The sequence below is a fragment of the Idiomarina aquatica genome (assembly GCF_004362895.1).
Lineage (GTDB): Bacteria > Pseudomonadota > Gammaproteobacteria > Enterobacterales > Alteromonadaceae > Idiomarina.
In genome coordinates this window covers 346029-395170 of record NZ_SNXI01000001.1, presented here as the reverse complement: position 1 = coordinate 395170, position 49142 = coordinate 346029, and the positions used below count along the sequence as shown (strand labels likewise).

52 protein-coding genes and 1 tRNA gene (1 of these 53 only partly in view) are annotated in these 49142 nt (G+C 47.2%); 36 read left to right on the top strand and 17 right to left on the bottom strand.

Annotated features, from left to right (window positions below; genetic code table 11):
* The coding region (locus tag DEU29_RS02010; protein ID WP_133538550.1) for an IS1182 family transposase at positions 1 to 1023 on the bottom strand (1023 nt) is incomplete at its 3' end.
* A 264-nt stretch (positions 1024 to 1287) separates the two neighbouring features.
* Here DEU29_RS02010 and DEU29_RS02005 point away from each other — a divergent pair.
* From DEU29_RS02005 to DEU29_RS01980, 6 genes are all read left to right on the top strand, one after another.
* Positions 1288 to 2295, top strand: a complete 1008-nt coding sequence (locus DEU29_RS02005) for a sensor histidine kinase (RefSeq protein WP_133538549.1) — start codon at positions 1288 to 1290, stop codon at positions 2293 to 2295.
* Complete coding sequence (locus DEU29_RS02000) at positions 2288 to 3001, top strand: LytR/AlgR family response regulator transcription factor (RefSeq protein ID WP_164976534.1); 714 nt, start codon at positions 2288 to 2290, stop codon at positions 2999 to 3001. The genes DEU29_RS02005 and DEU29_RS02000 overlap by 8 nt, the downstream gene beginning before the upstream one ends.
* A gap of 26 nt (positions 3002 to 3027) precedes the next feature.
* Positions 3028 to 3876 carry an acyl-CoA thioester hydrolase/BAAT C-terminal domain-containing protein gene (locus DEU29_RS01995; RefSeq protein WP_133538548.1) on the top strand — a complete coding sequence of 283 codons (849 nt, stop codon included), beginning with the start codon at positions 3028 to 3030 and terminating at the stop codon, positions 3874 to 3876.
* Positions 3877 to 4321: 445 nt separating this feature from the next.
* Positions 4322 to 5197, top strand: a complete 876-nt coding sequence (locus tag DEU29_RS01990; RefSeq protein ID WP_133538547.1) for a hypothetical protein — start codon at positions 4322 to 4324, stop codon at positions 5195 to 5197.
* A gap of 95 nt (positions 5198 to 5292) precedes the next feature.
* Positions 5293 to 5601 (top strand): hypothetical protein, encoded by a 309-nt coding sequence (locus DEU29_RS01985; protein ID WP_133538546.1) that lies wholly within the window; start codon positions 5293 to 5295, stop codon positions 5599 to 5601.
* Between the two features lie 42 nt (positions 5602 to 5643).
* Complete coding sequence (locus DEU29_RS01980) at positions 5644 to 6363, top strand: hypothetical protein (RefSeq protein ID WP_208107592.1); 720 nt, start codon at positions 5644 to 5646, stop codon at positions 6361 to 6363.
* A gap of 157 nt (positions 6364 to 6520) precedes the next feature.
* On the opposite strand, the gene DEU29_RS01975 is transcribed toward DEU29_RS01980, so the two are convergent.
* The 3 genes from DEU29_RS01975 to DEU29_RS01965 are packed head-to-tail and all read right to left on the bottom strand — an operon-like array spanning position 6521 to position 8996.
* A complete protein-coding gene (locus tag DEU29_RS01975) occupies positions 6521 to 7585 on the bottom strand; it encodes an HD domain-containing protein (RefSeq protein WP_133538545.1) in 1065 nt (354 codons plus the stop codon).
* 4 nt (positions 7586 to 7589) lie between these two features.
* On the bottom strand, positions 7590 to 8774 hold the full coding sequence (locus tag DEU29_RS01970) for a site-specific integrase (protein ID WP_133538544.1): 1185 nt from the start codon (positions 8772 to 8774) through the stop codon (positions 7590 to 7592).
* 12 nt (positions 8775 to 8786) lie between these two features.
* Positions 8787 to 8996 (bottom strand): hypothetical protein, encoded by a 210-nt coding sequence (locus DEU29_RS01965; RefSeq protein WP_133538543.1) that lies wholly within the window; start codon positions 8994 to 8996, stop codon positions 8787 to 8789.
* A gap of 125 nt (positions 8997 to 9121) precedes the next feature.
* Between DEU29_RS01965 and DEU29_RS01960 the strand changes: the two genes are divergently transcribed.
* A complete protein-coding gene (locus DEU29_RS01960; RefSeq protein ID WP_133538542.1) occupies positions 9122 to 9328 on the top strand; it encodes a helix-turn-helix domain-containing protein in 207 nt (68 codons plus the stop codon).
* A 235-nt stretch (positions 9329 to 9563) separates the two neighbouring features.
* Here DEU29_RS01960 and DEU29_RS01955 read toward each other — a convergent pair.
* From DEU29_RS01955 to DEU29_RS01945, 3 genes are all read right to left on the bottom strand, one after another.
* Positions 9564 to 9640: transfer RNA gene (locus DEU29_RS01955), tRNA-Val, on the bottom strand.
* A 101-nt stretch (positions 9641 to 9741) separates the two neighbouring features.
* A complete protein-coding gene (locus DEU29_RS01950) occupies positions 9742 to 11403 on the bottom strand; it encodes an isovaleryl-CoA dehydrogenase (RefSeq protein WP_133538541.1) in 1662 nt (553 codons plus the stop codon).
* Positions 11404 to 11451: 48 nt separating this feature from the next.
* Complete coding sequence (locus DEU29_RS01945) at positions 11452 to 12438, bottom strand: DUF3080 family protein (RefSeq protein ID WP_166635858.1); 987 nt, start codon at positions 12436 to 12438, stop codon at positions 11452 to 11454.
* A gap of 93 nt (positions 12439 to 12531) precedes the next feature.
* Here DEU29_RS01945 and DEU29_RS01940 point away from each other — a divergent pair, with 93 nt between their 5' ends.
* On the top strand, positions 12532 to 13152 hold the full coding sequence (locus tag DEU29_RS01940; protein WP_133538539.1) for a riboflavin synthase subunit alpha: 621 nt from the start codon (positions 12532 to 12534) through the stop codon (positions 13150 to 13152).
* On the opposite strand, the gene DEU29_RS01935 is transcribed toward DEU29_RS01940, so the two are convergent.
* Together DEU29_RS01935 and DEU29_RS01930 are read right to left on the bottom strand one after the other, a co-directional pair.
* A complete protein-coding gene (locus tag DEU29_RS01935; protein ID WP_133538538.1) occupies positions 13149 to 13358 on the bottom strand; it encodes a CPXCG motif-containing cysteine-rich protein in 210 nt (69 codons plus the stop codon). The two genes, DEU29_RS01940 and DEU29_RS01935, sit on opposite strands and share 4 nt — an antisense overlap.
* Before the next feature lie 203 nt (positions 13359 to 13561).
* Positions 13562 to 14419 carry a DMT family transporter gene (locus tag DEU29_RS01930; RefSeq protein ID WP_133538537.1) on the bottom strand — a complete coding sequence of 286 codons (858 nt, stop codon included), beginning with the start codon at positions 14417 to 14419 and terminating at the stop codon, positions 13562 to 13564.
* Positions 14420 to 14621: 202 nt separating this feature from the next.
* Here DEU29_RS01930 and thrS point away from each other — a divergent pair, with 202 nt between their 5' ends.
* From thrS to DEU29_RS01895, 7 genes are all read left to right on the top strand, one after another.
* Positions 14622 to 16535 (top strand): threonine--tRNA ligase, encoded by a 1914-nt coding sequence (thrS, locus tag DEU29_RS01925; RefSeq protein WP_133538536.1) that lies wholly within the window; start codon positions 14622 to 14624, stop codon positions 16533 to 16535.
* 22 nt (positions 16536 to 16557) lie between these two features.
* The gene (gene infC / locus DEU29_RS01920) at positions 16558 to 17103 is read left to right on the top strand and encodes a translation initiation factor IF-3 (protein WP_133538535.1); all 546 of its coding nucleotides are present in this window, start codon (positions 16558 to 16560) and stop codon (positions 17101 to 17103) included.
* Positions 17104 to 17177: 74 nt separating this feature from the next.
* Positions 17178 to 17375: a 50S ribosomal protein L35 gene (gene rpmI, locus DEU29_RS01915; protein ID WP_053953836.1), complete on the top strand. Its 198-nt coding sequence runs from the start codon at positions 17178 to 17180 to the stop codon at positions 17373 to 17375.
* Between the two features lie 14 nt (positions 17376 to 17389).
* Entirely contained in the window at positions 17390 to 17743 is a 354-nt protein-coding gene (rplT, locus tag DEU29_RS01910; protein WP_053953835.1) for a 50S ribosomal protein L20, read from the top strand.
* 133 nt (positions 17744 to 17876) lie between these two features.
* Positions 17877 to 18857 carry a phenylalanine--tRNA ligase subunit alpha gene (gene pheS / locus DEU29_RS01905; protein ID WP_133538534.1) on the top strand — a complete coding sequence of 327 codons (981 nt, stop codon included), beginning with the start codon at positions 17877 to 17879 and terminating at the stop codon, positions 18855 to 18857.
* A 27-nt stretch (positions 18858 to 18884) separates the two neighbouring features.
* Positions 18885 to 21272, top strand: a complete 2388-nt coding sequence (pheT, locus tag DEU29_RS01900) for a phenylalanine--tRNA ligase subunit beta (RefSeq protein WP_133538533.1) — start codon at positions 18885 to 18887, stop codon at positions 21270 to 21272.
* A 3-nt stretch (positions 21273 to 21275) separates the two neighbouring features.
* Positions 21276 to 21572, top strand: coding sequence for an integration host factor subunit alpha (locus DEU29_RS01895; RefSeq protein WP_133538532.1), 297 nt, complete (start codon positions 21276 to 21278; stop codon positions 21570 to 21572).
* A 40-nt stretch (positions 21573 to 21612) separates the two neighbouring features.
* Here the strand turns inward: DEU29_RS01895 and DEU29_RS01890 are convergent, their stop codons facing one another.
* The 3 genes from DEU29_RS01890 to DEU29_RS01880 all read right to left on the bottom strand — a co-directional run bounded on the left by DEU29_RS01890 (position 21613) and on the right by DEU29_RS01880 (position 23589).
* Positions 21613 to 22308 carry a ChrR family anti-sigma-E factor gene (locus DEU29_RS01890; protein WP_133538531.1) on the bottom strand — a complete coding sequence of 232 codons (696 nt, stop codon included), beginning with the start codon at positions 22306 to 22308 and terminating at the stop codon, positions 21613 to 21615.
* The gene (locus DEU29_RS01885) at positions 22301 to 22882 is read right to left on the bottom strand and encodes a sigma-70 family RNA polymerase sigma factor (RefSeq protein ID WP_243734421.1); all 582 of its coding nucleotides are present in this window, start codon (positions 22880 to 22882) and stop codon (positions 22301 to 22303) included. Before DEU29_RS01885 ends, DEU29_RS01890 begins: the two co-directional genes overlap by 8 nt.
* Before the next feature lie 128 nt (positions 22883 to 23010).
* Entirely contained in the window at positions 23011 to 23589 is a 579-nt protein-coding gene (locus DEU29_RS01880) for an LON peptidase substrate-binding domain-containing protein (protein WP_133538529.1), read from the bottom strand.
* Between the two features lie 154 nt (positions 23590 to 23743).
* Between DEU29_RS01880 and DEU29_RS01875 the strand changes: the two genes are divergently transcribed.
* The 11 genes from DEU29_RS01875 (at position 23744) to DEU29_RS01825 (ending at position 32496) form a co-directional block, all read left to right on the top strand.
* A complete protein-coding gene (locus DEU29_RS01875) occupies positions 23744 to 24688 on the top strand; it encodes a YbgA family protein (RefSeq protein ID WP_133538528.1) in 945 nt (314 codons plus the stop codon).
* A 10-nt stretch (positions 24689 to 24698) separates the two neighbouring features.
* Positions 24699 to 26117 carry a deoxyribodipyrimidine photo-lyase gene (gene phrB, locus DEU29_RS01870; RefSeq protein WP_133538527.1) on the top strand — a complete coding sequence of 473 codons (1419 nt, stop codon included), beginning with the start codon at positions 24699 to 24701 and terminating at the stop codon, positions 26115 to 26117.
* A complete protein-coding gene (locus DEU29_RS01865; protein ID WP_133538526.1) occupies positions 26110 to 26547 on the top strand; it encodes a nuclear transport factor 2 family protein in 438 nt (145 codons plus the stop codon). The genes phrB and DEU29_RS01865 overlap by 8 nt, the downstream gene beginning before the upstream one ends.
* Positions 26544 to 27272 (top strand): SDR family NAD(P)-dependent oxidoreductase, encoded by a 729-nt coding sequence (locus DEU29_RS01860; protein ID WP_133538525.1) that lies wholly within the window; start codon positions 26544 to 26546, stop codon positions 27270 to 27272. The genes DEU29_RS01865 and DEU29_RS01860 overlap by 4 nt, the downstream gene beginning before the upstream one ends.
* A 17-nt stretch (positions 27273 to 27289) precedes the next feature.
* Entirely contained in the window at positions 27290 to 28582 is a 1293-nt protein-coding gene (locus DEU29_RS01855) for an NAD(P)/FAD-dependent oxidoreductase (protein ID WP_133538524.1), read from the top strand.
* Entirely contained in the window at positions 28575 to 29288 is a 714-nt protein-coding gene (locus tag DEU29_RS01850; RefSeq protein WP_133538577.1) for a DUF1365 domain-containing protein, read from the top strand. The genes DEU29_RS01855 and DEU29_RS01850 overlap by 8 nt, the downstream gene beginning before the upstream one ends.
* A gap of 59 nt (positions 29289 to 29347) precedes the next feature.
* A complete protein-coding gene (locus tag DEU29_RS01845) occupies positions 29348 to 30586 on the top strand; it encodes an SAM-dependent methyltransferase (protein WP_133538523.1) in 1239 nt (412 codons plus the stop codon).
* Positions 30579 to 31088 (top strand): DUF2878 domain-containing protein, encoded by a 510-nt coding sequence (locus DEU29_RS01840; protein ID WP_133538522.1) that lies wholly within the window; start codon positions 30579 to 30581, stop codon positions 31086 to 31088. The genes DEU29_RS01845 and DEU29_RS01840 overlap by 8 nt, the downstream gene beginning before the upstream one ends.
* Complete coding sequence (locus tag DEU29_RS01835) at positions 31085 to 31624, top strand: chalcone isomerase family protein (RefSeq protein ID WP_133538521.1); 540 nt, start codon at positions 31085 to 31087, stop codon at positions 31622 to 31624. The genes DEU29_RS01840 and DEU29_RS01835 overlap by 4 nt, the downstream gene beginning before the upstream one ends.
* The gene (locus DEU29_RS01830) at positions 31621 to 32157 is read left to right on the top strand and encodes a DUF3833 domain-containing protein (protein WP_133538520.1); all 537 of its coding nucleotides are present in this window, start codon (positions 31621 to 31623) and stop codon (positions 32155 to 32157) included. The genes DEU29_RS01835 and DEU29_RS01830 overlap by 4 nt, the downstream gene beginning before the upstream one ends.
* An 87-nt stretch (positions 32158 to 32244) precedes the next feature.
* Positions 32245 to 32496 carry a DUF3912 family protein gene (locus tag DEU29_RS01825; RefSeq protein ID WP_133538519.1) on the top strand — a complete coding sequence of 84 codons (252 nt, stop codon included), beginning with the start codon at positions 32245 to 32247 and terminating at the stop codon, positions 32494 to 32496.
* Positions 32497 to 32525: 29 nt separating this feature from the next.
* On the opposite strand, the gene DEU29_RS01820 is transcribed toward DEU29_RS01825, so the two are convergent.
* A complete protein-coding gene (locus DEU29_RS01820) occupies positions 32526 to 32915 on the bottom strand; it encodes a hypothetical protein (protein WP_133538518.1) in 390 nt (129 codons plus the stop codon).
* A 159-nt stretch (positions 32916 to 33074) separates the two neighbouring features.
* Here DEU29_RS01820 and DEU29_RS01815 point away from each other — a divergent pair, with 159 nt between their 5' ends.
* From DEU29_RS01815 to DEU29_RS01800, 4 genes are read left to right on the top strand one after another with little or no spacing between them, the layout of a single operon-like run.
* Positions 33075 to 33833: a Nif3-like dinuclear metal center hexameric protein gene (locus DEU29_RS01815; protein WP_133538517.1), complete on the top strand. Its 759-nt coding sequence runs from the start codon at positions 33075 to 33077 to the stop codon at positions 33831 to 33833.
* Positions 33830 to 34630 carry a methyltransferase domain-containing protein gene (locus DEU29_RS01810; RefSeq protein WP_243734419.1) on the top strand — a complete coding sequence of 267 codons (801 nt, stop codon included), beginning with the start codon at positions 33830 to 33832 and terminating at the stop codon, positions 34628 to 34630. Before DEU29_RS01815 ends, DEU29_RS01810 begins: the two co-directional genes overlap by 4 nt.
* Positions 34627 to 35481: a diacylglycerol/lipid kinase family protein gene (locus DEU29_RS01805; protein ID WP_133538516.1), complete on the top strand. Its 855-nt coding sequence runs from the start codon at positions 34627 to 34629 to the stop codon at positions 35479 to 35481. The genes DEU29_RS01810 and DEU29_RS01805 overlap by 4 nt, the downstream gene beginning before the upstream one ends.
* The gene (locus DEU29_RS01800) at positions 35478 to 36362 is read left to right on the top strand and encodes an NAD(P)-dependent oxidoreductase (protein ID WP_133538515.1); all 885 of its coding nucleotides are present in this window, start codon (positions 35478 to 35480) and stop codon (positions 36360 to 36362) included. The genes DEU29_RS01805 and DEU29_RS01800 overlap by 4 nt, the downstream gene beginning before the upstream one ends.
* Before the next feature lie 148 nt (positions 36363 to 36510).
* Here DEU29_RS01800 and DEU29_RS01795 read toward each other — a convergent pair whose 3' ends face one another.
* A complete protein-coding gene (locus DEU29_RS01795; RefSeq protein ID WP_133538514.1) occupies positions 36511 to 37863 on the bottom strand; it encodes a DUF1329 domain-containing protein in 1353 nt (450 codons plus the stop codon).
* A gap of 162 nt (positions 37864 to 38025) precedes the next feature.
* On the opposite strand from DEU29_RS01795, the gene DEU29_RS01790 reads away from it, so the two are divergent.
* Positions 38026 to 39210: a WD40/YVTN/BNR-like repeat-containing protein gene (locus DEU29_RS01790; RefSeq protein ID WP_133538513.1), complete on the top strand. Its 1185-nt coding sequence runs from the start codon at positions 38026 to 38028 to the stop codon at positions 39208 to 39210.
* Position 39211: 1 nt separating this feature from the next.
* Positions 39212 to 41545 (top strand): efflux RND transporter permease subunit, encoded by a 2334-nt coding sequence (locus DEU29_RS01785; protein ID WP_133538512.1) that lies wholly within the window; start codon positions 39212 to 39214, stop codon positions 41543 to 41545.
* A 42-nt stretch (positions 41546 to 41587) separates the two neighbouring features.
* On the opposite strand, the gene DEU29_RS01780 is transcribed toward DEU29_RS01785, so the two are convergent.
* Positions 41588 to 43204, bottom strand: a complete 1617-nt coding sequence (locus DEU29_RS01780; protein ID WP_133538511.1) for a GMC family oxidoreductase — start codon at positions 43202 to 43204, stop codon at positions 41588 to 41590.
* A 43-nt stretch (positions 43205 to 43247) separates the two neighbouring features.
* Positions 43248 to 44711 (bottom strand): exodeoxyribonuclease I, encoded by a 1464-nt coding sequence (gene sbcB / locus DEU29_RS01775; protein WP_243734416.1) that lies wholly within the window; start codon positions 44709 to 44711, stop codon positions 43248 to 43250.
* 236 nt (positions 44712 to 44947) lie between these two features.
* Between sbcB and DEU29_RS01770 the strand changes: the two genes are divergently transcribed.
* Positions 44948 to 45277 (top strand): type II toxin-antitoxin system PrlF family antitoxin, encoded by a 330-nt coding sequence (locus DEU29_RS01770; protein WP_133538510.1) that lies wholly within the window; start codon positions 44948 to 44950, stop codon positions 45275 to 45277.
* Positions 45278 to 45297: 20 nt separating this feature from the next.
* Positions 45298 to 45753 carry a type II toxin-antitoxin system YhaV family toxin gene (locus DEU29_RS01765; protein ID WP_133538574.1) on the top strand — a complete coding sequence of 152 codons (456 nt, stop codon included), beginning with the start codon at positions 45298 to 45300 and terminating at the stop codon, positions 45751 to 45753.
* 66 nt (positions 45754 to 45819) lie between these two features.
* On the opposite strand, the gene DEU29_RS01760 is transcribed toward DEU29_RS01765, so the two are convergent.
* A complete protein-coding gene (locus DEU29_RS01760; protein WP_133538509.1) occupies positions 45820 to 46059 on the bottom strand; it encodes a hypothetical protein in 240 nt (79 codons plus the stop codon).
* Between the two features lie 88 nt (positions 46060 to 46147).
* Here DEU29_RS01760 and DEU29_RS01755 point away from each other — a divergent pair, with 88 nt between their 5' ends.
* Both DEU29_RS01755 and hrpA read left to right on the top strand, forming a co-directional pair.
* Complete coding sequence (locus DEU29_RS01755) at positions 46148 to 47197, top strand: isoaspartyl peptidase/L-asparaginase family protein (RefSeq protein ID WP_133538508.1); 1050 nt, start codon at positions 46148 to 46150, stop codon at positions 47195 to 47197.
* 14 nt (positions 47198 to 47211) lie between these two features.
* On the top strand, positions 47212 to 49142 hold the start of the coding sequence (hrpA, locus tag DEU29_RS01750) for an ATP-dependent RNA helicase HrpA (RefSeq protein WP_133538507.1). Its footprint extends 1960 nt past the window's final position; only the first 1931 of its 3891 coding nucleotides appear in the window; its start codon is at positions 47212 to 47214; its stop codon lies beyond the right edge, outside the window.

Here is a 49142-nt window from a genome sequence, read left to right as displayed (position 1 = left end):
GTCTTTTTCTTTGTTATAGACAAAGTCTTCTTTGGTAAACAGTCCTTTTTTTCGATTAGCCGAAGTACGGATCTTCGGAACAATTGCAGTAACGCTTGCCTGATGAACAGTCTTAAAGCTCGTGCTATCGTCATAACCTCTATCAGCAAGAATGGTAATGTCTTGTTTACCTAACGCTTGTTGCACATGCTGGCTCATCGGGACAAGCTGATGTCTGTCACTTGGGTTATTAGTCACGTAATGGGCAAGTATCAAGTGATGTTTGGTGTCGACAGCCGCTTGAACATTGTAGCCGACTAATACGCCTTTATGCTTGAGTGCCATTCGCCTGCTATCGGGGTCGGTATAAGAAATCTGTTTATCGGGTAAAGTTTCCAGTTCTTGCTGCATCGCTTTTTCGCTTTCAAGGCGCGCTTGCAGTTTCACCAGCTTACCTTTCACTTTTTCCATGTCGTCAGTGCGGGACTGGCGGTCTGCTCTATCGAGTTCCATAAGATAATTCGCAATATCTTTTTCGGTCGTTTCGATACAGGTCTTAATCAAACCGCGAGAGTAGTTCTTAGCGATATTGTTAACCGCTTTGAATTTGGTACCGTCAATAGCCACGATGGCATACGTAAACATATTGAGTTCGCGGCATATCAACACAAAACGCTTACAGACTTGTTGTATCGCGTTGCCGTTGTCACGTCTGAAATCGGCAATCGTTTTAAAATCTGGGGTAAGACGCTCAACCAGCCACATCAACTCGACATTACGCTGAGTTTCTTTTTCTAAACGTCTGCTTGATTGAATGCGATTAAGATAACCATAAAGGTAAATCTTGAGCATGGTTGCCGGAGAATAGCTTGGCCTACCTGTGTTGGCTGGTTGGCAACGTGCAAAACCCAAGTCAGATAAACCTAATGAATTGATAAACATATCGACTGCACGAACCGGATTATCTTCATGGATGTAGTCATCTAAAACTTCGGGAAACAGCGTGCTTTGTGTTCGGCTTTGGCCTTCGATAAATCTCGACATGTGATTGAAACCTATCAATTTTTTGATAGTTTTATTGTACCAATTCAGATATCAATTGAGGACCGATACTTAAGACCGATTGATCATATAAAAAGTCTTCTTAGACCAAAAGGTGATCAATAGTTTTCACACAGCCTGCGCTCATAGCGGACGAACCCTAGCGACAGTTCAACCCTTTATTTTAACCATTCAGTCAGAAACACAGTGACACTCAGTTTCAGGGCTTTAATAATGTCTGCATAATCAAAAGCAGCGGACACACCGATGCCAGAAATCACTAAAAAAGAACTGTTTATTGCATTACTCGGGTTAAGTTTTATCAGTGCCACGATTACCTTTCTCGACTGGTGGCAACGAGGGCAGGCAGGAACCAATGACGCTCTGTTAGCTGGGGCTGTTGCGATTGTCTTCCTATTTTGGGTACCTATTTCTTCGGCCATATTCGCTATCAAAAGGCTCGCCATCAACAATATTTTCTATGAGTTGCTTCTATGGTTTGGTTGCTTTTATATCGGCTATCGAATCTGGGGCTTTGCTCTAGCAGGCATTTACTCAGCTGTTAACTTTGGTTGGCTTGATGTCTTTTTCATGTCAATTCCCTGGGCTATTGGAACCTATATTCTTTATCGTGCCTATAGAGCCTACAAAGCATTACAAATCGAACGTTTGCTGCGCCAGCATGCTGAGTTGAATCAACTAAAGCATGCCTTGCATCCTCATTTCTTGTTTAACAGCCTTAATACGTTAACGGCTTTCATTACTTCGAATCCGAAAAAGGCAGAGCGGCTGACTCACGATTTAGCCTCCGTACTACGACATATCCTTGATACCAATAATGTCGATACCATAAGCCTCAAACATGAATTAATGATCCTACAAAAGTGGCTGAATATAGAGCGTGCTAGGCTCGGTGATGATTTGAAAATAGATATAGACATTGATGAAGCAACTCTAGACGTGAAAATTCCACCATTTTTGTTGCAACCAATACTGGAAAACTCAATTAAACATGCCACGCGGTTTCCAATTAAATTAACGTTAGTGTGTAAAGCTCGTGGAAGTGCTCTACAGGTTACTATCCGCGACAATGGTCCCGGTTTTCCTGACACCGTGCTGGCTACTCAACCTGAAGATTTAAAACATTCGGGACTCGGTTTGAGCACGACAATCCGACGGATTGGCCTTATGCGCCATGCCAATATCCAGCTGTCGAATGACCCAGAGTCTAAGGGAGCGGTTGTCAACATCAGCCTGGAGTCCAATCATGATTAATACTCTTTTTATCGTTGACGATGAATACGCAAGTAGACTGAAGCTGAATCAGCTTATAAGTGCATTACCCGAGTGGCGTATTGAAGCCGAGCTAAGGTCCGGAGAGGAGCTTTTTCAGCATCTTTCAGAGTCACAACCCGATGTCATTTTACTCGACATTAATATGCCAGGACTGAATGGAATCGATGTGCTGTCGCAATTAAACCGGCAACACTGCAATAGCGAAGTTATCTTCACAACGGCACACAGCCGTTATGCCGTTGAAGCCTTCAACGGTGCCGCCGCTGATTACGTTCTCAAACCGATTAGCCTACAACGACTTCAGCTCGCACTTGAACGAGTCGCTGAGCGGCTGCGACTAAAACGAGCCCAAACGCTGCCACAAACATTGATTAGTCAGGTGGGGCAACGTATGAGAAACGTAGGAATTGAGGATATCGATGCCATTATTATCGACAACGGGACGCAAGTGGCCCATTGCGGTTCGCAGACTTACCCTCTAGACAAGACATTAACTGAGCTGGAGCAACAACTGCCAGCACACTTTCTCCGTGTCCATCGTGGCGCAATCATTAATCGGCTTCGATTGAGCGAAGCCGAGCGCTGGCTTAATGGGCGCTTGCTCTTAAGATTTATTCACTCCGAGCTGGAAGTATTAACCAGCCGTAATGGCGCACGCCAACTAAAAAGGCACTTAACGATGTAGTGCTTAACCCTAAAAAAGGAATAACAATGAAAAAATTAATAACACCATTTTTACTGGTGGGGGCTCTTGCGTCCTGCGAGAACGCACCAGGACCTGATCTATACACCAATTACATTAGCGACGGCGAAGCACACCCGTTAGTCATTCTGGTAGGAGGAAGTGACGGTGGTAATTACTTTGCCAATCCAAATATGAAGCCGTTGATGGATAGATATCACGATTATGGATTCTCTGTTGCATCAATGGGTTACTTTGATACGTTGGGAACGCCCGATAGCCCTATTGAGCTGTCTTTAAACGAAATTGACGCGCGTATTAAGGCAATAACTGAAGACTCGAGCATTAAAGGTCAGTGTGTTGCACTTCTCGGTTTCTCAAAAGGTGCGGAATTATCTTTGTTGCTTGGCAGCCATTTTAATACGGTTAATCACATTGTTGCTGCATACCCGAGTCATGTTGTCTGGAATGCAGTGAAAACACCAATGAGCTATTCAAGCTGGAGCATCGACGGACAGCCACTACCTTACATTGAGGCCCCTTTATTATCTTTTGACATGCTATCCGGAATTTTTACCGGTGAGTACCGAAATGCCTTTACTGACGCTTTATCTGAAGCTTCCCCAAAAGAGTTAAACGATGCTGCAATTCCTGTCGAGAAGATCAAAGGCTCGGTTACGCTGGTCTCAGCAAGGCAAGACCAAATTTGGCCTTCATTCGAAATGGCTAATAAAATTGAACAAAGGTTGTCAGATAATAGCTATGAGAACCCCGTTCTGCATGTCGCTTTGGAGGGAGACCATTACAGTTATAACAAGGAAACAATGGATACTGTCTTGACTCACCTGCAGCGTGTCATGGGCCCGGAATGTAACTAGGTATAAAGCCAGCGTGTTTGCTGGCTTGCACTGACTAAGAATAAATTGCCAGATAATACTAGTAGTGTCCGCTAAGAGCGACCAGCGGACCCTCTGACTTTCAGCCTGCTCCAACTAGTGAATAGCCGTCCCGTTACTAATAATTGTGGGCATTCTTAGCGATGCACGGCACATTCACTTCGGTAATATTCCGTATTTTGTTGTTGTGCTGTGTATTTAAGTCGTTTAATGTCAATTACATAACAAAAAATAAAGGTTAGATATTGTGCGCCGGTAGAGTGTAACTGAGCATGCTCAAATTGCCTTTGCTAACTCGGAACCTTTCAAGTCAGGAATGCTGCTTTATCATAAGTTAAGAACCGAAAACTATTAATTAGACGAGGTTCTAAATGCGCACGCACAATATACAACTGTTACGTGTCAGCACATTGAGGATTTTTAGTTAATGAAAATTGGAGCAGCAGCAATCTCGAAAATTGCTGAAATGATATGTGGCGATCAACCATTTCAGTTTTTCCCGTATAGAAGCTCGTCTTACCTTACGCGATTTTTTGTCGATTTAGACCTTGATTATGTTCATGATGGATCAACTAGACGAGTATGGGTTAGGGAAGTTCTTGATGAACTTAATAGACGGCAATCTCCAGATAATATGCCATCACCAGAAATGGTTAAGGTCATTGAGTATCTCTTACATCCAGATCACTTTCTTTTTGATGATAACGTTGACCGTGATAAGGCTTTAGAAGCTATCACTTCATCGTTAAAAACAAATGATTTAACGATTTCTGTTCAGGCGAACGGAACAGTTCGGTTACTTCCTGCGAATGGCGAGTTCGTTTCAACATCTTTTGAAGAAATCCCAACCGAGAGAGTAATAACGTTTAAACCCAGCGTATTTCAAGTTCCTACTAAAAAATTAAACGAAAAGCTAATTTCCGTGATGATGCCATTTAATGCCGGATTTAATGGCACTTACTCAGCTGTAACGAGAGTGGCTGATTATATGAGTTTGGAATGCAAGCGAGCTGATGACATATGGGATAATTCCACCTTTATACAAGATATCTTTGATTTGATATTTTGCTCTAAGGTAGTGGTGGTTGATTTCACTGGTAAAAATCCTAATGTCATGTATGAAACGGGAATAGCACATACTCTTGGAAAAACTGTTATTCCAATTACTCAGTCCCTTGACGATATACCTTCTGATTTAGGGCATCATAGGGCATTAAAATACTACCCAAATGAAGAAGGATTAAGGAATCTAAGTAATGATTTATACAAACGCCTTCAATTTATCTATAAGCAAAACACGTAACAAGCGCATGTTGCAGGACTGGTTTTCCGCTGCGTTTCAAACCAGCCGCAAATGCGGGTGTTATGCCCTACTAGCATTCATGGAGAAAATTGATCATGTACGAAAAAACAATATCAGAGCTTAAGGAACTTCGAACGGTTGCGTCTCACATTACTAATCTTGGGAAGGTAATGAATAAGACAGAGGATGAAAAGCTGAAAGAACTTATTGGCAATGTAATTACTCCATTACAAAGATCTCATGCAAATCCAAAAGTTAAGGGAAAGTCTACTCCAGGCAGTCTGTACAATGCCAATGACGCCAATATAAAGAGCCTTATTCAGTACTGTAAGGGCTATATAACTATCAAGAAGCCGGAGTGGCAGGTTCTGGCAGAGCGCCATGGCTGGGCACCAAAAGCATAACTAAGTGCTTCAACACGCCCCTGAAACTCAGGAGATTTTCATTTGAGATTGCCTTTTACTTGCATGAAGTGCACTTTCGGTGAGGATGCCAATAGTCATCCGCCATATCCGAAGTACGTGGAGCTCAGAGATGATGGCCGCTATGAATTTACCTGTGAAAAAGGCCACACCACAGTAACGGTCTTGCAAGAGCAGAAGTTCGAGGTGCTTTTTGATCTGGGAGCTTACGCAGTCCTTGATGGTTACTATCGAGAGGCTGTTGCCTCTTTCACCTCAAGTCTCGAACGATTCAATGAATTCTTTATAAAGGCATGTCTGTTTGAGGACGGATTAGAAGAAAGTTTAATCACTGAATCTTGGAAAAAGGTTTCGTCTCAGTCAGAACGTCAACTCGGTGCTTTCATTTTCCTTTATCTAAAATGTTTTTCCGAGAGCCCATCTCTACTCCGGCAGAAGCAGATCCAGTTCCGTAACGAGGTAATTCACAAAGGTAAAATTCCATCGCGCGAAGAAGCCGTCAAATATGGTCAGGAAGTATTAGATACAATTAGGCCAATATTGCGGCGGGTAAAGGCTGACCTCCCATCAGGAGTTGAGAAAACAGTCCTTCACCATCTCATGAACAGCCGCAAAGCTGACGAATCTCAGCCGGTTGGTACGATGAGTATTGCCACTATAGTGAGCCTAAATGATGGTACGGGGAAAGAGCCTACGTTAGAGGAGGCGTTGTCTGAAAAACGGTGGTGGCGGGACCGATGGTAATATCCGTGTAACCAGTCGGTGAAGCCGACTGGTACTACGCTGCGCTCCGTATCGGCGGCTTACCAAGACGTTAACGTCCGCTGTTGGCACATAGCAGACATTTAGTTTATAAAGGTGAGAAGCGCAATCGGTAAATCGGCTTCTCATTGGGGACACATCAGGCTAGTCGACAGTACTCTAATTGACCAAGCCTTGCTAGGTTCTGGTGAGTTGAGGCGGACGCAAATGCGGCGTTTTCATTACCGAATTCGGCACTAATTCTATCTGCCGTTGCAACGACATGTCCGATTGCAAATTTAGTAGGGCGGCCATAACGAGACCCTGGTGATGAACACGTCCAAATATGGCGTAGTGTTTCAGCCAAATTGTAGTTGTCGGAGTCCAGCTCTTTTAGTGCTTCGGCACAAATTTCTAGCGTTTGAGCATTGTGGTCGGTTAATTTCCCATTAAGGCTCATACTTCCGTAGTTATTGTAACTTCGGACCTTTCCAATATCGTGCAGAAGACCGCCTACAATAGCCAGCTCTTTCTCATTAGGACTACGGTAAAGTTCAATATTATTTATAATACAAGCAACTTCAACGGAATGCTCTAAAAGACCACCTGGGTAAGAATGATGATACTTAGTACTGGCAGGTGCTTGTAAGAACCTTTGAAATACTTGATCTTGATTGAGAACGCGACAAACAAATCGTTTCAACGGCGGGCTTTCTAGTTCTCTGGCGGTACTGATTAACTTATCGAATACATCTTTATTTGGGCAATATAACCGGGGTAAAGTAGTTAACGCTGGCGCTTCATGAAGTTCATTTTCTGTTGCTAAACGAATTTCGTCAATAACGATAGTTGGTTTCTTTTCAGCAGGATTTTTATTACATGAAGTAAAATAATTAACAGAGCCCGAGGCATAAACACAAGTGTTCATTGAATTTCTGTAGGGCGGGTTCCAATCAAGTGGTTTTCGCTCAGGCCATATAACGGCATGGACGTCACCTGTTGAATCACTCAGTCGGATGCTTACGTATGGCTCACCGTTTTTGGCGATTTTAACTATGACACCGGTAATGCGATACAAACCCGTGAGATAGCCATCGTTAATGCTTTGTGCAATAGTTTTAACGTGCACGTTTTCATTTTTTTGATTGACGGGCGAGGGATTATCACCCCCGTTAGTGATGTTATGATTATTAACGTAACTTGCCTTTGCTACTGAATTTAACATTGTATTAATCCTCCGACTTATTTAAGTCATTTAAATGTTCAGTAAGTACCTTGTCTAAAAGAGAGCCGTCTTTGCGTGTAAGGTTTGGAACATAACGAGAGTAAACTTTGAAGAGCATCTGGGTATTTGCGTGACCCAATTGCCGGGCAATCCACTCTGCATTTTCGCCAGCAGCGAGCCATAAAGAAGCTGCTGTATGCCTTGTTTGATAGGGTTTGCGTTTGGTAAGCCCAAGGTACTCTAGGGTTGGATACCAAACACGTTTTGTCACATTGTTGTGCTGGAGGGGGGAACCGTTCGGCGAACAAAACACAAAGTCGGATTTTCCGTATGTGATTTTCATTTGTGATTTTAGTGCGTCAAAAACAGTTTGGCTCATGTCAATTTGCCGAAATGAACCGTCAGTTTTGGTGTCAACAAGCTCATCCATGACTTTAGAGTGACGCACTAAAACCTGACGCTTGTTAAAATCAATATTATCCCAATGGAGCCCATCTATTTCGCCTGTTCTCATGCCGGTAAAGAAACGAACGATGTAGTAATTTTTGAAATCCGGCCGAACAGCATTGATAAAACGTTTGATTTCCTCTAGCGAAAACGGGTTTACATCTGTGCGTTTAATTTTAAGTGGTTTGATATTTAGCCACGGGTTGGGGAAGTCAAATCGGTCAGATGCTTCCACTAAGATCATTCTAGCGATGCTCATGATTTTATTGATGCGAGCGTTACTTAAGTTGGTACCAAGATGCGAGGTGGTCTTGAGTAACGACGCTCGAAACTCCATAATCACCGCTTTAGTGATTTCATTTACTTTAGACTTGCCTAGCTGCGGGATCAAATATGAATCGAGCGTATACCGAACTGTTTGTATATAGCTTTTTCTCCATTCGCCTTCGCGCTCCCGAAACCAAAGCTCTGAGAAATCTGAAAAAAGTGGCGCGCTGTTGGTTTGTGAAGCCGCTCTTAATTGGTTTAACTGAGATAACTTTTGACCACGTTCGGAGTTTGGAAAGTATTCGTCATATTTAAACGTACCGAGGACAAGCTCAGCTTCCATACGCTCTACTATTTTTCTGAGCTTTTTTCTGTTGCCTGGGGTATCAGCATAAACAGTTCTTTCTCTACATCGCTGTTTTTCATACCTGAAATCTACGACTAGCTTCCCATTTCTCGAGTTAATTGACGCCATAATAAGATCTCCTTATCCAATTGCCTTACTATCCATGAAGGTATCTCTCATCATTTCAGATTCGACTTTTTCCCAGATATAAAGAATCTTTCGGCCACCAAAAGGGTGGAAGTAATGGATTCCTTCAAGAAGCACAGAGTCTTTAAGGTAGTTACGAATAGTGCGAGGCTCATATTTAATGCGTTTAGCAAGCTCATCAGTTGTCAGATATGTGCGACTCATAGTAATATCTCCAATCAACAAAAAGTATTTTTAGTAGATTAAAATTGTCTACAGGAGATAATTTAGCACAAGTAAAATCCCCTGCAAGCATTTTTTGTCTATAGAAGATAAAAAAGGTCTATTGGATGATAAAATCAAACATTGCTGTTCTTTTAGCCGAGAGAAAGTTAAAGATGTCAGATCTTGCCAAAGCGACAGGAATTAATAGGGGCACGATCCAGCGGATTTACCACGATGAAGCAGCCCGAATTGAAATAGAAGTCATGAACAAAATGTGTGAATTTTTTGAGTGTACGCCTGGGGATCTATTTATTTACAGCCCTGATGAGTAATGATTTTTAACGCTTATCGATAAAGTTTGTATAGGTTCGTATTCATAAAACTGAATAATTAGTCAGATCAATCTTTGAGTGCATATTGCAAAAGGTTTTGAAACAATCGGGTGATAAAATAGGCTAGGGCACTGAATGGTCACCGTTTGGTCACCAATAAAATATGTGGCTGAGATAGTGGATTTATCTTGGCTACTAACTTGTTGAATAATTGAGGTTTTTCTTGATAATAGAGTGGTGCGTCCTAGTAGACTCGAACTACCGACCTCTGCCATGTCAAGGCAGCGCTCTAACCAACTGAGCTAAGGACGCACATTTTGGGGTGCTGTGTCGTGAAGACGGGCGCTATATTATTCATTTAGTACGTGCGGTGCAAGTGTTTTTTAACCCGCAACCGCCTGACTGGCGATGTTTTAGGCAAATGATCGTTCAATAATGCCTTCGACGTTAACTGAAGCGGGCAAAGTGCCGTAATTCATCGCCTGGCAGGCGCTTAATCGCGCGTTACAAAATGCCTCGCCGATATAATCCGGTGCATGTTGTAATAACAGTGCGCCTTGCAGTGCTAACGCCATACGGTCAGCAAAACTCCGCGCATGGTATTGCCAGTCGTCTTTGGGTGTTTGTTTAAAGTCATTGTGCAGTGCATTAACAAAGTTATCTAAAAGCGGGTGTTTGCCGGCAGCTTTGCTCACTTCGTTAAAATACGCTTCAAGTACCTTTGGCTCCTTTTGAACGGCACGTAAAATATCTAAGCATTGTACGTTGCCGCTGCCCTCCCAAATGCTGTTAACCGGCGCCTCGCGCAACAGCCGCGGCATGATGGTATTTTCCATTAAGCCCATGCCGCCGATAACTTCCATCGCCTCGTAGGCGTGCTGCGTTGTTCTTTTACAGATCCAGTATTTACCAATCGGTGTGGCTATACGGGCGAACAATTTTTCGCGTTCGTCATTTTGCTGATCAAAGGCACGCGACATGCGCAGGGTTAAGGTCATTGCCGCTTCGCTTTCGAGTGCTAAGTCGGCCAGTAAGTTTTGCATCAACGGTTGTTTATCTAGCGTGCTACCAAATGCCCGACGGTGACGGCAATGATGAATGGCCTGCACGGTAGCCTGGCGCATACCCGAAGACGAACCGATCATACAGTCGTAGCGGGTCATGGCGACCATTTCGATAATGGTACGCACGCCACGGCCGGGTTCACCGACCATCCAGCCTAATGCGCCCCGCAGTTCACACTCGCTGGAGGCATTGGCGACATTGCCCATTTTGTTTTTCAGCTGCTGGATTTGGAGCGCGTTCTTAGTGCCGTCGGGTCGCCAGCGAGGCACCAAAAAGCAGGATAAGCCACCGGGCGTTTGTGCGAGCACTAAAAACAAATCACACATGGGGGCGGACACGAACCATTTGTGACCGACCAATTCATAGGCTTGTGCCGGGCCTTCTGCACCGATGGGGTAAGCGGTTGTGCTATTAGCACGAACATCAGAGCCGCCTTGCTTTTCGGTCATGGCCATACCGACGGTCAGGCCATTTTTGCGGTTGTCGGGTATGTTGTTAGGGTCGTAGTAAGGCGCCATGATCTTATCGGCAAACTGTTGGTACAACTCGGGTTGGTGTTGGAGCGCTGGGATAGCAGCAAAGGTCATGGTAACCGGGCAACCATGCGCGGCTTCAACCTGGGTATGCAGATAGTATTTGGCCGCCCGTGCAACCTGCGCGCCTTTGCCCGGCTGGCGCCAGGGGCTCGAATGCAATCCCTCAGTGATGGCGATATCCATCAACTGATGATAAGCCGGATGATAATCGATCTGATCAATACGGTGACCAAAGCGGTCGTGGGTTTGCAGTTGCGGCTTATTGGCGTTGGCGTCAAAGCCCAGTTTAATCCGTTCACTGAAGCCACACTCGGCGCCAAAACGGGCGATGTCGGTTTCGGCCCAGCCGGCACCTTCGCGTACAACAGCTTCTTGTAGCGCGATGTCTGCAGCGTACAGATTATAATCCTCTAACGCCGGCGGTTGGTTAGTCACCTCATGGGTTTGTGCGAAATAGTTGTCTTTGTTGCTCATGATGGCAAGGCTCCGGTCAGACCAGTTGCTTATTAACCCAGCTTAGGATTAATCGGCGCCGGGTGTAAAGCCACAGTCAGCAAATAATTGTTGCCAGGGCTGCACAAAGGCTTTACTCGCTTCGGTCAGTTGTTCGCCTTGTAAACTTAATTCAGTTAAATATAGCTTCAAAGCCGTCTGCGGCGTTTGATCTGCAAGGTTTTCTAACACGGGTTTTAGTTGCTGGTATTGGGTTGTCAGTGCCGCCAGCGTGACTTGTACCTCGCTGATAAAAAACTGCATAAAAACGTTTTGTAGAATACTCGCGCGCTCGGGTACGCCCCTGGCATTGCAACCGGCCGCCCGGGTTAGTGATGGCAATTGTTGCTGCAGTTGTTGTAGTTTTAACCGCATTTCGATGGTCGAACGCATAAGCCGGGGTAGGTAGTCTGATTGCGCTAATTGCTGCCGCCAGTTGGCTAATTGTGCATCGGCGGTTGGCTGTTGTAACCACTCAGTCAGCTGTTTAAGGGCATTAAGGGGCGGTTCAAAGCGGCTATCGCTAATAACAGAGAGTGGCGTGTTGCTTACTGTCAGTGCATGCCGCAGCGCCTTATCAGTCGCAAAACCTTGTGCTTTGTCGTACGCCAGTTGTTGCCGTTTATCTGCGATGGCCTGTTCTAGTTCTGTTTTGATCGGCGCTGAGTCGGAGTGTTCTGCACAAGATTTAAGTGCGGTTAACAATGCCAGGTCGTCCTGATAGCGCATTAAGCCATCTTCCAGGCGCCCCAGCGAGCTATTGCGCTCGGCAATGAGTTGACCAGCGCTGCAGTGGCCTAACTGCAGGCTGATTAAAAAGCTCATGCCGGCGGGCTCGCCAATCGGTTTTAGTTCACGCACCGCTGGCATTGGCTCAGGCCGCGGCGTGTAGTTCAGCGTAGCGGGCGGGGTGTTTAATGTACTGGCAATACGTTGGTTAAGTGTATCCACTGAGCTGACGACATTATCCGGCTGCGAACAGCCCGGTAGCGATACATTAATGCAGATCAAACCCAAGGCGAAACCGAGACGCCATAAAGGCTGGCATCTTTTAATGAACCTCAGTAAACTGCCTCGCATGATTGACCCTTTAGCTGTTTAGGAACGCATATGTTCACTGGTATTGTACAAACTCAGGCGCAAGTTGCTCATATTAAGGATTCCGATGAGTTTCGCCACATCACGTTGCAAGTTGCACCGCAGTTTTTGCGCGAGCTGGAAATTGGCGCCAGTATTGCTATAAACGGTTGTTGCTTAACGGTGGTTCACTATACCGAAGATACGGTTGAGTTCGATGTTATCGATGAAACCCTACGATTAACTAATTTAGGCGATTTAGGCAAAGGTAGCCTGGTTAACCTGGAGCGGTCGTTAAAGGTCGGTGACGAAATTGGTGGGCATCACGTGTCCGGACATATTCACTGTCAGGGCTCGCTGGTGGAAGTAGAGCAAAGCGAAACGAATTGGGCTGGCTGGGTTGAAGTGCCGGAACAGTTTATGCCGTATCTGTTTGCTAAAGGCTTCATTGCGGTTAACGGTGCCAGCTTAACCATTGGTGAGGTGCTGGATAACCGTTTTAGCCTGCATTTAATCCCGGAAACACTGCGGTTGACCAACTTGGCGCAAGCGCAACCGGGTACGCAGCTCAATATTGAGTTTGATCAGCAAACCATCACAATTGTCGAAACGGTAGAGCGGGTGCTGCAACAGCGCGGAAAACAGACGAGCTAATAAAACTGCTCGTCGTTGCCGTCAATGCGCACGCGGGTTTTCTGATTCATTTCGTCAACCTGCAACTGCACATGAATTAAATCACCACAGGCTGCGCATTCGTCCTGATAATCCTGATTACCCGCCGAGGTATCAATATCCAGTGCTGTGGTTTTCCCGCAATGCGGGCAGCGCACCACCACGCTGTTAAGATCTTCTTCGTGCATGATCATTTCCTCTAGAAGGACTGTGTCTGCAAAGCGCTTCGGGATTATTCGCTTGGAGCTTGGTGGGGGGCTAACACAGACACGCTACAAGTTCATCCATGAACGCTTATCTCAGGCCATCCCTGGCCTTCGATAGTCTGTGTTAGCCCCCACCAAACTCCTTAGCGCGAATAACACCGAAGCGCTTTGCAAGCTCAGTTTTACTATAGGAAAAGAATCGCTATTCCAGCCAGTGAGATCAGTGCGCCGATGACCGAACGGGGCGTAATCTTTTGTTTTTTCAGCAAAGATATCGGGATTAAAAATAGCGGGGCGGTTGATAGCAAGGTTTGTGTTAGGCCCGGGTTGATATTAGCGATGGAAATCTGTTGTAGCCAAATCGCCAGGAAGGTCCCAAAAACGATGGCACCAAGTAAAGGAAGCGGATTAATCGAACGCAGCTGGCTAACAATAGCTCCGTAGGCTTTGCGCTGTGATAAGCCGACGATAATAGCCAATAATACCGAGCCTGCTGCTAAGCGCACAAAAGCGGCGTCAATGGCATTGACCGACTCGGTTTGCAGTACCGAAAATGCCATCACCAAGCCGCTGGCCTGGCAGACGGCCGCGCCACAGCCGAATAAAATACCGGCTAACGACAGTGCCGGCTGTTTGTCAGGGGCTTTTTCGGTCACTACAACCAATACGCCGCTTAAGGTAATGACTGCACCAGCGACTTCGATAGCGGTTAAGCCGTCAGCTAAAAATACCCAGGCCATAAACGCGGCTAGCGGCGGGGCAAGGTACTCTAAAAGCATCGCATGCCAGGGGCCAAGCCGTCGTAACGCGGCAAAATGGCAGCTATCGCCAATGGTGATGCCGATAACGCCGCTTAACGCCAGTAACCAAAGGCCACTGGTTAGCGTTAACGAGTTGCCCAGCAGCAAGCTGACGATTAATAATAACGGTGTCGCAATAACACCTTTAACCAGGTTCATTTGCAGTGGCGAGAAATGGCTGCCTGCGCGGTGATAGAGCACCGTTGCTACTGCCCAAAAGCTAGCGGCCAATAATGCCGCCATTTGACCTATCGTCTCTGATATCAAAACAGGCTCTGAGGTTGCTCAAATGTAAGCGGTCGATTATAGTAGCGTCTTGCGTTCGATGGTACCGAACGCCCAATATTTCGTAAGGTTTTTTGCACACTTATAACAGCGTTGCATTGAGCCAAAATAGAGCACGTGGCACTTGGTAGGTGTCACCACTGGTTGCAAAGGAAGTTTCATGCCTGTAATTACTCTCCCTGACGGAAGTCAACGCGAATTTGATAAACCCGTTTCAATTTATGATATCGCTATGGATATCGGGCCTGGTCTGGCGAAAGCGACGGTAGCAGGCCGCATCGACGGCGAGTTGGCCGATGCCTGCGATATGATTGAACACGACGCGAAAGTCGAGATCGTAACGCCTAAAGATGAGGACGGTGTACATATTATCCGCCACTCGTGTGCACATTTGATGGGCCACGCGGTTAAGCAACTGTGGCCGGATGCGAAAATGGCGATTGGTCCGGTTATCGACAATGGCTTTTATTACGATATCGACGTTGACCACACCTTCACCCAGGAAGATCTGGAGAAGATCGAAAAGCGGATGAAGGAGTTGGCTAAAACTGACTATAAAGTGATTAAGAAAAACGTCAGCTGGAAAGAAGCGCGTGAGACCTTTGTTGACCGCCACGAACCCTACAAAATAGAGATCCTGGACGAGAATATCCCAACCGATTCTTATCCTGCGCTTTATCATCACGAAGAATATATCGATATGTGTCGCGGCCCGCATGTGCCTAGCATGAAGTTCTGCGAACACTTTAAAGTGATGAAAATGGCCGGTGCCTATTGGCGCGGTGATTCCGACAATAAAATGCTGCAACGGCTATACGGCACGGCATGGTCGGATAAAAAGCAGCTAAAAGCCTACCTAAAGCGTTTAGAAGAAGCGGAAAAGCGCGATCACCGTAAAATTGGCAAAAACCAGGACCTGTTCCACTGGCAGGAAGAAGCGCCGGGCATGGTTTTCTGGCATCACAATGGCTGGACCATTTTCCGTGAGTTAGAAGAGTATGTGCGTGAAAAACTGCGTGAATACGATTACCAGGAAGTAAAAGGTCCGATGATGATGGACCGTGTGCTTTGGGAGAAATCCGGTCACTGGGAGAAATTCTCTGACTTGATGTTTACCACCGCTTCTGAGAACCGGGAGTACGCGGTTAAGCCGATGAACTGTCCGGGTCACGTGCAGATCTTTAACCAGGGTCTAAAATCTTACCGCGACTTGCCACTGCGCATGGCTGAGTTTGGCTCTTGTCACCGTAATGAGCCATCAGGTGCCTTGCATGGCTTGATGCGTGTACGCGGCTTTACCCAGGATGATGCGCACGTATTTTGTACCGAAGATCAGGTGCAGCCGGAAGTAGCAGCCTGTATCAAAATGGTTTATGAAACCTATGAAACTTTCGGTTTTGACAAGATTGACGTGAAGCTGTCGACACGTCCGGAAAAACGCTTAGGCGACGATGCTACCTGGGATCGCAGCGAAAAAGCATTGGCGGATGCGTTAAAAGCGCACGATATTGATTTTGATTATTTACCGGGTGAGGGCGCGTTTTATGGTCCTAAGATTGAATTTACCCTGTTTGACTGTTTAGGTCGTGCCTGGCAGTGTGGCACTATCCAGCTGGACTTTGCACTGCCGGGGCGCTTAGGCGCAACCTATGTAGGCGAAGATAACGAGCGCCATACGCCGGTGATGATTCACCGCGCAATTTTAGGCTCGCTGGAACGTTTCATGGGTATTCTAATCGAAGAATACGCAGGTCACTTCCCGCTTTGGCTGGCGCCGACGCAGGTTGTTTTAATGAATATCACGGATAATCAGAGCGATTATGTCAAAAACGTGGTAAAATCTTTGAATGAAAAGGGAATTCGTGCCTCAGCCGACTTGAGAAATGAGAAGATTGGCTTTAAAATCCGAGAGCATACTCTTAAACGAGTTCCTTATTTACTGGTTGTCGGCGATAAAGAAGTCGAAGCTGGTGAGGTTGCGGTTCGTACCCGTGGCGGTGAAGACCTGGGTAAAATGCCTTTGGAAGACTTCATTGCTAAAGTTGAAGACGAAGTATGTACACGCAAAATTTAATAATTACTTGGAGGAATAAACCATTAAAGGCGGAAAAAGAACTCAAAAAGCTGCAGATAAAAACCGTATCAATGACCAAATTACCGGCGTTGATGAAGTTCGCTTAATCGGTACCGATGGTGAACAAGCAGGTGTCGTCAGTATTAACGAGGCTCTTGACGCAGCAGCGGAAGCTGGTGTCGATTTGGTGGAGATGAGCCCTAACGCGGAACCACCGGTCTGCCGCTTGATGGATTACGGCAAGTTCCTCTTTGAGAAGAGCAAAGAACAAAAAGAGCAAAAGAAAAAGCAGAAACAGATTCAGGTTAAGGAAGTTAAGTTCCGACCTGGCACTGATGAGGGCGACTACCAGGTAAAACTGCGCAACCTGCGTCGCTTCCTCGAGGGAGGTGACAAAACTAAAGTCACTATCCGTTTCCGTGGCCGGGAAATGGCACACCAAGAGTTGGGTATTGAATTGCTAAACCGTGTAAAAGCGGATTTAGAAGAAATCTCAACTGTTGAGTCGTTCCCTAGAAGGGCTGAAGGTCGCCAGATGATTATGGTTCTGGCGCCATCTAAGAAGTGATCGTGGTCTACAAGTAGGCAGCTTGGCTGTCTCACCCTTTCACACTTTCAATCAACAATGCGGAGTTTAATTTCATGCCAAAAATGAAATCAAACAAAGGCGCTTCTAAGCGCTTTAAAAAGACTGCTTCAGGCGGTTATAAGTGCAAGCAATCTCACTTGCGTCACATTCTGACTAAAAAAACTCCTAAGCGTAAGCGTCAGCTGCGTGCTAAGAGCATGGTCCACGAAGCGGACATTAAATTAGTCGATCGTATGTTACCGTACGCATAAGGGGAGATTAGCAAATGGCACGAGTAAAACGTGGTGTAATCGCGAGAGCGCGTCACAAGAAAGTCCTGAAGCAGGCGAAAGGTTATTATGGTGCTCGTAGTCGCGTTTATCGCGTCGCGGTACAGGCAGTCACTAAAGCAGGTCAATATGCATACCGTGACCGTCGCAACAAGAAACGTCAATTCCGTCAACTGTGGATTGTTCGTATCAACGCTGCGGCACGTCAAAACGGTTTGTCTTACAGCCGCTTTATCAACGGCCTGAAAAAAGCATCAGTAGAAATCGATCGCAAGATCCTTGCTGATATCGCAGTTCACGATCAAAACGGCTTTGCTGCTTTGGTTGAGAAAGCGAAAGGCGCACTGTAATAACGACTTTTTAAGTTCGTTTAAACAGATTTCAAAGGGAGCCAATTGGCTCCCTTTTTTGATCGTTTTTCTGCTAGAATAGCGCCTTTAAAATTTTTGCTTTGTAAGCATGTCGTGAGTGTTGAGGGAAACAATGCAATTACAAGAAATCGTTGCACAAGCCGAAGCGGCTATCGCCAATGCGGATAATCCGCAGGCGCTGGACGACGTTCGTGTTCAGTACATGGGTAAAAAAGGCCAGTTAACTGATTTGTTAAAGGGCTTAGGAAAACTTGACCCGTCCGAGCGTCGCGAAGCGGGGCAGAAAATTAACGAAGCTAAGCAACAGGTGCAAAGCAGTATTAATGCACGTAAAGAGCTGCTGAAAGCCGAAGAGTTGAAAGCCAAGTTAGAAGCAGAACGTTTAGACGTGAGTCTACCTGGCCGTGACAGCGCTGTAGGCGGTGTACACCCGGTAACGCAAACGATTCGTCGGATAGAGCAGTTCTTTGGTGACCTGGGCTTTAGTGTTAAAGAAGGCCCCGAAGTCGAAGACGGTTTTCATAACTTCGATGCGCTGAACATTCCGGCTAACCATCCGGCGCGTGCCGATCACGATACTTTCTATTTTACTCCCTCAACGATGCTGCGTACGCAGACGTCGGGCGTTCAAATTCGTACCATGGAAGTTGAGAAGCCGCCTTTACGTATTATTTCGCCAGGCCGCGTTTACCGTAATGATTACGATCAGACTCATACGCCAATGTTCCATCAGGTCGAGGGTTTGATGGTCGATACCGACGTGTCGTTTACTCAGCTTAAAGGCATTTTAGAAGATTTCCTCACTCACTTTTTTGAAGAGTCATTGCAAGTGCGTTTCCGCCCTTCGTATTTTCCGTTTACCGAGCCCTCGGCAGAAGTCGATGTGATGGGTAAAGACGGTAAATGGTTAGAAGTACTGGGTTGCGGAATGGTGCACCCCAATGTGTTGAAAGCGGTTGGCATTGATCCGGAAAAATACACCGGCTTTGCCTTTGGTATGGGCGTTGAGCGTCTAACCATGTTGCGTTATGGCGTAACCGATCTGCGCGCGTTTTTCGAAAACGACTTACGTTTCTTAAAACAATTCAACTAATTACAGTATTTTAAGGGCATTGGCATCATGAAATTAAGTGAACAGTGGTTACGCGAGTGGGTTAATCCGGCCGTAGACAGCAATGAATTAAGTGAACAGCTCAGCATGGCGGGTCTGGAAGTTGACGGTGTTGAACCTGTCGCCGCAGAATTCCATACCGTCGTTGTCGGTGAAGTCGTTGAATGCGGTCCGCATCCCGACGCTGACAAGCTGCAAGTCACTAAAGTTAATACCAACGACGGTGAGCTTTTAGATATTGTTTGCGGCGCACCCAACTGTCGCCAGGGCATTAAAGTGGTGGTCGCAAAAGTCGGCGCTGTTTTACCCGGTGATTTTAAAATCAAAAAAGCCAAACTGCGCGGACATCCGTCGCACGGCATGCTTTGCTCATTTAAAGAGCTGGGCTTAATTGATGATCACGACGGTATTATTGAATTACCGCAAGACGCTCCCGTCGGTACCGATTATCGCGAATACCTCGGTTTAGACGATCACAGCATCGATATCGATCTAACGCCTAACCGCGGTGATTGCTTAAGTGTTCGTGGTATTGCCCGTGAACTTGGCGTGTTAAACCGTCTGGACGTCAATGAGCCGGAAATTAATGACGTAGCAGCTAAAATTGACGAGCAAAAGGCGATTCATCTAGATGCGCCGGCGCAATGCCCGCGCTACTTAGGTCGTGTGGTTAAAGGCATTGATGTGTCACGTCCAACGCCTATTTGGATGAGTGAAAAACTACGTCGTAGTGGTATTCGCAGTATTGATCCGGTGGTGGATATTACCAACTACGTATTGCTTGAGTTGGGCCACCCAATGCATGCGTTTGACTTAGATACGTTGCAAGGCGATATTCACGTGCGCCTGGCGGCGGCCAAAGAGAAACTGACGTTACTCGATGGCGAAGAGGTTGAGCTTGATGACGATGTTCTGGTTATTGCTGATGAGCAAAAAGCCTTAGCAATGGCGGGTGTCTACGGTGGTAAAAATAGTGGTGTGACCGTCGAAAGCAAAAACATTTTCTTAGAAAGCGCGTTTTTTGCGCCTGATGCCATTTTAGGTAAAGCTCGTCGTTTTGGTCTGCATACGGATGCGTCACATCGTTATGAGCGCGGTGTGGATCCACAATTGCAACGCAAAGCAATGGAGCGTGCAACACAGTTATTGCTGGATATTTGTGGTGGCGAAGCCGGGCCGATTACTGAAGCAGTTTCTGAGCAACATCTGCCAGCGCGCGCTAAGGTGACATTACGCAGTGTGCGTTTGACCAAAGTGCTGGGCGTACACATCGCCGATGAAGAAGTCACAGAGATTCTTCGGCGTCTGGGTCTGGAAGTGACCTACAACAATGGCGAGTGGCAGGTTCAGGTGCCTTCTTATCGTTTTGATATTGCGATTGAAGAAGATCTTATTGAAGAAGTCGCGCGAGTATACGGCTACAACGCGATTCAGGCGGCTGCACCAGCGGCACAACTGCGAATGACCGACCGCAAAGAGGCCGCAGTAAGTCGTCATACGTTAACCAATGCCTTGGTCGAGCGCGGTTATCAAGAAGCGATTACCTATAGCTTTGTTGACCCTAAACACCAAGCCATGTTGTTTAACGAAACGGCTGCGTTAACCTTACCACATCCGATTTCTATCGAAATGTCCTCAATGCGCGTTAGCCTGTGGCCGGGTTTAGCGGCTGCGGTTGCGCACAACCAAAAGCGTCAACAGGCAGTTTTAGCTTTTGTCGAAACGGGACTACGTTTTATTCCTGATGAAACCGCGGAGAATGGCGTGCGTCAGGAGCCGGTCTTAGGCGGTATTCGAGCCGGCAAAGCTCACACGGAGCACTGGTCTGAAGGTGAACGAGCGGTTGATTTTTACGATGTTAAAGGCGATGTCGAGGCCTTGCTGCAAAAAACCGGCGAGGCGCATTTATTCCGTTTTGTCGCTGACCAGCATGATGCGTTGCATCCGGGCCAGTCGGCTGCTATCTATAAAGGTGAACGTAAAGTTGGCTTTATTGGCGCACTGCATCCGCAACACGAGAAGGCGCTTGGCTTAAATCAGCGCGCATTTGTGTTCGAAATTGAGCTTGATGCCATTGCGGTTCGACGCATTCCGGTGGCTCAGCCGATTTCTCGTTATCCGAGCATTCGACGCGACCTGGCGATTGTTTTAGATGAGCAAATTGCGGCAGGTGAAGTGTTAGCTGCGTTGGAAAATGTTGGCGTAAAACAGTTAGTTGGCCTAAACTTATTTGATGTTTACCAAGGCGAGAATCTGGCGCAAGGTAAACGCAGTCTGGCGTTAAGTATCACGTTACAAGATGCTGATAAGACGCTGGAAGAGGCCGAAGTTAACGAGCTTATTGAACAGTTTGTAACGACGCTAAAAGACGAGTTTAATGCAACCTTGAGGGATTAAACCATGGCGCTGACTAAAGCAGAATTGGCGGAAATGCTCTTTGAAAAGCACGGCATCAATAAGCAGGATGCAAAAACGCTGGTAGAGGACTTTTTCGAGGAGATACGTTCTGTTTTAGAAGCCGGTGACCAGGTTAAGTTGTCAGGTTTTGGCAACTTCGAGTTACGTACCAAAAGTCAACGACCCGGCCGCAATCCAAAAACGGGGGAAGATATTCCCATTAAGGCGCGGCGGGTGGTTACGTTTAAACCCGGCCAAAAATTTAAAAGCCGTGTAGAAAATGCAAAACCCGAGGATTAACCTCGGGTTTTTTGTTTCTTTGTCTTCTAAAGTGTTGTCGTCACGCCGACGCCCTAAAGAATAAACTACTAAATGGATTCAACAAACGACTGATACCCGACGTAAAGTAAAGTGGGGCATCCAGGGTAGCCAATGTCAGACAATCCTGCGCCGATGTTTGCGGCGTGTGAGTACGATCCGCATCTAACAAGATAAAGTCGCCGTTATAGTAAACGTCTTTCTCGTCATTAAATACGCCATCAACCACTAGCGTTGCTTCCTGTCCCTTGTGCGTATGCTCAGGTACCTGTGTACCGGGCTCCATATAGATAAGGTTAGTGTGGCCACGGTCACCGACATCAATGGGCGCACGCCATAGCTTACCAACCAAATTAGTCCAGTCGCCGATACGAGCACGATTGTGTGCCAACGTACGGGGTAACACAAAACGACGGCCTTCAAGGCAAATTAGCTCGTCTGGCTGAACTGCAGGCTTAGCCTCCGACGAAAAGATCTTTTCCAGCATCTTATCGGTATCGGTTTTGCTCAGGCCACTATAGCCATGACTCGGTGTGTTTAAGGTCTGCACAACAGTGTCAAGATGCTTAGAGCACAAGTCGTGTTCTATCTCACAAACGGTTTGCTGACAAACCGAGCACATATCAACATGGGTGCCAACCACTAATGTCATAGCCGCACTCAAGTCACCTGACGCGTACTGATACAGGATAGCTTCGCTAGGATGGGATTTAATCATGTTCTACAATCAGCTCTTTTAACTTTTTCAATGCCAGTCGGGTACGAGACTTCACAGTACCTAACGGAATGCCTAACGAATCCGATACTTCTTGCTGTGACTTGCCTTCGATGTAAATTTTTTCAACCACCACCCGTTGTGGGTCAGGTAATTGAGCGTAATAATGAGCGATTTCTTGCATTAGTACATCGTTATCTAAGGCATAACCGTCATCTAAATTATCATTCTGTTCAGCAAGGATAGGCCAAAGTTCGTCGGCACTGATATCGTCCTTGCGCTTTTTATTCTTACGTAACAAATCGAAACGAATGTTGCGCGCGATCGTGAATATCCAAGTGGACGGAGAACCACGGTCTGGTTTAAACAAATGTGCTTTGTGCCAGACATTAGTCATCGTTTCTTGTACCAAATCCATCGCGGTTTGCTCGTTGCCAAACTGACGTGTGCCATAGGCCTGCAGCTTGGGAGCAAAATGGCTAAACAACTCACTAAATGCAGCTCTGCTACGAGTCTCTGCTACTTTAGCAAGAAGCTCAGCTGCCTTCTCGGCAGTGTCTTGTTGGGTTGTATTCATAACGCCCCGTTGCGAAGTTCTCTCTGACGTCACTTGCATAATTAGACCTGCATATTTTTGTTGCGTGTTGTCTTAGTATGAACGTAATCCTGTAGTCACTGGATCACCAACGTCAGAAAAAATGGTAACTACGAGACTAATTGTAGCAGATATTCAGAAACCTCAAGAGGATTATCTGCCTTTATAAGTTGTTGCTTGGCGTGTACATCCAGCGGCAATATCTCAAGCCAGCGTTGGCAAAGCCAACTAAGCTCGTCAAAACGTTCGTCCTGATATAGGTTAGCCAGTTCCGGATAGACCTGAAAGATCTCTTCCAGCCGCTCTTTTAGAACAATTTTGTCTGAAGAAAGCGCTTTATTTGGCCAGGCAGGCAGGCGCTCAACGTGACCCAGGTTTAAACCATCACTTTCGACGTGGTGGTCGTGTATATGAACTCGGTCTTTACCTTCAACGGTTATGCCCAGAAAGCCATCGTCCAGCATTTCAAAATCAATGATTTGGACAGCCGTCCCGAACGGCAAAATGTAATTTTCCGTTTCTTTACTTTGGTTTGGGTCAAACATACAAATGACGAAGTCGGATTGCTCCGACATACAGCGTTTCACCAGACGGGTATAACGTGGCTCGAAAATGCGCAAGCGTAAACGACCTTCCGGCAGCACATGAGCTGTCAAAGGAAATAGCGGTAGTTCTTCGTACTGCGTCATATTACCTAACTGCCATTGTTTTGATTGAGTTGTAAAGTGTTACGCAATGCACAATTAGTTGGATCTGAATAATTTGTTAATCGGCAAACTTTTCTTCACTGTAATACGTTATAAAGGACAGGTTTATTGGAGCAGTAAATACTGGACGTAACTGATGAATACAAAAAAATTAACCGTGGGTATTAGCGCCTGTTTATTAGGCGATGAAGTGCGTTTTGATGGCGGCCATAAACGTTCGGCCTTTTGCGATGACGAATTGTCGCGTCATGTCGAGTTTGTACGTTTTTGCCCTGAAGTTGGGATCGGCTTACCGATTCCACGGCCAACCATCCGTCTGGAAAAGCACGATAACGACGTCCATGCGGTAATTCCGAAAACGGGTGCCAACGTTACCCAGAAGTTAAGCGATTTTGCGGATAAAATTCAACTCAAAGCACAACAGTTGAGCGGTTACGTATTGTGCGCAAAGTCACCGAGTTGCGGCATGGAGCGGGTAAAACTCTATGACCCGGATACAGGACATGCCCAAAAAGAGGCGATGGGTATTTTTGCTGCGCGTTTGCGCGAGCTTAATCCGGCATTGCCGCTGGAAGAAGACGGCCGGCTAAACGACCCGCACTTGCGTGAAAACTTTATCCTGCGCGTTTGGGTTTATGGTCATTGGCAAGCGTTGCCAAAGCCGATAACCAAAAAAGCACTACTGGATTTTCATACCCGCTGTAAGCTGCTGCTTTTAGCGCATGATCAGCCGGCTTATCGCGAGCTTGGTAAACGTTTGGGTGAGGCTGAAAAAATAGACGAAGCCTTCGCTCAACAGTACATTATTGACGTAATGCAGGCACTGTCGGAGCCTGCTTCTAAGCGCAACCATACTAATACGTTGCAGCATATTCAGGGCTATTTTAAAGGCCAGCTTAGCGCACAACAAAAACAGGAATTGTCAGAGATGATATTGCAGTATCACGATGGCATCTTGCCGATTATGGCGCCGCTGACGTTAATCCGCCATTATTTGCGCGAGTTTCCCAACGACTATCTAGCCCAGCAGTGGTATATCCAGCCATACCCTGAAGATTTAAAGCTACGTTACGGACTGTAAAGGAGTCATTATGGCAGCATTGGTATGGTTTCGTAATGACTTGCGAATTCAGGATAATCCGGCGTTAGCGCAAGCCTGTGCGGAGCACGACAAAGTTTACGCACTATATCTATTCCCCAAAACAACCTTTGTCGATACGCATTTTTGGTCACCCCGGAAAACCGATTTGCTATGGCGTCACCTGCAGCAATTACAGCAAGATTTAGCGGCAAGCGGGGTATTACTAAAAGTTAAGTGTCATGATACATTTTCTCAATCAGGCTCTATTATTTCTGATTTCTGCGCTGAAAATGGAGTTAACGAAGTCTATTTTAACGCCGAATACCCGGTCCATGAGGCGCGTCGTGATAAGGCTGTTGAAGTTGCTTTAAAACATCACAATGTCACGACAATAATAAAGCACGGATTATTATTGGTTCCGCCGGGTCAGGTGAAAACCCAGCAGGGCGATTACTACAAAGTGTTTACGCCGTTTAATAAAGCCTGGCGCAAGGTATTAGCAGAGCATACCGATTGGCAACTGACTCAACCAACAGCAAAGCAAACAACGGTTAGCGATACGCCACAAATCCCGGACTGTCCTGCACCTTGCACCGACACCAGTAGCGATTGGCCGGTGGGCGAGCAGAGCGTGCTGAGTAAGTTTGGTCAGTTTGTCGGTCATAGCCTCGCTGACTACCACGAGCAACGTGACAAACCCGCAATCGAGGGCACGTCAAAACTGTCGGCTTACCTTGAGCTTGGCGTGGTTTCGCCTAAAACGCTGGCACGCAATCTACAGTCGCTTTCGCCGTCTTTTCCTCACGGCTTAGAAAAGGGAGCAGATACCTGGCTAACTGAACTCGCGTGGCGCGAATTTTACCAACACCTGATGTTTTTTGAACCGCGCCTGAGCCGTGGAGAAAATTATCAGAAGCAAACCCAGGGCGTGCCCTGGCGTGATGCTGAAGATGATTTTAAACGCTGGTGTGAGGGACGTACGGGTTATCCGATTGTCGACGCGGGTATGCGGCAGCTTAATCAGACCGGCTGGATGCATAATCGATTGCGCATGATTACGGCAAACTTTTTGGTTAAAGATCTGCTTATCGATTGGCGCAAAGGCGAACAGTATTTTATGCAAAACCTGATCGATGGCAGCTTTCCAGCGAATAACGGTGGCTGGCAGTGGAGTGCATCGGTAGGTACTGATGCGGTGCCTTATTTTCGGGTGTTTAATCCCATTCGGCAAAGCGAGAAGTTTGATCCCGACGGTAGCTACATCCGTAAATGGATAGACGAGTTAAAAGATGTCCCGACCAAACACATTTATTGGCCGCATTCTTGGTTAAAGCAGCGCAATCAACAGGATTATGCCGCACCTATCGTGGACCATAGTGCTGCTCGGGAACGGTTTTTAACAACTTTTAAGCAGGTGAAAAATGGATAACCAAGAACTAGTCGATAAATTGAAGTCGTTTTATGACGAGTTTAAAACAGACAATCTGGACCAGCTGGATGACATGTATCACGATAACGCCAGCTTAACCGATCCCATCCATCAGGTGGTGGGTCTGGACGATCTCAAAAAGTATTTCGAACACACCATGGAAAACGTGGAATACTGTCATTTTGCCTTTGACGATGAGTGTGTCGGAGAAGACAAAGCTTTTTTGCTGTGGCAGATGCGTTTTGCGCATCCCAAACTGGGAAATGGCATGGAGATCGTGCTGCCGGGCGTCTCATATTTAACGTTTGAGGACGGAAAAATTCGCGAACAACAGGATCATTACGACTTAGGGGCAATGTTGTATGAACACGTGCCTTTAGTAGGCTACGTGATCGACAAAATCAAAAACCGATTAGTGGCGGACTCATGAAGATATTAATAACAGGGGCCACCTCCGGGATCGGTTACCAACTGGCGCAAGATTATGCCAAACAAGGGCATACGGTGATTGCTTGTGGACGCAATCAAGAGGCATTGGATGAGTTAGCCGATATTGATCGGGATAGTATCAAAACGCTGCGCTTCGACATTACTGATATCGAAAACACAAAACAGGCACTTGCCGATATCGAACGTGTCGACTTAGCCATTTTGAGTGCCGGTATGTGTGAATACCTTGACGTAAAACAGTTTGATGCAGGTATGTTTGAGCGTGTATTTCGTGTAAACGTGTTTGGCACCATGAATACTGTGGAAGCATTGTTGCCGATCATGCCTGAGGGCAGTAAGTTGGTCATTGTCGGTAGCCTGGCACGGCTATTGCCGTTTACCAAAGCACAGGCATATGGTGGTTCGAAAGCCGCTATTCAATATATTACCCGCACCTTAGAAGTCGATTTAAAAGAAGCCTATGGCATTGACGTACTTGGCGTGTCGCCGGGTTTTGTAAAAACACCCATGACTGACGCCAATGATTTTGAAATGCCAATGCGGGTGAGTGTCGAATTTGCCTCCAAGGCTATTCGCAAGGGTATTGAAAAAGGCAAACGGGATATTGGTTTTCCCGCGTTATTTAGTGGCATGTTACGGGTTATGTCGTTGTTGCCGCAAGGAATGCAAATCGCCTTATCACGGCGTATGGCAAAGAACTCTTAGCAAGGAAAATTGAGCGAATGAAAATTGCAGTTGTTGGTAGTGGTATCGCGGGCCTGACCGCGGCGTATTATTTGAGTAAAAAGCACGACGTTACGGTTTTTGACAAGAACGATTACATCGGCGGTCACACTGCCACCGTCGATATTAAGGTTGGCAACCAGACAGTGCCCGTTGATACTGGCTTTATCGTATTTAACGATAAAACCTATCCGCGCTTTAAACGCCTGTTGCGTGAATTGCAGGTTAACTGGCGTGACACAGAGATGAGCTTTAGTGTTACTGACCCACGTTCGGGTCTTGAATACAACGGCCATACTCTTAACACCTTGTTTGCGCAGCGCAGCAATCTGCTGAAGCCGCGCTTTTACAAATTGTTGAGCGGTATCGTTAAGTTTAATAATGCCGCTAAAGCCGCGTTAGAGAACGGCGAAGACGTTGATCAGAAAACACTGGGTGAATTTTTAGGCGAGCTTAAGGTGTCAGACGAAGTTGCGCGTCTGTATTTGTTACCCATGATTTCAGCAATCTGGTCGTCCAGTATCGAGGATGCAGAGCAGTTTCCGTTAGGTTTCTTCTTACGTTTTTTCCAAAACCACGGCTTGTTGAATATCGCCGACCGTCCTCAATGGCATACCATTAACGGGGGCTCTAAGTCTTATATTCCGGCGCTAACTAAACCTTATGCCGAACGTGTGCATCTTTCTACCGACATTAGCCAAATCTGTCGTCAACAAGAACAGGTGCAGATTAAATTTAGTGATGGTAAAAGCGAATATTTTGACGAAGTCGTGATTGCTGCGCACAGTGATCAGGCACTGCGGCTATTGGGTGATGCCAGTGATGATGAGCAGGAGATACTCGGCGCTATCGATTATCAGCCCAATGACGTTGTGCTGCACACTGACACCCGACTACTACCGAAAAAACGGCTGGCCTGGGCAAGTTGGAATTACTTGCTGCGCACGGAGGGTGACGCGGCGAGCAAACCCAGTTCAGTTACTTACAACATGAATATTCTGCAGGGTTTGCGTACCGAGCAGACATTGTGCGTTACGCTTAATAATACTGCAGCGATTGATCCGGCAAAGGTTATTCGCCGGTTTAGTTACGATCATCCGCAATATTCGATTCCGTCGCTACGTGCACGTGAACAAAGAGATAAGATTTGTGGTCAAAGACATACGCATTATTGTGGTGCGTACTGGTATAACGGTTTTCACGAGGATGGTGTTCGCAGTGCCATCGACGTGGTTAATCGTATTGACCCCAGTTTAGCGATCAATAACGAGTACGAAGATGGCGTTGAGTAGCGGTATCTACTGGGGCGATGTGTTTCATCAGCGCTATCGCCCCACGCAACACACCTTTAACTACCGCTTTATGCAGTGGTTTATTGCACTGGATGAGCTAGAGCAAGCTCACAGCGAGTCGCGTTGGTTTTCGACTCAAGGTTTCGCACCGCTGTGGTTTAGGCGCAAAGACTACCTGAAAGACGAAACCGGCGATTTACAGCAGGCGGCATTAAGTAAAATGTCTAAGCTTGCCGGGCAGACGTTGCAGGGGCGAGTGTTCTTTATGGGCAACATTCGCACATTCGGGCTGTTTTTCAGTCCGGTTAACTTTTATTTTCTGCAACAAGATGGTGAGTACACCATGATGTTAGCTGAAGTCAGTAACACGCCCTGGTTAGAACGCCATTATTATCTGGTGGATCTCGCCAAACCAGACGCAACCACGCAAAAAGCATTTCACGTTTCACCTTTTAACCCGCTTGATATGACCTACCGCTGGAAGATCAATCCGCCGCAAGACGATTGTTTTATACAACTAGCGGCAGAAACCGAGCAAAAAGACTTTGTCGCCGGTATGAAATTATCGCGTTCGCCGTTAAACCGAGAACAGATTAAGCGCGTAATTAAAACAACACCGGTGATGGCAGCAAAAATTATCGGCGGTATTTACTGGCAGGCACTTAAGCTGTTTGTAAAACGCACACCATTTTATGGCCATCCCTAAACACTTTATTTAAAACGATACGTGTTTTAACACGAGCTGTTATACAAGAGGAAAAAACCATGGCAAATGGTGAGAGTGCGCTAACGGCACCTTTTGAATTTAAAGGCATGGACAAGTTATTTCGCAGCCTGGCGATGAAAATACTGAGCCATCTGCAGTACGGTACGCTGGTTTTAACAGAACAAGGGCGCATGGTTGCCCAGTTTGGTCAAAAACATAGCGACCTGCGTGCAGAGATCGACGTTAAAAAGCCGGGCTTTTATCGTGGACTGTTAGTGGGCGGCAGTATTGGCGCTGCTGAACTTTACATTGATAAAACCTGGGATACCAACGACCTAACCGCGGTCATTCAGATCTTTGCCCGCAATTTACCGGCTTTAGACAAGCTTGAGTCACGTATTGCCTGGCTAACCTTTCCAATTAATAAGATTAATCATTGGGCCAATCGCAATCACAAGCAACAAGCAAAAAAGAATATTTCCGCGCACTACGACTTGGGTAACGAACTGTATAAACGGTTTTTAGATCCGCACATGCAGTATTCGAGCGCGTTGTTTTTGTCAGAAGACGACAGCTTGCAGCAAGCGCAGGAGCAAAAACTTGATCGTTTGTGTCGTGAATTGGATCTGCAGCCCACCGATAGCCTGTTAGAAATTGGCACCGGGTGGGGGGGCTTGGCTATTTATGCCGCAAAACACTATGGCTGCCACGTGACCACCACGACCATTTCTGAAGAGCAATATCAGTATGCTCAGCAACGGGTAAAAGCCGAAGGGCTGGAAAACCGTATTACTCTGTTGAAAGAGGATTATCGGGACTTAACCGGTCAGTATGACAAGCTGGTATCAGTCGAAATGATAGAGGCTGTGGGCAAACAATATTTACCGACGTTTTTTAAGACCTGTAACGACAGGTTGAAACCGGGTGGCATCATGGCATTACAGGCTATAACCATCGCCGATCAGCGCTATAACAGTTATTCACGCTCGGTTGATTTTATTCAAAAACATATATTCCCTGGTGGCTTTTTGCCGTCGATACAGCTGATGTCGCAGCTCTATAAGACGCAAACACAGATGGTTGTTCGTAACGTTCAGGATATGGGGAAGAGTTACGCCGAAACCCTCAAGCGTTGGCAAATAGCCTTTAACAGCAAGCGAGCTGAGTTGGAGCCCCTGGGCTATGACGAACGTTTCTCGCGTTTGTGGAACTACTACTTTAGTTATTGCCAGGGCGGATTTTTAGAAGAGTCCGTTTCGGTTGTTCAGTTAACAGCAAGTAAAGGGCGTTATGAGTGATTCATTGAAGCACAAGATTGCCGCATTCGTCATTTTTAACGTGTTGTGGATGTCCGCGGTTGCAGGACGAGCGGATTACATTTGGCTGACCGCTGCTTTGGTTGTTGTGCAAATTGTTTACAGCTTATTTGTCGCCAAAATCCGGTTACGGCTTATTTTACAACTGCTGGCGGTGGGACTTTTACTCGAAGCTATAGCGACGGGGCTGGGCACCATAGACTTTACTGGCGGTTTGTTCCCGCTATGGCTGGCGTTCTTATGGGTCGGCTTTGCTGCAATGGCACCGCTGTCGTTAGACTGGCTTGCCGAAAAACCGGCAATAGCGGCGTTGGCGGGAGCTATATCCGGCCCTTTCAGTTACTGGGTTGGCGTCAGTTTTGGTGCCGGCACCAGTGATTCGGTTATTCAGCTGATAGTGACCTATGCCATTGTCTGGGCGTTGTTTATGTTGTTTTTTTGTCGTGCGCTGAAAGCCGGTGACAACGAGAGGTTAGTGTTATGAATCGATTGATTAAATCAAGTCTTGCAATAGCGTTGGCTCTGGCGTTTACACCGTCGCTGGCGTTTGCCAGTGATTGCGATAGTGCGGTGCCCAAAGATCAAAATAGAGTAGGCGAAACTCGACTGAGCGTGCTGTTTTGGGATGTTTACGATGCCCGCTTGTTTACGAACAGTGGCGACTTTGACTGGCAGCAAAGAAAACAGCAGCGCAAAACATTGGTGTTAGATTATCTACGCGACATCAAGGTCGCGGACTTGGTTGATAAGACAGCCGAAGAATGGCAACGCCTCGGATTTGCTCACCAAGATCAGCAACAGTGGTTAGATACGCTTAACCAAATTTGGCCCAATATAAAAGAAGGGGATTGTCTGGCATTGGTTGAAAACGAAGACGGCCATGCAGACTTTTACCAGGGCGATAAGTTGCTGGGAACGATCGAGAATTCCACCTTTACCGAACAGTTTTTAGCGATTTGGTTATCGCCCGAGTCGCGCTATGAAGACGAGCGTGATGAGCTAACAGGAGCATCCTCATGAGTCAGTTATTCAAACGTTTTGCTGTTATTTTTGTAACCACGCTTGGGCTTACAGCTTGCTCTACCAGCATCGATGATTACCAGGGGCGGGAACCCAAGTTGCAACTGGAAGAATTTTTTAGTGGTGAACTGGTTGCCTATGGTACGGTACAAGACTATTCGGATGATGTTATTCAACGCTTTCGGGTCGAGATGGTCGGCACCTGGGATGGCAACGAAGGTACGTTGGACGAGCAATTCTATTACGCTGACGGCAGCACTCAGGAACGGATATGGAAACTAACCAAAACCGGTCCCAATACCTACGAAGGGCGAGCTAGCGACGTTGAAGGCGTAGCGGTTGGCACAACAGCGGGTAATGCACTTAACTGGCAATATGTGCTTAACGTGACCATGGACGACGGTAGCACGATGGCATTGAGCCTGGATGACTGGATGTACTTGATCGACGAAGACAACATGATCAACCGCACCAAAATGTACAAATTCGGTATTCCAGTGGGTGAAATAACGCTCTACATCGGAAAACGCTAGGCCGACAAACGTTAAGATCCGCTGTTCACTGCCGATAACCTGAGTATAATGGCGCAGCAGTCTGTACCCAGAGGAATAGCAGAGAACATGAGCGGACCTACATTTTCTTATAACAACCCCAGAATTAACGGGCAAACCGTGTTTGTAAAACGCGGAGAACATGCGGGAAAGCTGGGTATTGTAAAAGAAGAGCTTAATGACGGGCGCTACCTTGTGAGCCAGGCAGACTTTGGTACTGAGAAAGTGTACCTAAAGCGTAATCAATTTCTGGTGTATCGCTACCGCAAAATTAAGGTCCCTATTGACAAGGTCGCCGGGAAAAATCCCGACGTCCTTTAGGTTGTGCTCACGGCACGATCCTTTATTTATTAGGCTGAGCCCCTCGGCAGGCGACACTCGGTTGCATCTTGCTCGAGTTTTTGACGCCACAATTCTTTTGCCGTTAAGCCACCATTAGCTGATGACTTTTTAGCTGCCGACTTTTTCGCCGGGGCTTTTTTTGCGGCTGGTTTCTTAGCCGTTGAGGCTTTAGACGCAGGCTTCTTGCTCTCGGTTTTCTTCGCAGGTGCCTTTTTCTCTGCAGTCTTTCCGCCGGCTAAGGTTTTGGCTTCTTCCGCTAACTGCGCCAGGCGCACATTTTTGCCACCATCGACACTATACCAACCGTTACTTGCCTCGATAGTCGGCTTTTTACCATGGGCCTTCTTGTACGCTTCTTCGTACTCGGCAAGTACTTTATCTTTGTCCAGTTTGCTCATTCAACGATTCCTATTCGGTCTCAAATTAAATAACATTTTCGTGCAAAAATTACGCTACACCACTGTTTATACCGTTTTTTCGGATTATTGTCTAATTTCGGGTAGAATTTATCGGATGACCGTATTAACTCGATACAACAACTAGCGGGAGTTCGCCTTATGGCAGTAAATCGTGATGAATTAGTGGCCTATTTAAATCAGCAGTTGAACACTGATAAAATCCGCGACTTTTGTCCTAATGGCCTTCAGGTCGAGGGCAGTGACCGGATTGAGCGTATTGTTTGCGGCGTTACTGCAAGTCAGGCACTTATTGAACATGCTGTTAGCTCAAACGCGGACGCACTGTTGGTTCATCATGGCTACTTTTGGAAGAATGAGCCCCAGGCTATTGTTGGTATGAAACAACGGCGCATTAAACGTTTACTGCAGCACGAGATTAACTTGTTAGCCTATCACTTGCCTTTAGATGTTCATCCGGATTGGGGCAATAACACGCAGCTTGCTAAACTCATGGATTGGCAGATTGAAGGACCCGCTGATGCGTATGATCCTGCTTGTGCGCTGGTTATTGGTCGTTGTGCTCCGCAATCAAGCGATGCAATGGCTGAGGCGTTAGCGCAACGATTACAACGGCCATTGACCTGTTATGTGCCGGTGGACCGTCAGATTACGCGGTTAGCATGGTGCACTGGGGGTGGGCAGGGCTTTATTGATCAAGCTGCGGCATTGGGTGTTGATGCGTTTATTACCGGCGAGGTATCAGAACAGACAGTTCATAGTGCCCGAGAGCAGGGTATCGCCTTTTATGCTGCCGGACATCACGCTACCGAGCGATACGGCGCAAAGGCTTTGGGCGAGTACTTGCAACAGCAGTTTGATTTAGATGTCGAATTCATTGACGTGGATAACCCCGCGTGAGTCAGGCCAAAAATAAAAAGCACGGCCAGCCGAAAGCGCAGCGTGGTGACTTTACCGGGATCAGTAAAAAATTCGCCCGCAATATTTATGACAGTACCAAAGGCCGACTGCGCATGGCGGTGCTTAAGCGAGACCTGCTACCTTTAATTGACGGGCCTAAACGTACTGTTTTGGATGTTGGAGCAGGGCTGGGGCAGGTAAACGAATGGTTTTTGGCGCAAGGGCATCACCTCATTCACACCGATATATCGCTGGAAATGGTGCAAGAGGCTCAGCAACGGCACGAGCAACTCAGTTTAGGGCGTTTTGCGCAATACATTGCTGCACCGCTTAACGAGTTACCGAGTCAATTACCCGGACAACAGTTCAGCTTGATTTTATGCCATGCCATGCTTGAGTGGGTAGAGGATGGACAAAAGGCAATCCGGCAATTATCAGAGCTGCTGAAGCCCGGCGGGGTGCTGTCGTTGATGTTTTATAATCGTAATGCACAACTGATGGCAAATGCGGTATATGGTAACTTTGATTACATTGCTCGCGGCTTAAAAGTAAAGAAAACCGTGCGTTTGAGCCCGCAAACGCCGCATGATCCTGAGCAAGTTTTAAGCTGGTTAAAGCAGGCCGGCCTGAACGTAACACAACAAACCGGTGTGCGCTGTTTTCATGATTATTTACGCGATATCGAAGATCAGCAGCGTTTTGACGAACTACTGGAGCTGGAACTTAAATACAATCAGCAATCGCCGTTTAAAGAATTAGGTCGTTACCAACACTGGCTGATCGAGAAGTCCGTATGACGATCTTGTTAATCGAACATGGCGGCAGTCGACGCGCTCGTCATTGGCAGCCCCGCTATCAAAATTGGTTGCAGCAGCAAGGGCATGATGTGCTAACGCTTAAGACGCAGGCAGATGAAACCATTGATATATTAAATCTGCACCGTTTGCTGGAACGCGCTAACGAGGTGATTTTGCTGGCCGGAGACGGCACGGCTCACTGGTTAGTTAACCAATTAACCGAGGAGCAGGCTCAGCGTTTATTGATTTCTGTCATCCCGTGTGGCACCGGTAACGACTTTGCCCGCGATATTGGTCTTTATAGAGCCGATTGGAGAATGCAGCCAGACGAGTTACTAAGTCAACGACAACTGGACATAGCCGAAATTAACGGTATACGTTTTTTGAATGCAGCGAGTGATGGCTTGCCGGTAGATTTAATACGACAACACTCGGCGGGTGTGAAGCGCTGGCTGGGCAAATTTAGTTACCTCACAGGCGTGCTTGGCTGGTGGTTGAGATACCGCTATACAGGTCAGTCTGCGCCGGTGTTACGCTCGGTGCTAGTCGGCCGTTACCTTGGCGGCGGAATACAGTTGGCACCCACAGCCAAACGGCGGGATGGTCAATTAACGCAGGTTGTTGTTGCGGCTGCGTCAAAGCGAAAATTACTCGGTGTGTTATGGTCGGTATTACGTGGCAAACATATGCGCCACCCCTTGGTTAAAGTAACCCGCGATAACGAATTTACGTTTACTGCATCGGCTTTGGAAATTGATGGCGAGCTTTACCCGTTGCCGAATGCCGGCAAAGCCACCACTCTCAAGAGCTTTATAAAAGTCAGAGTACCTAGTAAGGAGATACAACCATGAAGTGTACGTTTATCGGACTTGGCGTGATGGGTTACCCCATGGCGCGGCATTTACAACATGCCGGTTTTGACGTTTGTGTGTATAACCGCACAGCCAGCAAAGCTGAACAATGGGTTAGCGAATACCAGGGACGAATGGGTACAACACCAGCAGATGCTGCAAAAGACAGCGATTTTGTGATGGTTTGCGTGGGCAACGATGATGACGTGCGCAGCGTATTTTATGGCGATGATGGCTTGTTAGCACAACTAAAGCCGGGCGCTATTGTTATCGATCACACTACCGCCTCGGCAGAGTTGGCCAAAGAGCTGGATCAAGCTGTTCGTGAGAAAGAAGGTACGTTTTTGGATGCGCCTGTTTCCGGCGGCCAGGCGGGTGCGGAAAATGGTGTTATGACGACCATGGTCGGCGGCGAGCAGGAAACCTTTGATAAAGCGCAACAGGTATTGGAGTGTTATGCCAAGACTCGGGTATTGATGGGCCCGGCCGGCAGCGGTCAACTCGCTAAAATGGTTAATCAAATATGTATTGCTAATGCGGTTCAGGGGGTAGCAGAGGGCTTGCATCTGGCTCGTAAAGTGGGTCTGGACCCGGATAAATTAGTTGAAGCAGTGAGTGCCGGCTCAGCCGGTTCCTGGCAGTTGGTCAATCGCTACCGCACCATGTGGGATCAAGAGTACGAACATGGCTTTGCGGTCGACTGGATGCGCAAAGACTTGGGTATTGCGTTAAAAGAAGCCCAGCGCCGAGGTGCAGCTTTACCAGTAACGGCGTTGCTCGATCAGTTTTATGGCGAAGTGCAGGCCATGGGCGGAAGCCGTTGGGATACCTCAAGCCTGATGGCACGCCTGGACAAGCTAGCGGGTGACTGGAAGGATTAACACCTTACACCGCGCGAAGCGCCAAAGCCGGCCGCAGGCCCCAAACCGCGCGAAGCGCCCAAACCAAGGGTTTAGGGCTTCGCCGGGATAGAAAAAAGGCCTCTTTCGAGGCCTTTTTTGGTTTGGTGTGGCTAAAGCCAAATTCTGATTAACGAATACCCGCACGACGCAAGGCGTTAGTCGAGAAATCGCTACGTTCTGGTTCGATATCCCAGTCCATGTAGTCACTTTCTTCGTTACCTAAACCAAGCGAAATATAACGGCCTGAATCAAGGTCATAGAGCGCTTCAGCCGCCATCCACGGCACATTCACGTTATAGAACTGTGTATTCAGTGCTTCACCAACACGCCACAGTTCACCGCGGCCATCGTAATGGTCAACCAATGATGCTGTCCAAGTATCTTCATCTAAGTACAAAGTACGTTTAGAGTAGATATGGCGCTCACCGTCTTTAAGTGTACCTTCGACAACCCAAACACGGTGTTTCTCGTAGCGGATTAGGTCCTGGTTCATGTGACCAGCTTGAATAATATCTTCGTAATCAAGCTCAGGATCCATGATCTGGAAGTTGTTGTAAGGAATATAAACTTCTTCTTTACCTTTCAGCTCCCAGTTGTACTTATCCGGCGCACCGTTGTACATATCCAGGTTATCTGAGGTACGTAAACCATCAGCAGCTGTACCCGGACCATCATAAGCAACGTTCGGTGCACGACGGACACGACGCTGACCGGCGTTGTAGATCCAGGCGCGGCGGCCTTCTTTTACCTGGTTAATGGTTTCGTGAACCAGCAATACTGTTCCGGTTAAACGCGCAGGCGCTTCAACTTCTTGCAAGAAGTAAAACAGCACGTTGTCGTCTTCGGCTTCGCGACCGGTTGCCAAATATTCCGGGAATACCAACGTCTCTTTCAGTTCGACCGGTACATAATCGCCATTAGAAAGCACAGGGAATTGCGCAACGTTACGCGCTACCGCGCCACCGCGGTAGCGCGTAATATGGTTCCATACCGCCTCTACACCATTTTCAGGGATCGGAAACGGAACCGTGGTAGTTGAATAATTTTGAATACCGTTACCACCAGCTACCAACTCCGCATTTTCAGCATTTTCCTGAATCTGCGGCCACAAGGTATCAGGGTAGGTCGCTGAACGACGTGTCTGGTACACATTCATTTTGTAACTTGGATACTTCTCGAACATCGCAATCTGACCAGGAGTCAGGTTTTCTTTGTACTGATCGAGGTTGTCATGAGTGATTGTAAAAAGGATTTCATCAGAGGCAAACGGATTGGTACCGCGCACTTCCTCAACACTTTCGTCGGTGTAACCACCGTTCCATGCTGGGATTGAGCCATCCGCGTTACCCGCCTTTTCTGCGCCGATTGGCGTTAAGTCTTGGCCTAAGCGAGCCGCTTGTTCCGGACTGACTTTTGCGGCAACGCTAGCGGAGATGACCGAGAGGGCAAAAACACCAGCTTTGAGCATCAGTTTGTTCATTATAATTTTCCTTGTTGTTCTACTTTCGTACATCACTTTGCCAGAGGTTCGACCTGTCAGGCAATAGTTTAATTAAAAAAAGCAGGAAAATGGACAAAAAAGGTTTTCAAATATTCTTAACCTTATACAATCCTATGACATTTTAGGTAAGCAGGAGGTTCCATGCGTTTGTCCCCAACCCATGTCGGGTTGTTGCTTGCAGGTACGCTAAGCATGAATGCAATCGCACAGGAAGGCAGTACGGACTCTGGGTCTGCCGCCGAGTATGAAGTGATTGAAGCACCGGCACTAACATCAAATAAAATTAAAGAATCGATTTTAATCGAAGTCGCGCGCGCAGGCGAAAGTTTGGTCGCTGTAGGCGCACATGGCAACATTATCGTATCTGACTCACAAGATATTAACACATGGCAACAGGCGTCTGTTCCGACCAGTGTATTGTTAACCAGTGTCGACTTTAGTGATGCGCAACACGGTTGGGCAACGGGTCACCATGGTGTCATTATTAAATCGACTGACGGCGGCGACAGCTGGCAACGTGTGCTGGATGGCTTCAAACTATTGGAGCTTGAGGCAGATTTTTATCAGCAGCAAATCACCAAACTCGAAGCGGCAATTGAGCAAGCCGATGATGCTGAAGTGGGTGATTTAGAGTGGGATCTCGATACGGCTAAGTTTCAATTAGAAAACGTGCAACAGGCGCAGCAGGAAAGTGGCCCCAGCAAACCCTTTTTGGATATCGTTGCGTTGAGCAATGACATTGCGATTGCGATTGGCGCTTATGGCACCTTGGTCAAAACCACGGACGGTGGCGCTAACTGGGACTTGTTGAACGATAAATTGGATAACCCCAACGGCTTTCATTTAAACGCGATCAGCCAGAACGGCGTACAGCTTTTTATCGCGGGGGAAGCGGGTACGGCATACAGTAGTGACGATAACGGCGAAACCTGGCAGGCAGTTCCTCCTCCGTACCCGGGATCATTCTTTGGCGCGCATTTTGATAACCAGGGTCGTTTATGGACCTATGGGTTGCGGGGCAATATTTTTTACAGTGATGATTTAGGCGCGTCCTACACTCAAGTTGAAAGTGAAGCCAATGCCAATTTATCAGCTGGCTATACTGACGCTGAAGGGAATCAGTGGTTAGTGGGTAACTCAGGTACGTTGGTAAAAATCGATGCTGAGCTAACCGCGAAAGAGTATTCCCACCCCAGTAACGCCGTCATCACTGACATTATTCAGGTTGGCGATGAAAAAGTCTTAACCGGGCGTAGCGGGCTTTTGTATTGGCCAGCACGCATCAGTAAAGAAGAGGCTGTGTTAACAGCTCAGGGAGCGCAGTAACGTGGATAAACAAGTTTTTGAAAAAAAGCCCTCGCTGCTGGAAAACTTACTTTTTAATTTTCGCTGGTTGTGGTTAGTCATCTTTGCGCTACTCACTGCGTTTTTAGGTTATAACGCGTCGCAGGTTCGCCCTGATGCCTCGTTTACTAAAATGATCCCGACCGAACATCCGTTTATTCAAAATTACTTTGAATACCAACGTGATTTATCCAGCTTGGGTAATGTCGTGCGCATCGCGGTAGAAAATACCGAGGGTGACATTTTTGATGCGGAGTTCCAGGAAACCGTAAAGAATATTACTGACGAGGTGTTTTTCATCCCGGGTGTGAACCGCTCGGGATTGCGCAGTTTGTGGACGCCAAACGTCCGCTGGATGGAAGTCACCGAAGAGGGTTTTGTGGGTGGTCCGGTTATTCCGGATGGCTACGATGGCTCGGAGCAATCGGTTGAGCAATTGCGCGAGAACGTGTTGCGCTCGGGCGAAGTCGGCAACCTAGTCGCCAATAACTTTGAATCGACCATCATTTATGTGCCGCTTGATGAGGTTAATCCGGACACCGGCGAAAAGCTTGATTACGCCGATTTCTCGCAAAAACTCGAAGAGTTGGTGCGTGATAAGTACCAATCCGACTCAGTTAAACTACACATTACCGGGTTTGCAAAGTTAATCGGCGATCTTATCGAGGGAGCCTATCAGGTGGGCCTCTTCTTTTTGTTGGCTATCGCCATTACGCTGGTGATGTTGTACATCTACAGTCGTTGTTGGCGTAGCACCTTTGCTGTGCTGGCATGTTCGATTATCGCCGTGGTGTGGCAGCTTGGCATCATTGATTTAATTGGCAGTGGCATTAATCCGTATTCGATGCTGGTGCCGTTTTTGGTGTTTGCCATTGGCGTATCTCATGGTGTGCAGATTATCAATGCCATTGGCTATAACCGGACCCACGGTTACGACAAAATGCAGTCGTCGCGGTTGGCTTTCCGTGGCCTTTATATTGCAGGCCTAACCGCACTGGTATCTGATGCCATTGGTTTTACCACGCTGATGGTTATCGATATCGAAGTCATCAAAGAGTTAGCCATTGCAGCGAGTATTGGCGTGGCCGTGGTGGTATTAACGAATCTCGGGTTATTGCCGATTTTGATGTCGTTTTTTGGTATCTCTAAAAACGGTGTCGACTATCAACAAAAAGCGCAACAGCAAAAGCATCCGATCGTGCACTTTTTCGAACAGTTTGCTAAGCCCAAGTGGGCTTACAGTGCATTGGTCGTTGCGCTTGCTATGCTGAGCTGGGGTTTGTACCAAGGCCAGCAATTACAAATCGGCGACCTTGATAAAGGGGCTCCGGAATTGCGTCCTGATAGTCGCTACAATCAGGATAATGCCTTTATTGTTGATAACTACAGCTCCAGCACGGATATTTTTGTGGTGATGGCAGCAACCGAGCCACAGCAATGTATTGCCTATCAAAACTTGGAGTTGATGGAACGCTTTAGCTGGCATATGGAAAACACCGCCGGTGTGCAGGACGTTAAGTCGATAGTTTATGTGTCGAAAATGGGCATGTTTGCGATTAACGAAGGTAACTTAAAATGGTCCAGTTTAAATCGTAACCAGTTTGTTACTAACGCTTCGTTAAGTCGAATTCCTGACGGACTCATTAATAATGACTGTTCTATGGCGCCAATCATCATCTACCTGGATGATCACAAGGCCGAGACACTGAAAAACGTCGTCGCTTCGGTGGAGGAGTTTAACGGCCAGTATCAGCAAGAAGGTTTGGATCTGTTGATGGCGGCCGGTAACTCCGGTATCGAAGCGGCAACCAACTCGGTAATCGAAGGCGCGCAAACCAAAATGCTACTGTGGGTTTATGGCGTCGTTATAGCGCTGTGCCTGATCACCTTCCGCAGCTTGCGCACAGTCGCCTGTATCGTGTTACCGTTGATGTTAACGACTATCATGAGTCAGGGTCTGATGGCGGTACTGGGTATTGGCATCAAGGTGGCAACCTTACCGGTTATCGCACTCGGTGTTGGTATCGGTGTTGATTACGGGATTTATATCTACAGTAAAGTGAAAGAAGGCCTGGAGCAGGGTATGGATCTGCAACAGACCTATCACTATGCATTAGAAAATACCGGCAAAGCGGTCGCGTTTACCGGCCTGACATTGGCCATTGGTGTGGCAACCTGGATCTTCTCACCAATTAAGTTCCAGGCGGACATGGGCATATTGCTCACCTTCATGTTCTTGTGGAATATGTTGGGTGCATTAATCCTTATTCCGGCATTGTCACGGCTACTGCGAGTGGGGAAAGTGCATAAATCGTAAGTTGTTACGAAGCAACTTTTGTCGCGCCTAAGGCGCGACCTACTAGGCGCCGGCTTTAATCAGGTCGGCGCCTTTTTCTGCAATAGCAATAGTCGGTGCATTGGTATTGCCGCTAATCACTGTTGGCATAATTGACGCATCAACCACCCTTAATTTTTTAACACCGCGCACCCGTAACTGTGGGTCAACAACGGACTGCTCGTCTGCACCCATCCGACAGGTACTGGTCGGGTGATAGATTAATCCACATTGATGACGAATTTGTGCCAAAAGTTCGTTGTCATCATCCACCGGGCGAGGGAACAATACCCCACCATTGTGCGCTGCCAGGCTCGGTTGCTGAATAATAGCCAGGGCTTTGCGGATACCATTAATCAGATCGGTTTGATCAGCTTTATCAGTTAAAAAGCCATAGTTAATCAGTGGTGCTTTTAGTGGGTTATCGGGATTTAACGTCACCTCACCGCGTGAGCGAGGCCGTAACAAGCAGGCATGACAGGTAAAGCCATGCTTAAGCGTAGGCCACCAATCATAGCCACTGTTGTTAAACATAACGGGTAACAAATGCAATTGAATATCCGGCTCGCTAACTGCATCCGAAGAGCGAATAAAGGCACCTACTTCTGCCAGCGAACGCGCCAACTGACCGTCTTTTTTAAGCAAATATCGAATAAATGCCGGTGCCATTTTCAACAGCCCAAAGGGCGTTAACGTCATGCCGTCGCGGCGAGCGTTCTTAACATGAATAGAGATATCAACGTGTTCCTGCAGGTTTTTACCAACGTTCGGGCTGTCAACCATCACTTCGATATTATGCGGCGCCAGTTCGGCGGCAGGGCCGATGCCGGAGCGCAATAATAGTTGTGGAGAGTTAAACGCACCGGATGCAAGAATGACCTCTTTACTGGCGCTGGCCACATAGCGATGGCCGGCACGTCGGTAACAAACACCATTGGCGGTATGGTCAGAGAACAATACACGCTCGGTAAGACATTCGTTTAAGATAACCAGGTTGCGGCGGTCTTTAATGGGCTTTAAATAAGCGTCGTAAGCGCCACAGCGTTTACCGTTAGCGATGGTAAATTGGTAGGCTCCGTAGCCTTCAAGTTGCTCGCCGTTAAAGTCAGGGTTGAACGGTAGTCCGTAATCCGCGCAGGCGGCTAAAAATTGTTTCGATACCTTGTACCATGGGGGGACGTCAGAAACCTTTAGCGGCCCGGAATCGTTGTGATAGGCATCTGAGCCGCGCTGATTGCCTTCAGCTTTTTTAAAATAGGGCAATAAATCTTTGTAGGACCAACCATCACATCCGTTAGCAGCCCAACCATCGTAATCAGATGCCAGTCCGCGGGTGTAGATCATGGCATTAATACCACTACTACCACCGAGCATTTTGCCGCGCGGGGTGTACAAACCCTGGCTATTACGCAGTGCCGGCGTGGGTTGACTACGATAGAGCCAGTTAAATTTACGCGAATGCATAAAGCGCGCAAACCCTGACGGCATAGACGAGAAGAAGCCTCCTGAACCCGGACCTGCCTCTAATAATAAAACTCGATGTTTGCCGTTTTCGGAAAGACGATTAGCCAGCACACAGCCGGCGGAGCCAGCGCCAACGATAATATAATCGTAGTGGTGCTGGCGATAATGGGTGGTCATAGTTGTTATGTTGTTTTTTTAACCATAACAATTTTGTATCACATCACAGCGAGGCCGCATAGTCATAAAGCGACTTTAACAGGCGCAAATTGTGGGTGTTTTCGTTTTGCTGACCGGCCAGTTCCTCTAAGCGCTGCATAAAGGCCTCGGCAGATAAAAAGCCCTCCGGTGGCGCCAACATACGTTGTTGGCAAAACTGACGCCAACGCTCAAGTTCTTTGTCGGTTAAGGTCGCCGGAAAATTGCGGGCGCGATAGCGAAATAACAATTCCGGCAAACGCTTGTCGGCGGTATTTAACTGCATCCCGGCTAATTGATGTGGATTGGCCTCGCGGATCATGGCCATGTTATTGCGATCCTGATCACTAAAGAATCCCTGGTAGATCTGCAGGTCAACATCGTCTTTAGCCGCGAACTCCCGTTCCTGTTCGTAAACGGTAGTGAGTTTATCCCGCACACTAGCTTGTTGGTTTAGCCATTGTACACGTTGATTAACTTGCTCGACGTTTAGCTGGGCAGCATCGGCAGCTTCCGCAGAAATAGTATTGATGGGGGCGAGAAACGGGCAGCGGCTTAAGTTGATTAACTGCAGCCCTAACTGCGGCAGGCCTTTAGCCGCTAACTCATGCTTACTGGTGTAGGTGTATTCAATAATTTGTTCGACCGTTAACTCGTTAAGCACGCTGGGGTCACAGCGTAAATCCCAAACAATGACCGCGTTATTCTGCCGCGGATGAAAAGCAATGGGTAACACGGCACTTAAATAGCGGTTATCACTTCCATAAAAGCCACTAACGTGGGCCAGAGGCTGCGGTTGCTGCCAATTAAATAAATCCAGCAATGCCGCTTTGCGACGGATTTTATAGGCCCACTGCCACAGTTTAGGTTGTTTTTCACGAATCAGTTGAGCCAGTCCAATCGTTGCATAAACATCGGACATTGCGTCGTGCGCCTGGCCATGATCAATATTGTTGGCCTTTGATAAATGCTCAAGCCGCAAACTCACGCGTCCCTCAGCGTTGTCGGGCCAGGTGATGCCCTCGGGGCGCAGTGCGTAACAAGCGCGGGTTACGTCGATTAAATCCCAGCGTGAATTATTGTTTTGCCAGGCATAGGCATAAGGGTCATAAAAGTTACGATAAAACAAGGTGCGGGTGACTTCATCGTCAAAACGAACATTGTTATACCCGATCACCGTTGTATTAGGTTGCGAAAATTGTTCATTAATCGCACGACTAAAATCTGCTTCGTTAACACCCTGATTTAGCGCCAGTTGCGGCGTTATACCAGTGACTAAAACCGCTTCCGGGTTGGGCAGAAAGTCCGGTGTTGGCTGGGCATACAGTTTAAGTGCGCGGCCAACGGGTTTTAACTCCGCATCGGTACGGATACCGGCAAACTGCGCCGGGCGATCCACATGCGGATTCGCACCCCAGGTCTCGTAGTCATGGAAGTAAAAGGTTGGCTGATTATCGTTTTTGATTTTAGTGTCTGAATGTGGCTGCATGTCTTATACCGCGCGGCTTAAATCCAATTATTTACTGGTGTCATGTTTCACCGATTGATGTTTCTTACTTTGTTGCTAACTAAAGCACTTTACGAACGATATCATTTTAGCTTCGATTTACGCATTTTATTTTATGTAACTTGAGTATTTTCTTACTCACCAGAAAAGGCAATGCATTTGCATTACCTCTTTATTCATACTAAAATCAATTAAACAAGTAAAAGTTAGAGGTTGTTATGGCACAAGTTGCTTTAGAAACTGAATCAACACTTACAGACCGTTTTCAAACTACCGTGCCAAGTTCTGTTCGCCAGGCGTTGCACTTGGGCAAGAAAGACAAAATTAAATACGCTATACAGGCTGATGGTAGCGTTGTTATCTCGCGTGCAGAAACGCCGAAAAATGACCCTGTACTTGGCGAGTTTTTATCATTCATAGCACGTGATATGCAGGTTCACCCGGAAAGACTAGAGCCGTTATCAGCAAGTATGCGAGATAGTGTTAATGCGTTGGTTGAAGGTGTTGAAATTGATTTAGATGCCCCGTTATTGGATGAGGACGAGTAGGCTTGCAAAAAACGATACCAATGATCGTAAACGGTTGGACACTTTACACTCATCCATTGTTTAAAGAGCAATATCTAAGTCTGAAAACACAAGTTGAGGCTATACGCAAAAAAGATCCAAAGGGCTACCTTAAAAAAAATGCTACAAAACGATTAGCCGCAATTCAAAAACTAATCTTTGAATTAATACCGCATGATCCCACTAGCGCTGAATTTCGCCAAGGGAGTACATTAGGTGATGATAACAAGCATTGGTTTCGGGCAAAATTTTTCCAGCAGTATCGCTTATTTTTCCGTTACCACTTAGATGCAAAAATCATCGTTTATGCTTGGGTAAATGATGAAAAGAACAAACGTGCATACGGTAGTAAAAAAGATGCTTATAAAGTATTCGAAAAGATGTTAAGCACTGGTCATCCTCCCGGAGAATGGGAGGATCTTCTACAAGCAGCGAAAGACGAAACATTCTCTGTATAAGCGATTTACACGAAGTCTGTTACTGTCTCCACCATTCAATTGTGTGGTGGTTAATCCTTTAGTTTGTTAAACGCGTTCATAGTCCTGAATAATCAGGTCATAGGCTTTTTCGAGTTTTTGCATGTAAGTTAGATCGTCTTCGTGACGGAAGGCGAGTTCTGCATGAGGTAAGATACGCTCACCGACGCGTTTCGCGATCGTGTCTTCTAATTGCCGTTGGTCGCCTGCGGCGGCATCGGTTGGTACTTCGACGGTAATTGTTCCGTTTGAACCAATGTGTTCATAATTAACACGATAAGTTGGCATAAACCCTCCATCAGTCGCATTGCCAAATCCACTTTTATCCTCTGTAATAAGGTTAGCTCAAAAATAACAAAACACAGGGGACTGCAATATGAAAATCAAAACAACAAAATCTAAGCTTCTGTTATCGGTACTGGCAACGGCCATGCTGGGATCAACGACAGTGTTAGCTGATGACCACAAGCCTAACGATATCGCCATAGCGATCCATGGCGGTGCGGGCACCATTACCCGTGCTAACTTAACCGCAGAGCAAGAGCAGGCCTATAAAGACAAATTACAGGAGGCGTTGCAGGCAGGATATGCAGTGCTTGATGACGGCGGTGACAGCACCAGCGCTGTCATAGCTGCGATTCAGATTATGGAAGCGTCGCCACTGTTTAACTCTGGTGTTGGCGCGGTATACACCTGGGATGGCGAGCACGAACTCGATGCCTCGTTGATGGAAGGCAAGACAGGTAACGCCGGCGCAGTTGCCGGGGTAAAAACGGTTAAAAGCCCGATCGCGTTGACCCGGGAAGTGATGGAAAAATCGGTGCACGTGATGCTGAGCGGCGAGGGAGCCGAAACCTTCGCACAAAAGCAGGGCCTGGAGCTGGTCGACAACAGTTATTTTAATACCGATCATCGTTATCAGCAGCTGCTGCGCGCGAAAGAAAAAATAAAAGCGAGTGAGCAACCCGAGCAGCAAGCCTGGGAGTACCTGGATTTAGACTACAAATACGGCACCGTGGGTGCAGTAGCGGTGGATAAAGAGGGTAATATTAGTGCGGGTACCTCAACAGGCGGCATGACGGCTAAACGTTATGGTAGAATTGGCGACTCGCCGATTATTGGCGCTGGCACCTGGGCTGACAATGATAGTTGCGCGGTTTCGGCAACCGGGCATGGCGAATATTTTATTCGTTATCATGTTGCTGCTGATATTTGTTCACGGGTTAAGTACCAGAACAAAAGCGTTGCCGAAGCGGGCGATGAAGTCATTCACGGTGTGTTGCAGGAAGCTGGCGGTACCGGTGGCGTGATTATTATCGATGCAGACGGTAACATCGCCATGCCGTTTAATACCGAGGGCATGTATCGCGGATATATGAAGGCCGATGGTAAGGCACATATTGCCATTTACCGCGAGGACGACTAACACAACGGAGCAATATGGATCCTAAAGCACTGATTAAGCAGTATCAGGCACAGCTGGAACAATGCACACTACAACAGGCCGCGCAATTGCGCGGCCGTTTACGTGGTCTGCACAAAGTTAAGAAAGCAGAGCGGCAGCAACAGATACTGGAGAAAATAAAACAGGATATTGAAGCAGCCGAACTTGCCTATTTAGCCCGCAGTGAGCAGCGTTTTAGTATTGATTATCCGCAGCAACTGCCGGTTGCGCAGCAGCGTGACGAGATCAAATCGGCGATAAAAAATAACCAAGTTGTCGTTATTGCCGGTGAAACAGGTTCAGGTAAAACGACGCAGTTACCAAAAATGTTGTTGGAACTCGGTTATGGTCGGCGTGGTGTCATTGGTCACACGCAACCGCGTCGATTAGCAGCGCGCAGTGTTGCTGCCCGTATCGGTGAAGAGCTCAAGGATACGCAAAAACAGCAGGTCGGCTATAAAATCCGCTTTCAGGATCAAACCGCTGAGACCACCGCCATTAAATTGATGACCGATGGTATGTTGCTGTCGGAATTGCAAAATGATCCGCTGCTACTGCAATATGACGCTATTATCATCGATGAAGCGCATGAACGCAGTCTTAACATCGATTTTTTGTTGGGTGTCCTGCATCAATTGCTCCCTAAGCGCCGTGATTTAAAAGTCGTTATTACTTCAGCAACCATCGAAACCGAACGGTTCTCTCAGCATTTTAATGATGCACCGGTACTGACCGTGAGTGGCAGAACCTACCCGGTCGAGCTGCGCTATCGGCCGCCAGGTGACGGCAAAGCATCAGAGACCGATGTACTGCAAGGGCTGCTTGATGCCGTACAGGAACTTCAGGCAGAGGGTCCTGGCGATATATTGGTCTTTGCCAGCGGTGAACGCGAAATTCGCGATTATGCTGATGCGATTAACGAGCTGCAGCTGCGCGATACCGAAGTACTGCCTTTGTATGCGCGACTGTCTTCACACGAACAGAATCGGGTGTTTCAGCCGCATGGCGGGCGTCGTATCGTCATTGCGACCAACGTGGCAGAAACCTCACTGACTGTACCGGGCATTCGTTACGTGATTGACCCGGGTACGGTGCGCATTAGCCGCTACTCCTATCGCACCAAAGTACAGCGTTTACCCATTGAACCCATTTCTCAGGCCAGCGCCAACCAACGCAAAGGACGTTGCGGCCGTATTGGTCCGGGGATCTGTATTCGGTTATATAGCGAAGATGACTTTATTAATCGGCCGGAGTACACCGACCCGGAAATTCTTCGGACTAATCTGGCGGCCGTTATTCTGCAGATGTCGTCTTTACGGTTAGGTGATATTCGTGAGTTTCCGTTTGTACAAAAACCGGATGAACGTTTTGTCAAAGACGGTCTTAACTTATTAGAAGAAATTCATGCCATCGAGGCGGGGCGCAAGCAGCAACAGCCGAGATTAACCGAAACCGGCCGGCAATTATCACGATTACCTTTGGATCCGCGTTTAGCGCGCATGGTATTAGCCGGGCAACAACACGGCTGCATGCGCGAGATGTTGATCATAACTTCTGCTTTGAGCATACAGGATCCACGCGAACGCCCACATGACGCAAAGCAAAAGGCTGATGAGTGGCACCAGCGATTTGCTGATAAGAGTTCCGATTTTAACGCCTACTTAAATCTATGGAATTACCTGCAGCAAAAGCAAAAGGAGCTCAGTGGTAATCAGTTTCGTAAACAGATTGCACGCGAATTCCTGCACTTTATGCGTGTTCGGGAATGGCAGGATATCTATACGCAAAGTCGTCAAAGCGTACGTGAGATGGGACTGCGCATTAACGAGGAACCGGCCACGTACGAGCAAATCCACTGCGCTATTTTAACGGGGTTAATTTCGCAGGTCGGCTTAAAAGAGCAAAAACACGAATACCAGGGTACCCG

Excerpts from the sequence above, each read along its gene's own strand:
- DEU29_RS02005 (WP_133538549.1), top strand. The coding sequence starts at position 1,288 with ATGCCAGAAATCACTAAAAAAGAACTGTTTATTGCATTACTCGGGTTA.
- DEU29_RS02000 (WP_164976534.1), top strand. The coding sequence starts at position 2,288 with ATGATTAATACTCTTTTTATCGTTGACGATGAATACGCAAGTAGACTG.
- DEU29_RS01995 (WP_133538548.1), top strand. The coding sequence starts at position 3,028 with ATGAAAAAATTAATAACACCATTTTTACTGGTGGGGGCTCTTGCGTCC.
- DEU29_RS01990 (WP_133538547.1), top strand. The coding sequence starts at position 4,322 with ATGAAAATTGGAGCAGCAGCAATCTCGAAAATTGCTGAAATGATATGT.
- DEU29_RS01985 (WP_133538546.1), top strand. The coding sequence starts at position 5,293 with ATGTACGAAAAAACAATATCAGAGCTTAAGGAACTTCGAACGGTTGCG.
- DEU29_RS01975 (WP_133538545.1), bottom strand. The coding sequence starts at position 7,585 with ATGTTAAATTCAGTAGCAAAGGCAAGTTACGTTAATAATCATAACATC.
- DEU29_RS01970 (WP_133538544.1), bottom strand. The coding sequence starts at position 8,774 with ATGGCGTCAATTAACTCGAGAAATGGGAAGCTAGTCGTAGATTTCAGG.
- DEU29_RS01965 (WP_133538543.1), bottom strand. The coding sequence starts at position 8,996 with ATGAGTCGCACATATCTGACAACTGATGAGCTTGCTAAACGCATTAAA.
- DEU29_RS01960 (WP_133538542.1), top strand. The coding sequence starts at position 9,122 with ATGATAAAATCAAACATTGCTGTTCTTTTAGCCGAGAGAAAGTTAAAG.
- DEU29_RS01950 (WP_133538541.1), bottom strand. The coding sequence starts at position 11,403 with ATGAGCAACAAAGACAACTATTTCGCACAAACCCATGAGGTGACTAAC.
- DEU29_RS01940 (WP_133538539.1), top strand. The coding sequence starts at position 12,532 with ATGTTCACTGGTATTGTACAAACTCAGGCGCAAGTTGCTCATATTAAG.
- DEU29_RS01935 (WP_133538538.1), bottom strand. The coding sequence starts at position 13,358 with ATGCACGAAGAAGATCTTAACAGCGTGGTGGTGCGCTGCCCGCATTGC.
- DEU29_RS01930 (WP_133538537.1), bottom strand. The coding sequence starts at position 14,419 with ATGGCGGCATTATTGGCCGCTAGCTTTTGGGCAGTAGCAACGGTGCTC.
- thrS (WP_133538536.1), top strand. The coding sequence starts at position 14,622 with ATGCCTGTAATTACTCTCCCTGACGGAAGTCAACGCGAATTTGATAAA.
- rpmI (WP_053953836.1), top strand. The coding sequence starts at position 17,178 with ATGCCAAAAATGAAATCAAACAAAGGCGCTTCTAAGCGCTTTAAAAAG.
- rplT (WP_053953835.1), top strand. The coding sequence starts at position 17,390 with ATGGCACGAGTAAAACGTGGTGTAATCGCGAGAGCGCGTCACAAGAAA.
- pheS (WP_133538534.1), top strand. The coding sequence starts at position 17,877 with ATGCAATTACAAGAAATCGTTGCACAAGCCGAAGCGGCTATCGCCAAT.
- pheT (WP_133538533.1), top strand. The coding sequence starts at position 18,885 with ATGAAATTAAGTGAACAGTGGTTACGCGAGTGGGTTAATCCGGCCGTA.
- DEU29_RS01895 (WP_133538532.1), top strand. The coding sequence starts at position 21,276 with ATGGCGCTGACTAAAGCAGAATTGGCGGAAATGCTCTTTGAAAAGCAC.
- DEU29_RS01890 (WP_133538531.1), bottom strand. The coding sequence starts at position 22,308 with ATGATTAAATCCCATCCTAGCGAAGCTATCCTGTATCAGTACGCGTCA.
- DEU29_RS01885 (WP_243734421.1), bottom strand. The coding sequence starts at position 22,882 with ATGAATACAACCCAACAAGACACTGCCGAGAAGGCAGCTGAGCTTCTT.
- DEU29_RS01880 (WP_133538529.1), bottom strand. The coding sequence starts at position 23,589 with ATGACGCAGTACGAAGAACTACCGCTATTTCCTTTGACAGCTCATGTG.
- DEU29_RS01875 (WP_133538528.1), top strand. The coding sequence starts at position 23,744 with ATGAATACAAAAAAATTAACCGTGGGTATTAGCGCCTGTTTATTAGGC.
- phrB (WP_133538527.1), top strand. The coding sequence starts at position 24,699 with ATGGCAGCATTGGTATGGTTTCGTAATGACTTGCGAATTCAGGATAAT.
- DEU29_RS01865 (WP_133538526.1), top strand. The coding sequence starts at position 26,110 with ATGGATAACCAAGAACTAGTCGATAAATTGAAGTCGTTTTATGACGAG.
- DEU29_RS01860 (WP_133538525.1), top strand. The coding sequence starts at position 26,544 with ATGAAGATATTAATAACAGGGGCCACCTCCGGGATCGGTTACCAACTG.
- DEU29_RS01855 (WP_133538524.1), top strand. The coding sequence starts at position 27,290 with ATGAAAATTGCAGTTGTTGGTAGTGGTATCGCGGGCCTGACCGCGGCG.
- DEU29_RS01845 (WP_133538523.1), top strand. The coding sequence starts at position 29,348 with ATGGCAAATGGTGAGAGTGCGCTAACGGCACCTTTTGAATTTAAAGGC.
- DEU29_RS01840 (WP_133538522.1), top strand. The coding sequence starts at position 30,579 with ATGAGTGATTCATTGAAGCACAAGATTGCCGCATTCGTCATTTTTAAC.
- DEU29_RS01835 (WP_133538521.1), top strand. The coding sequence starts at position 31,085 with ATGAATCGATTGATTAAATCAAGTCTTGCAATAGCGTTGGCTCTGGCG.
- DEU29_RS01830 (WP_133538520.1), top strand. The coding sequence starts at position 31,621 with ATGAGTCAGTTATTCAAACGTTTTGCTGTTATTTTTGTAACCACGCTT.
- DEU29_RS01825 (WP_133538519.1), top strand. The coding sequence starts at position 32,245 with ATGAGCGGACCTACATTTTCTTATAACAACCCCAGAATTAACGGGCAA.
- DEU29_RS01820 (WP_133538518.1), bottom strand. The coding sequence starts at position 32,915 with ATGAGCAAACTGGACAAAGATAAAGTACTTGCCGAGTACGAAGAAGCG.
- DEU29_RS01815 (WP_133538517.1), top strand. The coding sequence starts at position 33,075 with ATGGCAGTAAATCGTGATGAATTAGTGGCCTATTTAAATCAGCAGTTG.
- DEU29_RS01805 (WP_133538516.1), top strand. The coding sequence starts at position 34,627 with ATGACGATCTTGTTAATCGAACATGGCGGCAGTCGACGCGCTCGTCAT.
- DEU29_RS01800 (WP_133538515.1), top strand. The coding sequence starts at position 35,478 with ATGAAGTGTACGTTTATCGGACTTGGCGTGATGGGTTACCCCATGGCG.
- DEU29_RS01795 (WP_133538514.1), bottom strand. The coding sequence starts at position 37,863 with ATGAACAAACTGATGCTCAAAGCTGGTGTTTTTGCCCTCTCGGTCATC.
- DEU29_RS01790 (WP_133538513.1), top strand. The coding sequence starts at position 38,026 with ATGCGTTTGTCCCCAACCCATGTCGGGTTGTTGCTTGCAGGTACGCTA.
- DEU29_RS01780 (WP_133538511.1), bottom strand. The coding sequence starts at position 43,204 with ATGACCACCCATTATCGCCAGCACCACTACGATTATATTATCGTTGGC.
- sbcB (WP_243734416.1), bottom strand. The coding sequence starts at position 44,711 with ATGCAGCCACATTCAGACACTAAAATCAAAAACGATAATCAGCCAACC.
- DEU29_RS01770 (WP_133538510.1), top strand. The coding sequence starts at position 44,948 with ATGGCACAAGTTGCTTTAGAAACTGAATCAACACTTACAGACCGTTTT.
- DEU29_RS01765 (WP_133538574.1), top strand. The coding sequence starts at position 45,298 with ATGATCGTAAACGGTTGGACACTTTACACTCATCCATTGTTTAAAGAG.
- DEU29_RS01760 (WP_133538509.1), bottom strand. The coding sequence starts at position 46,059 with ATGCCAACTTATCGTGTTAATTATGAACACATTGGTTCAAACGGAACA.
- DEU29_RS01755 (WP_133538508.1), top strand. The coding sequence starts at position 46,148 with ATGAAAATCAAAACAACAAAATCTAAGCTTCTGTTATCGGTACTGGCA.